This is a genomic window from Klebsiella sp. HMSC25G12, assembly GCF_001807705.1.
GTDB classification, from domain to species: Bacteria; Pseudomonadota; Gammaproteobacteria; order Enterobacterales; family Enterobacteriaceae; genus Klebsiella; species Klebsiella variicola.
The window spans coordinates 1-45637 of record NZ_KV789850.1; the positions used below are offsets into that span (position 1 = coordinate 1).

Genomic DNA, 45637 nt, shown 5'->3' on the forward strand with positions numbered 1-45637 from the left:
GGGAGGTGCTCTCCCAGCTGAGCTAATCACCCACTTCTCAATTTTCTGTTCTACACGGCGGAGACTACGTTAAGTAGTGGTGGGTGATGACGGGATCGAACCGCCGACCCCCTCCTTGTAAGGGAGGTGCTCTCCCAGCTGAGCTAATCACCCACTTCGGTACTTCACATTTTGACAGAAAATCCAGCTGGCGAGAAAGTGGTGGGTGATGACGGGATCGAACCGCCGACCCCCTCCTTGTAAGGGAGGTGCTCTCCCAGCTGAGCTAATCACCCCCGCTGTGTGGAGTCGCATTATAGGGAGAGTTGAAAATGAGTCAACGCCTTTTCTAAAGAATTCGTTCGTTCGTCGTAAAATTAAACAAAGCGATCGTAAAACCGGCGGCGTAGCATGATTTATAAACAAAAATGGCAAACCGTGACGTTCCGACGGGATCAACATTGAGGAATCAGCCCACGGTGTTAGAATATTAACCCATAATTTCCACCGGACATTGCCGGCTATCGGCATCTTTATTAAACGTAAGGCCAATTCATGAAAATCAAAACTCGCTTCGCGCCAAGCCCAACAGGCTATCTGCACGTTGGCGGTGCGCGTACTGCTCTCTATTCCTGGCTTTTTGCTCGTAACCACGGCGGTGAGTTTGTGCTGCGTATTGAAGACACCGATCTCGAACGCTCCACCCCGGAAGCAATTGAAGCCATCATGGATGGCATGAACTGGCTGAATCTGCAATGGGATGAGGGCCCTTATTACCAGACCAAACGTTTCGACCGTTATAACAACGTGATCGATGAGATGCTGGAAGCTGGCACCGCTTATAAATGTTATTGCTCGAAAGAGCGTCTGGAAGCGCTGCGCGAAGAGCAAATGGCGAACGGTGAGAAGCCGCGTTACGATGGCCGCTGCCGCCATAGCCACGAGCATCATGCCGACGATGAGCCGTGCGTGGTGCGTTTTGCCAACCCGCAGGAAGGGTCGGTGATCTTTGACGATCAGATCCGCGGACCTATCGAGTTCAGCAACCAGGAGCTGGACGATCTGATCATTCGTCGTACCGATGGTTCCCCGACCTATAACTTCTGCGTGGTGGTAGATGACTGGGATATGGCGATCACCCATGTGATCCGTGGTGAAGATCATATCAACAACACACCGCGCCAGATCAACATCCTCAAAGCGCTGAATGCGCCGGTGCCGGTTTACGCCCACGTGTCGATGATCAACGGCGATGACGGTAAAAAACTGTCCAAACGCCACGGTGCGGTGAGCGTGATGCAGTATCGTGACGATGGCTACCTGCCGGAAGCGCTGCTTAACTATCTGGTACGTCTGGGGTGGTCCCATGGCGATCAGGAGATCTTCACCCGCGAAGAGATGATCGAGTTCTTTTCGCTGGGGGCGGTCAGCAAATCCGCGAGTGCGTTCAACACCGACAAACTGCTGTGGCTGAACCATCACTACATCAATACGCTGCCGGCGGAATACGTGGCGACGCATCTGCAGTGGCACATCGAGCAGGAAAATATCGATACCCGTAATGGCCCACAGCTGGCCGAGCTGGTGAAACTGCTGGGCGAGCGTTGCAAAACGCTGAAAGAGATTGCTCAGAGCTGCCGCTACTTCTATGAAGAGTTCGCTGAGTTCGACGCCGATGCGGCGAAGAAACATCTGCGTCCGGTGGCGCGTCAGCCGCTGGAAGTGGTTCGCGACAAGCTGGCGGCGATCGGCGACTGGACAGCGGAGAACGTCCACCATGCAATTCAGGCAACCGCTGATGAGCTGGAAGTCGGCATGGGTAAAGTCGGCATGCCGCTGCGCGTGGCGGTTACCGGGGCAGGGCAGTCTCCTGCGCTTGACGTCACCGTCCACGCTATCGGTAAATCCCGTAGCGTTGAGCGTATCAACAAAGCGCTGGCTTTTATCGCTGAACGTGAAGGTCAGGCGTCCTGATTGGGACGTGGATGAAACAACGGCAGGTTACTCCTGCCGTTTTTTTTGTCTGTTACGCCGGGCTGGCGATGCCGAGGCGGGCAAGAAAGCCGCTAATCCCTTCCCGGGCCAGCAGATCGCGAAGCTGCAGCTGTTCGGCCGGAGTCATCAGTTGCAGGGTTTCCGTGATTTGCCGCCAGACCACGTCAGCCTCATTGACCAGATAAGTGCCGGGCGATTCCGCCAAATGATTGTCGGTAAACAGATGGCGCCTGGCAGGCGCATTGGTCAGAAATTCGAGCACCGGTTTGTCGATGACCACCAGTCGCGCGCGTCCTCCTTTGACGCCGGGTATCGCTTCCGTGCGCCATTTTTGCTCGCGAACCCAGCGATTGATCGTTTGTCTGGCCAGCCCCAGGCAGTCGGCGAGCTCTGCGGGTGTCATTTTATCTTTCAGTTTCATCATGCTTTACCGATCGCGGATCCCTAACCGAAGCAGTAACCCGGTGATCCCTTCGCGCAGCAACAGCGACATCAGCTGCTTCTGCTCGCTGGGAGTGAGCTCTTTGCTAAGGGTCAGCAGCAGCGATTCCAGATCGCTGTCGTGGGTAGAATAGGCGCCTGGTATCTCTGCCACGCGCTGAGCGCTGCGGATAAACTCCCTGACTTGCTCATTGACATGGACCAGCCGCGCTTTGCCACCCTGGACGCCAGGCCGCGGAGAGGTTTGCCAGCCTTCTTTCCGCACCCACTTATTGATAGTTTGCCGGCTGTAGCCGGTCAGGTGGGCGATTTCTTCAGGTGTCATTCGTTCCTTGAGCATACTATTTCCTGAGTAAATGTATGGGAATTAGCTGCACATGTTATAGCATCCTTTTACGTGAAAAAGTGACCTGTTTAACTTCTGGCTGCGATAAGGCTCGCAATGTCAGCAAGTTGCCTGCTTTTTCAGCGATTGAATTGCGAAGGATAATTTTGCCGTTGACACCTGAGCGAGGAATTCATATTATGCCGCCCGTCAACACGACACGCTTTACGTTACGGGGCTATAGCTCAGCTGGGAGAGCGCTTGCATGGCATGCAAGAGGTCAGCGGTTCGATCCCGCTTAGCTCCACCAAATTCTGCACCCAGCAGATTTGGTTCGTAAAGAGGTCCTGTGGGGCTATAGCTCAGCTGGGAGAGCGCTTGCATGGCATGCAAGAGGTCAGCGGTTCGATCCCGCTTAGCTCCACCAAAATTCAGAACCCTCGCCTCGGCGGGGGTTTTTGTTTTTAGCTGTTTTCATGTAAAGCACTTTCTGGTTAAGTCAGTTAATCTCCAGCTATTAAAATCGAAAGTAATTTCAGACTTTTTCCTGATAATTCACCTTGCCTGCCCTAAATAAGCAACATAACATTTCCCCCATTAAACGTAATGAGGTTGCCGGAGTTTTAATTAACAATAATGCTTGATAAAATTAACATTAATATCAAAAAAACTCTGTTGGCCTTTCTCGTCAGTTTAGTCGCTATTCCGCTGGCTCGTTTTATTTCGCCGCAAACGGTTATTGATGGCAATCTTATTTATATTGCCTGGCTACCAATCAGCGTGATGTTTTCTGTTATTTTTATCTTTGGCCGCTATGCGATCGCACCATTAATTCTCGCGTTTGCCATTACCAATAGCTTTCTCATTGAATTAACGCTGTCACAGGCGCTTATTCTGCTCTTTTGTCAGCTGTTTGCTGTGTTTGTCTCCTGCGCTGTTTTACGCCTGATGGTGGGCAAGCGCTGGCGGTGTGGCCCCACGGCGAAACATATGGGGGCGCGGATCTTCTGGGGCGGCTTCTTCGCGCCGGTGCTGTTGAAAATCACCATGTACCTTGCCGGGCAATATTTTGCGTTTCCATTATCTATTACCAGTTACTTTGGTAGTATGCCGTTGATTTATACCGTAATAGATATCCAAAGTTTAATCAGCGCGGCATTAATTTTTACGACGTTTCTTTATTATCCAATGCGGATGATTATCAGTCCGCACTATGCCCGACGTTTCTGGCGTCAGGAATGTTTACCATGGCTGGCACCCAAACATCGTTCTTTTACCCTATATTGGTTTATCTCGCTGGCGCTTTTATTAACTTTACTGTGTGCGCCGTATCAGTCTGAATTTATTGCCGGTTATTTAGTTCCGGTGATATTTATTGTCTACTTTATCGGGATTAGCCGGATTGGTCATGCGCTGCTGCGTATTTCATGGTCTGTCTCAGCCTTTTTGCTGGTGGTGTATAATAAAAACTTTCTCCAGGGCGTCCAAAGCGAGTATTCATTATCCTTTGTGCTGTCAGTCCTGATCTCCTTCACTATCTGTTTGTTTTATATGGCAGACACCTATGCCCGCAGCGATCGCAATAAACGCCGCTGGCGTAGCCAGGCGGAAGAGGATCCGCTGACGGGCTTACCTAATCTGCGCGCGCTGGTGAGCCATTTACAGAGCAGTCCTCTGCAGGCTATCTGCAGCTTGCGTATCGATAATCTCGATTTTCTTAGCCGACATTATGGGCTAATGATGGGCGTGGACTGTAAACGGCAAATCATCCGGGCGCTTCAGCCGCTGTTGGGGGCAACGGATAAAGTCTTCCAGGTTCCCGGCAGCGAATTGATCCTCGTGCTTGACGGGCCGGACCCTGCGGCGCGGCTAAACCATATGGTCGCCATCCTCAACCACAAAAAGTTCAGCTGGCATAATCAGCCGCTGGATCTTGAGTTTGGCGCGGCATGGAGCCGTGATGACGGTCAGGGTGAGACGCTGCACCAGATGCTGGGCCAGCTCAGCTGGCTTTCCGAACAGGCGGGCAGTGAACGCCGGGTACTGGCGTTGGATGAGGAGCAGGAGCTGGTGGTGGATCAAACCACCGAGCAGGTACGCCTCCTGATGCGCGTCAAGCAGGTTCTCAAAGAGCGGGCGCTGGTGCTCTATGCGCAACCGATTCAAAACGCGGAGGGGGAGGGCTATCATGAGATCCTCACGCGCATGCGCTGTGGTGACGGCGTCATTATGCCGGATCAGTTTATTCCGCTGATTGTGCAGTTTAACCTCAGCCAGCGTTTTGACATGCTGGTGCTGGAGACCCTGTTCAGTTCGCTCCATCAGCATCCCGGCCAGCGGTTCTCGGTCAATCTGCTGCCTTCAACCCTGATGCAAAAAGACAGCGCGGCGCAGATTATCGCGCTGTTTCAACGCTATCGCATTTCGCCAGATCTTATCACCATTGAGGTGACCGAAGAGCAGGCCTTCTCCAATGCCGACACCAGCCAGCAAAATCTCGACGCGCTGCGCGCGTTTGGCTGCGCCATCGCCATTGATGACTTTGGCACCGGTTATGCGAACTATGAACGACTGAAGCATCTGCAGGCCGATATCATTAAGATTGACGGCTGCTTCGTCCGCGACATTCTGACGGACCCGCTGGATGCCATTATGGTGAAATCGATTGTCGAAATGGCGCGGGCGAAACAGATGAGCGTGGTGGCGGAATATGTCGAAAGCGAACCGCAAAAAGCGCGCTTGCTGGAACTGGGCGTGAATTATCTCCAGGGTTACCTGGTCGGTAAGCCTCAGCCGTTGGGCGAATGACGGGTAAAAAAAAGCCGGGCATTGCCCGGCTCAGATGATAGGCGCCTGTTACAGAACCAGTGCCGCAATCGAAGCGGACAGCACGCTAACCAGCGTGGAGCCGTAGACCAGCTTCAGACCGAAGCGAGAAACCACGTTACCCTGTTCTTCGTTCAAGCCTTTGATCGCCCCGGCGATGATGCCGATAGATGAGAAGTTGGCGAAGGAGACCAGGAAGATAGAGATAATGCCTTCCGCACGCGGAGAGAGCGTCGAGGCGATTTTCTGCAGATCCATCATGGCGACGAATTCGTTGGAGACCAGCTTGGTGGCCATAATACTGCCCACCTGCAGCGCTTCGCTTGCCGGCACACCCATCACCCAGGCAACCGGGTAGAAGATATAGCCGAGGATCCCCTGGAAGGAGATGCTGTAGCCGAACCAGCCGGTCACGGTGGCGAACAGGGCGTTCAGGGCCGAGATCAGTGCGATGAAGCCGATCAGCATCGCCGCCACGATAATCGCGACTTTAAAGCCCGCCAGAATGTACTCGCCCAGCATTTCGAAGAAGCTCTGGCCTTCGTGCAGATTCGACATCTGCAGATTTTCTTCGCTCTCTTCCACGCGGTACGGGTTAATCAATGACAGAACGATAAAGGTGCTGAACATGTTGAGCACCAGCGCCGCGACGACATACTTCGGCTGCAGCATGGTCATGTACGCGCCTACGATCGACATCGACACGGTGGACATCGCCGTCGCCGCCATGGTGTACATGCGGTTGCGCGACATTTTGCCGAGAATATCTTTATAGGCGATAAAGTTTTCCGACTGACCGAGGATCAGCGAGCTCACGGCGTTGAAGGATTCCAGCTTGCCCATGCCGTTGATTTTCGACAGAACGGTACCGATGGCGCGGATGACAATCGGCAGGATACGAATATGCTGCAAAATACCGATCAACGCGGAAATGAAGACGATAGGGCACAGAACCTTAAGGAAGAAGAAGGCCAGACCTTTATCGTTCATGCTGCCGAACACGAAGTTTGTCCCTTCGTTGGCAAACCCGAGAAGCTTTTCAAACATCTCAGAGAAGCCTTTCACAAAACCCAGACCAATATCGGAGTTCAGGAAGAACCAGGCCAGCAGGACTTCGATGACAAGCAGTTGAACAACATAACGAATACGGATCTTTTTACGGTCGTGACTGACCAACAGGGCCAGTATAGCCACCACAACGATCGCGAGGACAAAATGCAAGACGCGGTCCATAGTTGCTCCAAATATGAGGCAGGTTAAATTTCCGTGCACATTCTATGCAACGGCTTTAAAGAAAACGAGATCAATTGCACACTATTGCAAGGAACTGTGACCAATGGCAAAAATAGTGATCAAACATCCACTTTTGTTATGTTACGTAAAGGTTTTAAAAGTTGCATTCTTGTACTACTCTTAGTACTGGGCACGCTCTCGTGTTCTAACGCCCGTTTTTCATTTCCGGCCAGCTATTGTTCCCGCCTATCACAGCAATCATTATCTCCATTTTAAATGAACTTGATAATCATTCGCATTTTGATAGCATGAAACATAGCAAAGGCTATATTTCCAGAGGCAGAAGATGACTAGCAGTCGCGTTGAGAATAGCAGTAGTCGCGCCGCGCGCAAGGTGAAGCTCGCCCTCATGGGGCCCGCTTTCGTCGCTGCCATTGGCTATATCGACCCCGGTAATTTCGCCACTAACATTCAGGCTGGCGCCAGCTTTGGCTATCAGCTGCTGTGGGTCGTGGTATGGGCCAACCTGATGGCGATGCTGATCCAGGTGCTCTCTGCCAAACTGGGCATTGCCACCGGCAAAAATCTGGCCGAGCAGATCCGTGACCATTACCCGCGCCCGGTGGTGTGGTTCTATTGGGTGCAGGCGGAAATCATTGCGATGGCCACCGACCTGGCTGAATTTATCGGCGCCGCGATTGGCTTTAAGCTGGTACTGGGCGTGTCGCTTCTGCAGGGGGCGGTGCTGACCGGGGTGGCGACCTTCCTGATCCTGATGCTGCAGCGGCGCGGGCAAAAGCCGCTGGAGAAGGTGATCGGCGGGCTGCTGTTGTTTGTCGCTGTGGCCTATGTCGTGGAGTTGATCTTTTCTCAGCCCGCGCTGGCCCCCCTGACAAAAGGGCTGGTGATCCCTACGCTGCCCAACGGCGAGGCGGTATTCTTAGCCGCCGGGGTACTGGGGGCGACCATTATGCCGCACGTTATCTACTTACATTCCTCGCTTACCCAGCATCTGCACGGCGGTACGCGGAAAGAACGCTATAACGCGACCCGCTGGGATGTGGCGATCGCCATGACCATTGCCGGGTTTGTCAACCTGGCGATGATGGCGACCGCCGCGGCGGCATTCCATTTCAACGGCCATACCGGCGTCGCCGATCTCGATCAGGCTTACAGAACGCTGGAGCCACTGCTGAGCCACGCGGCGGCGACCATCTTTGGTCTGAGCCTGGTCGCTGCAGGTTTATCATCGACGGTAGTGGGTACCCTGGCAGGGCAGGTCGTCATGCAGGGGTTTATCCGCTTTCATATTCCGCTGTGGTTTCGCCGGGCGGTCACCATGCTGCCGTCGTTTGTGGTGATCCTGCTGGGGCTGGATCCTACGCGTATCCTGGTGATGAGTCAGGTGCTGCTGAGCTTTGGTATTGCGCTTGCTCTGGTGCCGCTGCTGATATTTACCAGCAATGCGCAACTGATGGGCGACCTGGTGAATACCCGCTGGGTGAGAGTCACTGGCTGGGTGATTGTCGCCATTGTGGTGAGTCTGAACGGCTGGTTAATTGTGGGATCGCTGCTCGGCGTGGCGTAGTTCTTGACCCGCGCTGGTTAAAGCAAAGGGGAGCCAATGGGCTCCCCTTTTCGTCTGTTAGTGATGACCATGGCCATGGCCACGTCCGCCCGGGCCTCGTCCCCAGCCGCCGCGGTGGTCGTCGCGGTCGCTCCAGCCAGCACGATAGCCGCGCTCCCAGGCTTTATTTTTACCCTTGTCCCAGCCGCGGTGCCAGCCGTTGTCATGTCGATGCCAACGGTTATCACGCCATTCATAGTGACGACGCCAGTAATCACGGTCGCGCCAGCCGCCACCGTCCCAGTAGTTACCGTAATTGTCACGATCGCCTATTTGTAATTTTACCGATGGCAGCAGGGTGATTTCACCAGCGTTAGCGACTAGTGGCGCTGCGGCCAGCAGTACTGCTGCCAGAATCAGTGACCTGAACATACTCTTCTCCTTCACGATCGGGGCCGTAAGCGGCCTGTTAACCTGATATTACGGGCCGGTAAAGACCCGCCGCATCGGACGAACTCCGAAAGCGCAGAAAAGAGCACTTTTTGCTAAAGTAACATTTGCTTTACAGCGCAAGGATGGCGTCGATGGCCGCGCACTCTTCGGTGCTGAAATGGCGATTCTGCAGCATGCCGACGGCATCATCCAGCTGCGTGGTTTTGCTGGCGCCGATCAGCACGGAGGTCACTTTCTCCTCGCGCAGAACCCAGGCCAGCGCCATCTGCGACAGCTTCTGCCCGCGCTCTTCCGCTATCGTATTTAGCTGACGAATTTTTTCTAATCGCGCGGCGGTCAGTTGCTCCGGCTGCAGAAAACGACTGCTGCTGGCGGCGCGAGAGTCGGCCGGGATACCGTTCAGATAGCGATCGGTAAGCTGTCCGCCCGCCAGCGGTGAAAACGCTATACTTCCCACCCCTTCCGTCTGCAGAAAATCCAGCAGCCCCTCTTCCGCACTGCGTTCGAACATCGAATAGCGGGGCTGGTGAATGACGCAGGGCGTACCGAGGTCGTTAAGGATCTTCACCGCCTCCTGCGCCTGGGCCAGCGGATAGTTGGAGATCCCGACGTACAGCGCTTTACCCTGACGGACAAGATGATCGAGCGCACGCATTGTTTCCATCAGTGGGGTCTGCGGGTCCGGGCGGTGATGATAAAAAATATCGACATACTCCAGCCCCATGCGCTGCAGGCTCTGGTTAAGACTGGCCACCAGATATTTGCGTGAGCCCCAGTCGCCGTACGGGCCGTCCCACATGGTGTAGCCCGCTTTGGTGGAGATGATCAACTCATCGCGATAGGGCTGGAGCGCCTCTTTCAGAATGCGGCCAAAATTGCTCTCTGCTGAACCCGGCGGCGGCCCATAGTTGTTGGCGAGGTCGAAATGAGTTATGCCAAGGTCAAACGCGTGCAGGAGCATCTGCCGGCTGATCTCCACGCGCGTTTCGTCGCCAAAGTTGTGCCACAGGCCGAGAGAAATCGCCGGGAGCTGAAGGCCGCTGCGCCCGCAGCGACGATACTCCATCGTTTGATATCGCGTCGTGCTTGCCTGGTAAACCATTCTTCCTCCGCAGATAAAATAGGGTGTGTATACGTTTACACTAATCAATGTTCTGCATGGAGTACACTGCTTTTTGGGCGTAACTATTGCTTTACACCGGCTTTATCGTCCCCCTTCTGGACAGGCGGATCGCTTATTCAATACTCAAATTACACCTGCACCAAAATGAGGATAATGGACATGCAACCGACCTACACTATTGGGGATTATCTGCTGGATCGCCTCGTTGACTGCGGTATTGACCGCTTGTTCGGCGTACCAGGAGATTACAACTTACAGTTTCTCGATCGCGTCATCGCGCACAGCGCCCTGGGGTGGGTCGGCTGCGCCAACGAGCTGAATGCGGCCTATGCCGCTGACGGATATGCGCGCATCAAAGGGGCCGGTGCGCTGCTGACCACCTACGGCGTCGGCGAACTGAGCGCGCTGAACGGCATTGCGGGTAGCTATGCGGAACATATTCCGGTATTGCATATCGTCGGCGCGCCCTCTACCGGCGCTCAGCAGCGTGGCGAACTGCTGCACCATACCCTCGGCGATGGCGATTTTCGCCATTTCGCCCGCATGAGCGAGCAGATCACCTGCAGCCAGGCGCTGCTGACCGCCGGCAACGCCTGCCATGAGATCGACCGTGTCCTGCGCGATATGCTGACGCATCATCGGCCCGGCTATCTGATGCTGCCGGCCGATGTCGCCAGAGCGGCAGCGATTGCCCCAGCCCAGCGCTTACTGGTGGAGCCCGCTCCGGCGGATGAAAACCAGCTCGCCGGGTTCCGAGAACATGCCAGCCGCCTGCTGCGGGGCAGCCGACGCATTTCTCTGCTGGCGGATTTCCTGGCGCAACGCTATGGCCTGCAGAACACGCTCCGGGAGTGGGTGGCGAAAACCCCCATCGCCCATGCCACCATGCTAATGGGCAAGGGGTTGTTCGATGAGCAGCTGAGCGGGTTTGTCGGGACCTATAGCGGGATCGCCAGCGCCCCGCAGACCCGGGAGGCGATTGAAAACGCCGACACCATCATCTGCATTGGTACGCGCTTCACCGACACTATCACCGCGGGATTCACCCAGCATCTGGCGCGGGAGAAGACCATTGAGATCCAGCCCTTCGCCGTCAGGGTGGGCGACCACTGGTTCAGCGGCGTGCCGATGGATCAAGCTCTGGCTGCATTAATGACGCTTTCCGCCCCGCTGGCGGCGGAGTGGGCGGCGCCTCAGGTCGTGGCGCCGGAAGTGGAAGAGGAGGGCGAAGGCGAGTTAACCCAGAAGAATTTCTGGTCGACAGTGCAGGATGCGCTGCGCCCCGGCGATATTATCCTCGCCGATCAGGGGACGGCGGCATTTGGCATCGCGGCGCTTAAGCTCCCCTCTGAGGCATCGCTGATCGTCCAGCCGCTGTGGGGATCGATTGGTTTTACCCTCCCGGCCGCCTATGGCGCGCAAACCGCGGCGGCAGAGCGGCGGGTGGTGCTGATCGTCGGCGATGGCGCTGCCCAACTCACGATTCAGGAGATGGGCTCTATGCTTCGCGATAAGCAAAAACCGCTTATTCTGTTGCTGAATAACGAAGGGTATACCGTGGAGCGGGCGATTCATGGCCCTGAGCAGCGCTACAATGACATCGCCCTGTGGGACTGGCAGCGGCTGCCGGAAGCCTTTGCCCCGGACGTTGTTTCACGCTGCTGGCGGGTCACGCACACGGCTGAGCTACGGGAAGCGATGGCGGAAAGCATCACCTCCGATACCCTTACCCTGGTCGAAGTGATGCTACCGAAAATGGATATCCCCGATTTCCTGCGTGCGGTGACTCAGGCGCTGGAGGAACGAAACAGCCGCGTTTAGTCGCCAGTTCGTTTAGCAATCATCAACGGCCTCCCGGCCAGCAGCAGCCAGGCCGGGAGCATCACAATGCACAGCAGCGGCAGCAGCGTCGTATCCGGGACCACTACGGCGGCCATAAACAGGCTCAGCCAGCCGTCGCGGGTGACGACCAGCACCATGCCGAGAATGGCGCAGGAGACGGTGATCGCCGCTGGCACGGCATCCACGTGGGCATGCAGCATCAGCCCCAGCGCCACCCCAACGAAGACCGCCGGGAAAATTCTCCCGCCGCGAAAGCCGCTGGCGGAGGCGAGCACCAGCGCAGCCAGTTTGACCAGCGCGATGAGCAGAAAATCCGCGGCGGTTAGCGTCTGACTGAAAGCCAGTTGCTGCATCTCATCCAGCCCCTTAAACAGCGTTAAGGGTCCGCCAATGGTCCCGAGGATCCCCAGCAGCAACCCACCGATGCCCAGCGTCAGGATGGGATTTCTCAGGCGATGCATCAGGGCGTGCAGGCGCGGCAGACACCAGACGGCCACCATGCCGACGGCGATAGCAATCAGGGCGACGATCATGCCGCTGATGATATCGACGAAGTGCATCTGGCCATAATGGGGGATCGGCAGCGTGAAATGGGGATGGAAAAACAGCCCGGTCGTCAGCGCGCCCGCGGCGGCGGCAAGCAGCGGCGCAAAAAGACGATCCCACAGCGGCGACTCGTTGCTGCTGTTGAGGGTTTGCGAAAAAATCAGCGCGGCGGCCACCGGGGTGCCAAAGAGGGCGCCGATGGTGCCTGAGGCCGCGAGGATGGTCCAGTCCAGCGAGCTGACGCGCGGAAACAGCCGTGAACCGACGGCGACGGCCAGCGCAATATTCACCACCATAATCGGATGCTCCGGGCCGAGACTGACGCCGCCGGCAAGGCCGAGGATCAGCGCGGCCAGCAGTCCGGGCAGCGCGCCGGTAGCAATGGGGGCGCCAATGAGCGATTCGGTCGCCGGATCCGGCCCGGCGTGTCCCGGGCTGTAGCGGACTATCAGGCCCACGGCGATCCCTGTCGCCGTGAGCATGGCGATAATCCATAGCGGGCTGTCAGCGCTGATCCCCAACTGGGTGGGCAGGTTGCTCCACAGCACGCGCTGTAGCAGCGCGGCAACCTTCATCGCGCCGATCAGGATCAGACTGCAGGCGATACCTATCAGGATGGCCGGCACCGACAGGATCAGCATTGTTCTGGCGCGAGGATGGAGCATGAAAATGTCCTTGTTAAAGTTCTGAAGCACTACTTTGCCTTCGTCGGCTGGGGCCGTCGATGCAAATGGTGCTGAAACGATAAAGTTAAGGCGGCGTCTGATTCCCGCGGCGTCGTTTACAGACTACCTTGCATAGATTACAAACTAAATGTGACCTATGTCGCTAAACAAGGGGCGTCTACGCGTTGGACGTTGTTGTTAAGCCGCCATGAATTTACAGTGTGCCAAAAGAATTATTTTGACTTTAGCGGAGCCGTAACGGAATGACAAAATTTGCTTTAGTAGGAGATGTCGGGGGGACCAACGCCCGCCTGGCGCTATGTGATCTGGCGAGCGGAGAGATCTCTCGTGCTAAGACCTATTCCGGGCTCGATTATCCCAGTCTGGAGGCGGTGGTGCGCGTCTATCTGGAGGAGCACCAGGTGACCGTCAACGAAGGCTGTATCGCCATTGCCTGCCCGATCACCGGCGACTGGGTAGCGATGACCAACCATACCTGGGCCTTCTCCATCGCTGAAATGAAGCGCAACCTTGGCTTTGCCCATCTGGAGATAATTAACGATTTTACCGCCGTTTCCATGGCCATCCCGATGCTGAAAGCCGAGCACCTCATTCAGTTTGGCGGCAGCGCTCCGGTGGCGGGCAAACCGATCGCCGTTTATGGCGCCGGAACCGGGCTTGGCGTGGCGCATCTGGTGCACGTTGACAAGCGCTGGGTCAGCCTGCCGGGCGAAGGCGGTCATGTCGATTTTGCGCCGAACAGCGAAGAAGAGGGGATTATTCTGGAAGAGCTGCGCGCCGAGCTGGGGCATGTTTCCGCAGAACGCGTGCTCTCGGGTCCCGGACTGGTCAATTTGTACCGCGCGATTGTGAAATCTGATGGCCGCCTGCCGGAAAACCTGCAGCCGCGCGAGGTCACCGAGCGAGCGCTGGCGGACAGTTGTACCGACTGTCGCCGGGCGCTGTCACTGTTCTGCGTCATTATGGGCCGCTTCGGCGGAAACCTGGCGCTGACTCTCGGGACCTTTGGCGGCGTGTATATCGCCGGGGGCATCGTGCCGCGCTTCCTGGAGTTCTTTAAAGCCTCCGGCTTCCGCGGCGGTTTTGAAGACAAAGGCCGTTTCAAAGCTTATGTTCAGGATATTCCGGTTTACCTGATCGTGCATGAAAACCCGGGCCTGCTGGGCTCCGGCGCGCATCTGCGTCAGACGCTGGGCCAGGTGTTATAAGCGCATCCCTCCCGGGCTACCGTCGTAGCCCGGATGGCGGGACTTCCCGCCTCTACAGATTCATCAGCTGGCGAAACTCTTTCACTTTACTGCGGCTCACCGGCACCTGAAATTCAAGGTCGCGCAGGCGCAGCACATAGGTATTGTTAAACCACGGCTCAATTTCGCGGATCTTGCTGAGATTCACGCAGTACGAGCGGTGGCAGCGAAAGAAATGTGCGGTGGGCAGTTTGCTGCAGAATTCGGTGATGTTCATCGGCATGACGAATGACTCCCGGCGGGTATAGACGAACGTCATCTTTTCATGCGCCTCGGCATAATAAATATCATGGATGCTGGTGACGATTATTCGTTCATCTTTTATCAGATTGATGGTGTCGTTTTCTCGTGGCGCCGCGTTGGTCGCTCCCGCAGCGACGTTATTTTGCTGCTGCCAGGCGGCGGTTAGCTTTTGTAGCATATTGATGATGCGTGACTCCTGGTAGGGCTTCAGGATGTAGTCAAACGCCTCCAGCTCAAAGGCTTCCACGGCGTGCTCTTTCCACGCGGTGATAAAGACGATAAAAGGCTTATGGGCAAACTGGCTGATGTTTTGCGCCAGCAAAACCCCGTCCAGCGACGGAATATTGATATCGAGAAAAATGGCATCGACCTTGTTGTGCTGGAGAAATTTCAGCACGTCCAGGCCATCGTCAAAGCTGCCGACGATCTCCATCTGGCTGTGGGTATTGATAAGCCAGGAGAGCTCCTGCTGAGCCAGAAACTCATCTTCCACAATAATAACTTTCATCTTTTCTCCGCTCATGACAACAGAGACTCCGTCAGCGCCTGCGGCGTGTGGTGATTGGGGACATAAAAGGCGATTTCTGTTCCTGGCGTCAGGGTGCGGATATGCAACCCCTCGCCGTAGAGGAGCTTCACCCGGTGATGAACGTTAAGCAGGCCGATTTTATTTCCCGGCATTTCGTCGGCTTCCACGCGAGCGACCACGGCGGGATCGATGCCGTTGCCAGTGTCGCGAACGCTGATGCGAACCCGATTGCCGCACTCGTTAATGCCGATCGTCACCACCCCCTTGCCTTTACAGGGCTGGATACCATGAACGATGGCATTTTCCACCAGCGGCTGGATAAGCAGGCTCGGGATCACGCAGCTGACGTCGTCGTCAATATCATAGATGACCGTCAGCTTGTCGCCGAATCGCGCCTGTTCAATGGCGATATAATCTTTGATCTGATACAGCTCTCGTTTGATATCAATCTGCTCATCGTCTTTTAATTCGATGTTATAGCGCAGGTAGCGCGACAGATTAAAAATGAGCTGGCGCGCGGTGTCCGGATTAAGGCGAATCGAGGAGGAGATCGCGTTCAGCGCATTAAATAAAAAATGCGGGTTAATTTTGCTTTGCAGGGCGCGCAGCTCCGCTTTATTGGCCATCTCGCGCAGCTGTTCGGCGCGGGAGACTTCCAGCTGGGTGGAGATTATTTGCGACAGGCCAATCGCCATCTCCTGTAGCGTCGAAGTGATGCGATGGGCGTGGCAGTAATAAATTTTTAGCGTGCCGGTCACCACCCCTTTTTCCCACAGCGGGATCACCATCAAGGAGTGGATCTCCGGCGTGCGGTGGGCTTCATCATTGTTTTTTATAATGATTTTCCCATAACGAATCGCCTGCCGGGTGGTAGGGCTGATGACATCGTCGTGGTGTTGATAGTTGGCCTCCCCCACGCCCACGTAGGCCAGCACATGCTCGGTATTGGTGATCGCCACCGCGTCGGCGGTAATGTCGCGGCGGATAATCTCGCATACCTGGCGCAGAGAATCGCTGTTAACGTGACGAAACAGCGGCAGGGTTTTGTTAGCGATATCGAGCGCCAGTTTTGCCTGCCGCGCCGCGCTGGCCTCCTTTTCCCCTTCCACGCTCTGCACCAGCAGCACGATAAAACCGATGCAGACGCTGCCGAGGATCATCGGGATACCAATTTTAGAGACGATATCCAGGCCGAGGCTCAGGGAAGGCGCCCAGACCACCACCAGAATCATGGTCAGGGTCTCACACACCATGCCGGCCAGAATGCCGATTTTCCACCGTTGATCGCGGGCCACTTTACGGTTAATCAATCCTGACAGCAGGCCTGCGACAATGCTGGTGATAAAGCAGGGCACGGCGGTGACGCCATCGATATCAATCAGGTAGCGGTGTACGCCGGCAATCACCCCGACAATTGCCCCTACCCACGGACCAAACAGGATCCCGCCGGACATGACGGCGATAATGCGCACATTCACCAGCGAACCTTCCACCGGGACGCCGGACCAGGTGCTGAACAGGGCAAACAGCGAGAAAATGGCCGTCACGGCCAGCAGCTCTTTCGGCGTATGGGCCGACTTATGCAACAGTTCGCGGAACAGGCGCAGGCGAATGAGGAAAAACAGGCAAATAAGCATCAGGGCCGCACGATCATAGACCGCCAGCATCATCGTGAAAATTTCGTGCATGGGTGTGCCGCGTCAGTGGCCAGAAAAGAACATGATAAAAAACCTGACGGCAGAAGACCAGCCGCAGAAATATAATGAGGAAAGGCATACTTTTTAAAGGGGATTGGTGGGGGGCCACCGCGAGAGCGGCAGCCCTGGCTTTTAACGATAAAATTCTGTGTTAAGAAAGATATCAATATGTTACCACTCTTTATACAACTCTGGACTATTCCGGCGATGAACTGCCGTATTTAGCGCCGTCGATACCCGTTTTATATGCCAGGGAATATTTTTTACCGGCCCTCTCGACAACATGTTTTTTTTCAGGTTATTTTCTAAACGAGCCGCAACAGCGGCAGCGTCGCTCGGACGGTCCGGGCGCTAACGTTAATCAGAGGAACCTATGGCTGAATCCAGTCCTGAACGCCGTTTTACGCGTATCGATCGTCTCCCCCCGTACGTTTTTAATATTACTGCTGAACTGAAAATGGCTGCGCGCCGGCGCGGCGAGGATATTATTGATTTCAGTATGGGCAATCCCGATGGCGCGACGCCGCCGCATATCGTGGAAAAACTTTGCACCGTTGCCCAACGGCCTGACACCCATGGTTACTCTACCTCGCGGGGGATCCCGCGCCTGCGTCGCGCCATTTCACGCTGGTATGAAGAACGCTATAACGTTGACATCGATCCGGAATCGGAAGCGATCGTCACCATTGGTTCGAAAGAGGGGCTGGCGCACCTGATGCTGGCGACTCTGGATCATGGCGACACGGTGCTGGTGCCAAACCCCAGCTATCCGATTCACATCTATGGCGCGGTGATTGCCGGGGCGCAGGTGCGCTCGGTGCCGCTGGTGGAAGGTGTGGATTTCTTTAACGAGCTGGAACGCGCCATCCGCGAGAGTTACCCGAAGCCGAAGATGATGATCCTTGGTTTTCCCTCGAATCCAACGGCGCAGTGTGTGGAGCTGGACTTTTTTGAAAAGGTCGTCGCCCTGGCGAAGCAGTATGACATCCTGGTCGTCCACGATCTGGCCTATGCCGATATCGTGTATGACGGCTGGAAAGCGCCCTCCATCATGCAGGTGCCCGGCGCGCGTGATGTCGCCGTCGAGTTCTTTACCCTGTCGAAAAGCTATAACATGGCCGGCTGGCGCATTGGCTTTATGGTCGGCAACAAGACCCTGGTGAATGCCCTCGCTCGCATCAAAAGCTATCACGACTATGGCACGTTTACGCCGCTGCAGGTGGCGGCGATCGCTGCCCTTGAGGGCGATCAGCAGTGCGTGCGTGAAATTGCCGAACAATATAAGCGCCGTCGCGATGTGCTGGTGAAAGGGCTCCACGAAGCCGGCTGGATGGTGGAATGTCCGAAAGCGTCCATGTACGTCTGGGCGAAAATACCGGAACCTTACGCTGCCATGGGCTCGCTGGAGTTTGCGAAAAAGTTGCTTAATGAAGCGAAGGTCTGCGTCTCGCCGGGGATAGGCTTTGGCGACTATGGCGATACTCACGTCCGCTTCGCGCTGATCGAAAACCGGGACCGTACGCGCCAGGCGATCCGCGGCATCAAGGCGATGTTCCGCGCCGATGGCTTGCTGCCCGCCGCGAGCTAGCGCTTCGGCGAATACGCCATAACAAAAACGGGAGCCAGTGGGCTCCCGTTTTTTTTGACACCGCTGCAGTCTAGATCATCAGGGCAAAAGTACCGGCCCAAACGATGACCATAAAAGAGAGGCCCATAAAGAAGTATTTCACGATTCATCACTCCACGCGCTTGTGCGACGTTCAAATGAATTAATTGTTCTGTTATTCCTGGGCTGTCGCAGGTGAAAAATCACGTTGCGGCAGCTCGCAATTCTGTGCGCTTTGTGCTCCAGATGGCGCTAATGTACGCCTAAAAAATGAGGGAAACAAGTGGCATTTTTTTATTAATTTTTAGTTACTTAGGAGTGTCGTGATTCGGCGACACATTAATTTCACCCGGTAATAAATTTCACGCCAGCGACGCTGTTAAAACGGATTTTGGCGATGGGCAAAATGGAGGACGGCCAGCGAGGGCGCACGCAATTTCTTTGCTACGCGCCGCCGCCGATTTAATGCTGGTCAGAGGCGCGCGGCCGCCACTCGGCCGGGTAGTGAGCCGGGATAAAGCGCAGTGTGAGCGCCATGAGTAGCAGGACGCAGAGCGCATGCCAGGACCAGTCAAGCGTGTAGTTCCCGCTCAGGCTGCGCAACAGGCCGGAAAGCCAGGGGGAGAGGCCTGCGATGATAAATCCGATACCCTGCATAAACGCCACCAGCCGGCCGGCTACCGCCGGTTGTCCGGCGTGATCCAGCGCCAGCACCAGGCACAGGGGAAAGGCGCCACCCAGACCCACTCCGCAGGCGATGGCCCACAGCGCTGGGACGTGCTGCGGCAGCCAGATGAAGCCGCAGAAGCCAATGAGCTGTAGCGTCAGCGCGAACAGCAGAAGCTGGCGTCGGTCATCCTGGCGAGCCAGCGCCGGGAGCAGCAGTGCCCCCGCGGTTTGCCCGACGGTCAGCAGCGCCAGCAGTGAGCCGCTGTACTGGGCGCTATCGCCAAGCTGGATATAGTAGGGCGGCAGCCAGGCGATCAGACTGGCGTAACCGGCATTGATCAGTCCGAAATAGAGTCCCAGCGTCCAGGCGCGGCGCTGGCCAATAATCGCGACCCGGGGGGAAGCGCTGGTCTGATGCGGTGCGCGAGGCAATTGCCGGCAAATCGCCAGCCAGCCGAGCAGGGCCAGCAGGGCAGGGAGCGCCCACCAGGCCAGCGCCTGGTGCCAGACCGTACTGCGTGACGCCAGCCATGGCGTGAACGCAGCGCCTAACCCGCCGCCGCCCATCAGCGCCGCCGACCATAGTCCCATCACCAGCGGCGTACGCCGGGCGAACAGACGCTTTATCACCGCCGGGATGGCGGCCTGGATAATGCCGATGCCAATTCCCCCCGCAAGGGCGCTGCTGAGCAGCAAACCGCTATGTGGGGCGCTTTCCCGCAGCAGGGCACCCGCCGCGATAATCAGCAGGCTCAGCGCAATGCTGCGGTTTTGACCAACAGTGCGATCGACCCAGCCGCCGGCCAGCGCCAGCACGCCCATCGCGATGACCGGCAGGGCGGTGAGGAGCGCGACCAGGGTATAGCTCATCCCGCTGGCGGCGCGGATATCCGGCAGCAAGGGACCTATCGAGGTGAGCAGCGGACGCATGTTTATCCCAATGAGTACCAGGACACACAGCGTCAGATTCTGTCGCAGCATGGGCGTCATGGTTGCTGTTCCGCCCAGCGCTGATAAAGTGCCGGCCCCTCCGGCTGCGGGCAGTGGTGGATTGGCAGCGTCTGCCGGGACAGCGGCTGCTGCAGCTGCTGATAAATCGCGGTGGTTGAGAGCTGAAAGGGTTCGCCATCCTGATTACTGTTGGCGAAAAATACTTCCCGCACGCCGGTTAAATAGAGTGCGCTCAGGCACATAGGACAAGGTTGCCCGCTGGCATAGATAACGCATTCGCGCAGCACCTCGCTTCCCAGTCTGGCGGCAAGCTCGCGAACGGCATTCAGTTCGGCATGCGCCGTTGGGTCACCGTTCAGATGAAAGGTATTGACGGCTTCGGCGACAATCTCATCATGCCGCACCAGAACGGCGCCGAAGGGGCGGCCACCGTCAGCAATATTTTGTTTTGCCAGCGCTAATGCGCGCTGGAGATAGCGATCGTCAGCGGACATAGTCACTCCTGCATAAGATGATGTTGATGGTGAAAAACGCAGAGGATGGTAGGTAGAGAGTACGTATCTTGTTTCATAAGTTAAAAGACTTATTTATGATGAACCCTATTTGAATTGCTTATAGGTAAGCGGATGCTCCTGCGCCATCTTTCCTACTTTATCGCCGTGGCAGAACATCGTGGATTTACCCGCGCCGCCGCGGCGCTCCATGTCTCCCAGCCTGCGCTGTCACAGCAGATCCGCCAGCTGGAAGCGATGCTGGAGGTTCAGCTCTTTGACCGCTCTGGTCGTTATACCCGCCTGACCGATGCCGGAGAGATCTGGCTGGAGTATGCCCGCCGCGTGTTACGCGATCTTGAGGAGGGGCGGCGCGCCCTGCACGACGCAGAAGATCTGCAGCGTGGTAAACTCCGCATCGCCATGACGCCGACCTTTACCACTTACATGCTGGGGCCGCTGGTGGAGGCGTACTATCGACGCTACCCCGGAGTGAAATTGCTTATCCAGGAGATGAACCAGGAGCGGATGGAAACGATGCTCCTGGAGGATGAACTGGATGTGGGAATTGCCTTTGGCGAGAGCCTCTCGCGGGATATTGTGGTTCAGCCGCTGCTGACGGAAACCCTCGCGCTGGTGGTGAGCCGTGCGCATCCGCTGGCTCATGAAAGCCACCTGCAGCTGCAGGCTCTTGACGCACAGCCGCTGATTTTACTGAGCAGCGAGTTTGCCACCCGGGAGCAAATCAACCGCTATTGTCGCCGCCATCGGCTCGAACCTGACGTGCGGATGGAGGCCAACTCCATCGGCGCCGTACTAACGGTTATTCGCGGCACGCCGCTTGCGACGCTGCTGCCAGCGGCGATCGCCGGACAGTATGATGACCTCGTGGCCATTGAGCTTAAGCCCGCGCTGCTGCAGCGCACGGCCTGTTTGCTGCAGCGCCAGGGCGCATGGCAGAGCGCTGCGGCGCGCGAATTCATTGCGCTGGCGCGGGAGATCGCGGTAACGCTTGAGCAGGAAAACGGCCAGGCCCTGTATGAGGACCTGCGTCACTTGCCGACGAGCCTGGACTAACGATCGGCTTCGCTGAGGATATCGGCCTCATCGGGCAGGGTATTCTCCCGGAGCATGCCCTCTTCTTTGAGCCTTTCCAGTACGTGATGAAAGAGCTGAGTCTTGTCTGGCTCGGCCATATTCTGTAATTTCTCATTAAATACGGTATGGGACTGAATAAGGTAATGGATAAATTCCAGCAATACCTCATTTTGCGGCAGGACGGTTAATTCCTGATGGATGTAACTGGTTTGTTCCAGCAGCGAATTTTTTGTCACGTCCATAGGCCGGGCGCTAATACTGTGAGCGTATATTTTCTCAATGGCCTGGCTGGTGATATAGATGCGGTTCAATGATATAGCAGAGTATTCGTCTTCATCCGGAATGAAATGACAATAGACAAACGGTTTGTCGGGCAGCATCATGCTGAGTCTGTTTTCGTAAAGAATATCATCAGGCGCCTCCAGTAGCGCCATTAAATTCCGACTGTGTGGGTGCCAGAGTCCGGATGCGGACACTTTTACGTTAAACTGCGTCACCGTATTTCCGCGTAATGTTTCCACAATCGGAATATCGCCATCAAGCCGCAGAATGCTGCGGATATGGGAGTGGGGTGACCAGAAAGTCTCCACTTCCTCGGCAGAGGCAAGCGGATTAAGCGCGGTGGTCACGTCTTTTTCCTGATGAGAAAGGACGGCTATTTTTAATGTTCCCCGCGTCGGATTAAGCTTCAGACAGAGATTGATCGCACCAATATCATGCCAGTGAAGAATGTCTTCAAGTTCGCAGTTTAATAATTTTTGCGCCCGCGCCAGAGAGCAATACTCCATTGGCGGTAAATTATTTAGCTTCCAGATATTCCGTTCTGTAATATTCATAAGAATTGTACGTCGATGAAAAAATAAATCGCCATGGTGAGCAAAAAGCATCGATGACAAGGATTTATTCTTCCCGCTGACTTCCTTTACCTGATTAACAAAACCCATTCACATTGAGAATAATATGTCGATAAGTTGGCTGTTTTTATTGTTTTGCTGCCGCGTATTTACTTTATCCCGTTATCTTATCATCTCTTATTCGTAGAGAAAAATAGTTTGCTCAATATAAGCATTTCTTTCTGGCAGGAATCTTTTTGCAGGAATGTTGAAGGCGAGCACGAGCGGAGTACGAAGAAAGGGACAGTCAATTGGCGACCTTCGTGGTCGGCAGGGGGGGGGCAAACAGACGCCAGTCGCGTCTGTTTGGTGTAGCTGTTGTTATTGTGGCGTCGACAGAAAACGGTCACCCGGCTGCGCGATGGCATACCATGCCATCATCTCTGCGGTGCCCGGTTGGCCTTCGGCAGGCGCCCAGGCCATGGTGTCAACTTCGGCAAGCGGCTGATAAGCACCTTGCTTAACTTCAAAAACCATCCCGCCCGGGTCGAGCGAGAGCACCGTATGCCAGGTACCGGCTTCCATTTCCAGCGCCGTGCAGGTTTCACCCAGCACCACCCGGCGGGTGACTACGCCATTGTCATCAAAATTCAGTACCACAAAGCGGCCTTTCAGGGGCAGCAAAAGTTCGAAGGTATGTCTGTGCCGGTGCGGACGGATATAGGTGCCGGGTTCCATCGCAATGGCGAGGCGCTGTACCGGGTCGCTTAGTTCGGGATGAAAATTGCGATGGGCACGCAAGCGCGGTGCACTGGCTGCCGCTTCGCTCTGCTGCTGCATATCGCTGAGGGTGATCTGTTTCATATCAACGCCTGGCTCCTGTATCGTCCAGAGAAGGTTGCAACGGGGTAGTGGCTTGTGACTGTTTAAGCCAAGGGGCATTGTACGCGGAATGCGCGTTTTTGTCGGTTTATTGTCTGTGCGATTGACTGGGGCGCCCCTTCCTGTCCTGGCTAATCCACTCGTGGATAATTTCGGCAAATTATGATGGCGAGAAGAATATGCCATGGCTGGCGTTTAGGTAATGGTGGGAAATAGCGGTCAACGTTTATATGGTGTCCCCTGCAGGAATCGAACCTGCAACTAGCCCTTAGGAGGGGCTCGTTATATCCATTTAACTAAGGGGACAAGGCGGTGCGAGTATAGCGTTTTTTGCCCGCCTGAGTAAGAGCCATACCGTCTGACTGCTTAAACCCTCGCCACTCAGGGCGCTTTTTTTATGCCTGGTCGGCGTTTTTGGCTTTCTCCGCGGCCTGGGCGCGGGCTTCCGCTTTTCGCTTGCTGCTCATATCGTTACGGATCTGCGCATGGCTCAGCAGCGCGAAGATGAAGGTCCCGCCGCAGATATTTCCCGCCAGCGTCGGCAGGGCGAACGGCCAGATAAAGTCGCTCCAGGGCAGGCTTCCGTTAAACACCAGATAAAGGATCTCGACCGATCCCACCACGATATGAGTCGTATCCGCCAGGGCGATAAGCCAGGTCATGAGAATAATCACCACGATCTTGGCCGCACCGGCGACAGGAAACATCCAGACCATGGTGGCGACCAGCCAGCCGGAAATAATCGCATTAGCGAACATCTCCGTCGGGCTGTTTTTCATTACGTCTTCGGCGATGCTGACAAAGGCCTGACGAGTTGGTTCATCAAAGACGGGCATAAAATTGAAGGCCCATGCGGCCACTGCGGTACCGATGAGGTTGCCAGCCAGCACCACCGACCATAACCGCATCAGCAAACCGATGTTACCTGGTGTGGGATTGTGCATCACCGGCAGAACGGCGGTAACCGTATTTTCCGTGAACAGCTGCTGGCGGGCCATGATCACGATAATAAAGCCGAAGGTATACCCGAGATTTTCCAGTAAAAACCCGCCCGGGATCCCCTCCAGTTTGACGTGAAAAATCCCTTTTGCCAGCAGGGAGGCGCCCATCGACAGACCGGCCGCAATGGCTGACCACAGCAAGGCCAGCGCATCGCGTTCCATCTCTTTTTCCCCTTCCTGGCGAATATGTTCATGGATGGCCATCGCCCGCGAGGGCAGGCGATCTTCATCCACTTCTATTTCCTCTCCGCGCTGTTTTTCTTCACTTTCGACTTCTCGCTCGTCATCCGCTGGTTTTAATTTGTTATTGTCTAGTTCATCCATTTTGTGGCCCTCGCTATCAATCTATATAGATATAGCGTAGCGGCTTTCCCTGCCGTCTGGCTGGGCATACTCTGAAATCGCAAAAATGGTAACGTCAGATTTTTGTTGCTCCGGTAGAATAGGAGCCCCGCGATCTCGTTATTCCCAGGCTATGATCAAATCAACAACTTGGGTGATATAGACATCGTTCAACGTGCTGTTACAATCGCTCACATCTATACGGGCGGAAACGTTGTCTTTCCGTCATGGATGGCAACTCGCGATAGCCATAAAAACCAGGGAGACACCTATGAATTATCGCCTGTCGGCGCTTGCGCTTGGCGCCACATTGCTGGTGGGATGTGCCAGTTCCAGCTCTGGCGATCAGCCGCAGGGGCGTTCAGACCCGTTAGAAGGGTTTAACCGCACGATGTTCAATTTCAACTTTAACGTGGTTGATCCTTACGTGCTTCGCCCGGTGGCGGTGGCATGGCGTGACTACGTCCCGCAGCCGGCGCGCAATGGTTTGAGCAACTTCACCAGCAACCTTGAAGAGCCGGCGGTAATGGTGAACTCCTTCCTGCAGGGCGACCCCTATAAAGGTATGGTGCACTTTACCCGTTTCTTCCTGAACACCATCCTCGGGATGGGCGGTCTGATCGATGTCGCGGGCATGGCGAATCCGCAGCTGCAGCGCGTTGAACCGCATCGTTTCGGCAGCACGCTCGGCCATTATGGCGTCGGCTATGGTCCGTATGTGCAACTGCCATTCTACGGTAGCTTTACGCTGCGCGATGAAGGCGGTGATATGGCCGATGGCCTCTACCCGGTACTCTCCTGGTTGACCTGGCCGATGTCGATTGGTAAATGGGCTGTCGAAGGGATTGAAACGCGTGCCCAGCTGCTGGATTCCGACGGCCTGCTCCGTCAGTCTTCCGATCCTTACATTTTGGTGCGTGAAGCTTATTTCCAGCGCCATGACTTTATCGCCAACGGCGGTAAGCTGACCCCGGCGGACAACCCGAATGCCCAGGCTATTCAGGATGAGCTGAAGGATATTGATTCACAGTAATCTGCGAATGAAAAAAAAGGGTGAACATGTTGTTCACCCTTTTTTGTTGTGTGCGGCTTATCAGAAGCGGTAGTTGAAGTTAGCGCCGTACAGCCAGGCGGTCCCTTCGGAACGGAAGGTATACGGGCCTTCCTTAATTTCTACGTGCTGGCCGTGCATATAGGAAAGACCGACGTCAACCGACGCATCCTTGTTGAACGCGTAAGTGGTACCCGCGCTCAGCCACAGGCGATCCTGGTCAGGAATGGAGATGGAGCGGTTGTTGGCCGGTACCGGGCTGTCATCGAAAGCGATACCGGTGCGGAAGGTCCAGTTATCGTCATAATAATACGTGGTCCCCAGAGCAAGACGGTAAGCGTCTTTAAAGCCTTCCTCTTTATAGAACAGCGTCTGGCCGTTGCTGCCGGTGGCTTTCAGCTCCTGGAACTGACTCCAGCTGGTGTAGGTCAGGCTATAGTGGACCGCCCACTGCGGCGCCACGCGGTTATAGCCAGACAGCTCCCACATTTCCGGCAGGTTAAGGGTCAGTGAACCGCCGGTGGTCTGGCCGTTAGTGCCCGCTGGCAGACCGAAGTTGCCGAGGATTTGGTTATAGGCCGCCGGCAGGCTGCTGCGGTAGTTACCGTCGAAGTCGATCTTCACCTCGGAACGGTAGGTAAAACCGTAGCGGTTGTTCTTATCCAGCTCATAGAGGATACCGGCATTCCAGCCAAAGCCCCAGGCGTTGCCGTTAAGATGGGCGATCTGCGTGTCGGCAGGGATCTTCGCCACCTGGCCTGCCAGCGCCGGCGGCAGTGCGCCAGAACCAGCGACAATCTGACCCAGGTCACCCGCATAGCGCTCGATCTTCGCCTTGGCGTAGACCGCGTCAAAACCTAAGCCAAAGCTCCAGTTGCTGTCGAGACGGTAGGCGCCGCTCAGGTTGAAGTTCGCGGTGGTCAGGTCGGTTTTACCGCCCATGCTGCCAGCCGCATAGTCATCGTTGTATTCCGTTGCCAGGCCGTAGTTAGAGGTAATGGATGCCCCCCAACCGAATTGATCGTTAATCGGCGCGACAAAGTGGAAGTTGGGTACCCACGCCGTCGGGGCGATATTGTCCGCATTCAGGCTCTTGCCGGTGGGAGAGGTGCCGGAGACATTGACACCCGGGTCAACAAAAACGGCGCCCGCCGACATGGTTGGACGGTCAAACATCATAATTAATGCCGGGTTACGACTGGCATTGCCTGCATCGTCTGCGATAGCCCCTTCACCGGAATAGGCCCGACCCAGCCCTGATGAAGAGAATTCGTTGAGCTGGAAGCCTGCTGACCAGGCCTGGGTGGAAACAAGTGCTACAGCCACTGCAAGGGCAGATTGGGTAAAGCGGGTTTTCTGGCTCATGCCCATAACCTCATTGAGTTATTTTTTTTTAAACTATGTTACATGCCGTAACAGAAGCGCGGAAGTGTAGGGTCTGTGGTACAACAGAGAAATCAGACCAGTGCGCTGAGTATAGGTCTGACCAGATGAGTTGTTGCAAGTTTGTTTATGAAGTTTTTCAATTGTGATAACAGAAACGCGATCCAGCTGGCAAAATTGTCGGGGGGAGTAAGAGGCAGAAAAGCTGATTTTTGTTTTAGATCATTTTTAAGTGTGATTTCTGTCACTTAACGCGGTGATGGCGATTCTCGGCTGGAGGCTCACCGGGGGCAGGGCGTAAAATAGGCACATTATTTGTCTGGCACCGAAGGTGCCTATACAGAGGAAATCTACGATGAGTAAATGTAGCGCTGATGAAACCCCGGTATGCTGCTGTATGGATGTAGGCACCATTGTGGACAACACCGACTGCACCGCCTCATACAGCCGCGTGTTCGCCAACCGCGCTGAAGCGGAGCAAACGCTCGCTGCGCTGAGCGAGAAAGCGCGTAATGTGCAATCTGAACCGTGCAAAATCAACCCGACCTTCACCGATGTTGACGGCGGCGTACAGCTGGATATCGATTTTATTTTTAGCTGCGAAGCCGAATCGCTGATCTTCCAGTTAGGATTACGTTAATCCCTCCGTTTAACGCCCCGTAGAAGGGGCGTTACCTTTCTGTTCAATGTGTTTTGGCTCGCAATTTTTCGCTTCCCCGATTGGCTTAATGTAAAAAATTAGTTAAGACTGTTATCAGGTCAGACCACTTGGTTGTTTTGCTTAACAGGGGAGCGTTATGAGTCAGGCATTACCGCTTATCACCCGTCAGGGCGATCGCATTGCCATTGTCAGGGGTTTACGCACGCCATTTGCGCGCCAGGCGACGGTTTTTCATGGCGTTCCGGCCGTTGATTTAGGGAAAATGGTGGTTGGCGAAATGCTCGCCCGGAGTGACATTCCCGCGGACGTCATTGAGCAACTGGTTTTTGGCCAGGTGGTGCAGATGCCGGAGGCGCCGAATATCGCCCGGGAAATCGTGCTCGGCACCGGAATGAGCGTGCACACCGATGCCTATAGCGTCAGTCGCGCCTGCGCCACCAGCTTCCAGGCCGTGGCGAATGTTGCTGAAAGCCTGATGGCCGGCACCATCCGCGCCGGTATTGCCGGCGGCGCCGACTCCTCTTCTGTATTGCCCATTGGGGTCAGTAAAACACTGGCCCGCACGCTGGTGGATGCCAATAAAGCCCGCACGCTGAGCCAAAAGCTGAAGCTGTTTTCCCGTCTGCGGCCGCGCGACCTGCTGCCGGTCCCCCCGGCGGTGGCGGAATATTCAACCGGTTTGCGGATGGGCGATACCGCGGAACAGATGGCGAAAAGTTGGGGCATCACCCGGGAACAACAGGATGCGCTGGCGCATCGTTCGCACCAGCTGGCGGCCAAAGCCTGGGAAGAGGGAAAGTTGTCAGCTGAGGTGATGACGGCCTACGCGCCCCCTTTCCGCGAGCCGCTGGAGCAGGACAACAATATTCGTAAAAATTCAACCCTCGCAGATTACCAAAAGTTACGCCCTGCCTTTGACCGCAAACATGGCACCGTCACCGCAGCCAACAGCACGCCGCTGACGGACGGCGCGGCGGCGGTGATCCTGATGACCGAGTCCAGGGCCAATGAGCTGGGTCTGACGCCGCTGGGTTACCTGCGCAGCTATGCCTTTACCGCCATCGACGTCTGGCAGGATATGCTGCTGGGTCCCGCATGGTCCACGCCGCTGGCGCTGGAGCGGGCAGGTCTGACGCTGGCGGATCTGACGCTTATTGATATGCACGAAGCTTTTGCCGCGCAGACGCTGGCCAATCTCCAGTGTCTGGCAAGCGAGCGCTTTGCCCGTGAAGTGCTGGGACGCTCGCAGGCCACCGGTGAGGTGGATGAGAGCAAGTTTAACGTCCTCGGCGGATCTATTGCTTATGGCCATCCTTTTGCTGCCACCGGCGCGCGGATGATCACCCAGACGCTGCATGAGTTGCGGCGACGGGGCGGGGGATTTGGTCTGGTGACGGCCTGCGCGGCAGGTGGTCTGGGTGCGGCGATGATCGTGGAGGCTGAATAATGGATGCTGTTTCCGCTTTTAAGCTTGAGGTCCGTGCGGACAAGATCGCGGTGATCACCATCGATGCCCCGGGTGAGAAAATGAATACCCTGAAAGCCGAGTTCGGCAATCAGGTGCGGGGGCTGATACGTCGGGTTCGTGATGATAAGTCGGTGCGCGGCGTGGTGTTTATCTCCGCCAAAGCGGATAACTTTATCGCCGGCGCAGACATTAACATGATTGCCCGCTGCCGCAGCGCGCAGGAAGCGGAAGCGCTGGCGCGCCAGGGACAGCAGATTATGGCTGAGATCCATGGCTTGTCGATCCCGGTGATTGCCGCCATCCACGGCGCCTGCCTTGGCGGCGGTCTGGAACTGGCGCTGGCCTGCCATGGTCGGATCTGTAGCGATGACGAAAAAACCCGTCTCGGTTTGCCGGAAGTGCAGCTTGGCCTGCTGCCGGGCTCCGGGGGAACGCAGCGTTTACCGCGGCTGATTGGCGTCAGTACAGCGCTGGATATGATGCTTACCGGCAGGCAGCTGCGTGCGCGCCAGGCGCTGAAGGCCGGTCTGGTAGACGAGGTGGTTCCGCAGGCGATTTTATTGCAGGCGGCGGTGGAGCTGGCGCTGAAGGGGCGACCGGCCAGTCGGGATATGCCCGTACGCGAACGCGTGCTGGCGGGGCCTTTGGGCCGCCATCTGTTATTCCATTTCGTCGGCAAACAAACGCAGCGCAAGACCCAGGGGAACTATCCGGCGGTGAAGCGAATTCTGCAGGTTGTCGAGAATGGCCTGGCCCACGGCTGCAGCAGCGGTTACGCCGAAGAAGCTCGCGCGTTTGGCGAACTGGCGATGACCCCGCAGTCGCAAGCGCTGCGTTCGATCTTCTTTGCCAGTACCGATCTGAAAAAAGACCGTGGCGCTGAAGCCGAGCCCGGACCGCTGACAAGCATTGCGGTGCTGGGCGGCGGCCTGATGGGCGGGGGGATCGCCTATGTGACCGCCTGTAAGGACGGGCTGCCGGTGCGCATTAAAGATATCCAGCCGCGCGGGATTAACCATGCCTTAAAGTACAGCTGGGATCTGCTGAATAAACAGGTCCGCCAGCGTCGTCTGCGCCCCAGCGAGCGCGATCGCCAGATGGCGATGATCTCCGGCGCCACCGACTATCAGGGCTTTGCTCATCGCGACGTGGTGATCGAGGCGGTATTTGAGGACCTGGCCCTGAAGCAGCGGATGGTCAGCGAAGTGGAGCAATATTGCGGGCCGCAGACCATCTTTGCGTCGAACACCTCATCGTTACCGATAGGCGATATTGCCGCCCAGGCCCGTCGCCCCGGGCGGGTGATCGGCCTGCATTTCTTCAGTCCAGTGGAAAAAATGCCGCTGGTTGAAGTGATCCCGCATAAGGGAACCGATCCGCAGGCTATCGCCACCGTGGTGCAACTGGCTAAACGTCAGGGGAAAACGCCGATTGTGGTGGCGGATAAAGCGGGCTTCTATGTGAACCGCATCCTCGCGCCCTATATCAATGAAGCGATGCGCCTGCTGGTGGAGGGCGAACCGGTTGAAGAGATTGATAAGGCCCTGGTTAAATTCGGTTTCCCGGTAGGGCCAATCCAGCTACTGGATGAGGTTGGCATCGATACCGGCACCAAAATTATCCCCGTGCTGGAGAGCGCGTTTGGAGAACGTTTTAGCTCACCTGCAAACATCATTGACGCGATTTTGAAGGACGATCGCAAAGGTAGAAAAAATAATCGTGGTTTCTATCTTTATGAGACAAAAGGGCGTAAAAGCAAAAAACGGCCCGACCCGGCAGTCTATCCGCTGCTCGGCATCGACCGCCCCCAGTCGCGGCTCTCCGCGCAGCAGGTGGCGGAACGCTGTGTGATGATGATGCTTAACGAGGCGGCGCGCTGCTTTGATGAGCAGATTATCCGTAGCGCGCGCGATGGCGATATCGGCGCCGTCTTTGGTATAGGGTTTCCGCCATTTCTTGGCGGCCCGTTCCGGTATATGGATACTATCGGCGCGGGTGAAGTTGCCGCGATCCTGCAGCGCCTGGCCGCCCAGTACGGCCCACGTTTTACACCCTGTGACACTTTATTACGCATGGCCGAACAGGGGACAACCTTTTGGCCAGCGGATGAACGGCTGACCTAAGTTGTGGTCAAAGAAGATAAATCCGGCTGCGGATGACGCTGTTGATTGGCTGTTTTGTAAACAATGATTGACTATACTTACGCCATTGAGGTAAAAAACAGCGTTTCATTCGTTGAATGGATCAGGCACAATGCCCGGCCACCGGGTCACCTGCGTATTGTCTTCGCAGGCCAAACTACGGTGCTTCTGGTTAACAAAAGCGGTGCAATATGCAAGTTTTTATTATGCGTCACGGCGACGCTGCCCTCGATGCAGCCAGCGACTCAGTTCGTCCATTAACCGTATGCGGTTGTGATGAGTCTCGTCAGATGGCAACCTGGCTGAAAGGTCAAAAAGTGGATATTGAGCGCGTTCTTGTCAGTCCCTATCTGCGTGCAGAACAGACGCTGGATATTGTTGGGGAGTGCATGAACCTGCCGAAACATGTCGACGTGATGCCGGAACTCACGCCGTGCGGCGACGTAGGCCTGGTTAGCGCCTATCTGCAGGCGCTGGCGAATGAAGGCGTGGCGACGGCGCTGGTCGTCTCCCACCTGCCGCTGGTGGGGTACCTGGTCTCAGAGCTGTGTCCGGGGGAAACGCCTCCGATGTTCACCACCTCGGCTATCGCCTGCGTGACGCTGGACGCCGACGGCAAGGGTGAATACCTCTGGCAGAAAAGCCCCTGCAATCTCAAGATGGCCAACGCCATCTGACGGCCCCGGAGCCCGCCGTTAAGGCAGCTCCGGCGGTTGCCACTCCTCTACCTCAATCAGTATCAGCAGTGCGGCGTCACCGCCGTACTCTTTTGGTGCCTGGTGAAACGCCATAATATGCGGGTGTTGCGCCAGCCACAGCGGGGTTTGCTGTTTGAGAATATGTTTGCCGTGCCCGTGCATCACACAGGCGCAAAACACATGTTCGCGGCGGCAGGCGGCAATCAGCGCGCCCAGTTCCTGTTTGGCCTGCTGCTGGGTGAGCCCATGCAGATCGAGAAACAGTTCCGGCGAATAATCCCCACGGCGCAGCTTTTTCAGCTCAAAATGGCTGACGTCGGCGCGGACATATTTCGTCGAGCCTTCAGTATTCAGTAGCGGCTGAAACTCATCAGAGAAATAGTGGCTGTTATCGGCCTGTTCCTGCAGCAAACGCTTCGGAGCAACCTCAGTGACTTTCTTGCGCTGCGGACGGTGAACGATGGTGTCCTGCTTGATCTTCCGCGTGCCGGTCATTAACTGACGGAACAGCGCCTGATCCTCCTCGCTTAGCGATGTCTTCTTTTTCATTGTCCACTCTCATTAATACTTTGCGCTAGTTTACCCGACTCAATATCCCTTCGGGCAAGGAAAACCTGTTTTTTCCCCGGTCACCCCACGCAAGAATGCTGATTTATCGCCGTCTTCATGGCACACTAGCCGCCGAATTTATAGCAGAGTGTGCCCTGGAGGTTGTCGTGGATAAAATTTTTGTTGATGAGGCAGTCAATGAGCTGCATACCATTCAGGACATGCTGCGCTGGGCGGTAAGCCGTTTCAGCGCTGCTAATATCTGGTACGGTCACGGGACTGATAACCCGTGGGACGAGGCAGTACAGCTGGTGCTGCCGTCGCTCTACCTACCGCTGGATATCCCGGAAGATATGCGGACTGCGCGTCTGACCTCCAGCGAGAAACACCGCATCGTTGAGCGGGTGATCCGCCGCGTGAACGAGCGCATTCCCGTCGCCTATCTGACCAACAAAGCGTGGTTCTGCGGGCATGAGTTTTACGTCGATGAGCGGGTGCTGGTCCCGCGCTCCCCGATTGGCGAACTGATCAACAATCAGTTTGCCGGGCTGATTAACCATAAGCCGCAGCATATCCTTGATATGTGCACCGGCAGCGGCTGCATCGCCATCGCCTGCGCCTATGCTTTCCCGGAAGCCGAAGTCGACGCCGTGGATATCTCCCCGGACGCGCTGGCCGTCGCCGAGCACAACGTGGAGTCCCATGGCCTGATCCATCACGTGACGCCGATCCGCTCCGACCTGTTCCGCGATCTGCCGAAGCTGCAGTACGATCTGATCGTCACCAATCCGCCGTATGTCGATGAAGAGGACATGGCCGATCTGCCGGAAGAGTATGAGCATGAGCCGGTGCTGGGTCTGGCCTCCGGTAGCGACGGCCTGAAGCTGACGCGCCGCATCCTCGGCAACGCGCCGGATTATCTCAGCGATGACGGGATTCTGATTTGTGAAGTCGGTAACAGCATGGTACATCTGATGGAGCAATATCCGGACGTGCCGTTTACCTGGCTTGAGTTTGATAACGGCGGCGACGGTGTCTTCATGCTGACCAAACAGCAGCTGATTGACGCCCGCGCGCACTTCGGTATTTATAAAGACTAAAAAAACAACACGCCAACATAACGAAAAAGATTGGAGCCGTGATGGCAGGAAATACAATTGGACAACTCTTTCGCGTCACTACCTTCGGCGAATCGCACGGCCTGGCGCTGGGCTGCATCGTCGACGGCGTGCCGCCGGGCATCCCGCTGACCGAAGCCGACCTGCAGCACGACCTCGATCGTCGTCGCCCGGGCACCTCGCGTTACACCACGCAGCGTCGCGAGCCGGATCAGGTCAAAATTCTTTCCGGCGTCTTCGAAGGCGTTACTACCGGGACCAGTATCGGCCTGCTGATTGAGAACACCGATCAGCGTTCGCAGGATTACGGCGCAATCAAAGATCTGTTCCGTCCGGGCCACGCCGATTACACCTACGAGCAAAAGTATGGTCTGCGCGACTATCGCGGCGGCGGTCGTTCTTCTGCGCGCGAAACCGCGATGCGCGTAGCGGCCGGGGCGATTGCCAAAAAATACCTTGCCGCGAAGTTCGGCATCGTCATTCGCGGCTGCCTGACGCAGATGGGCGATATTCCGCTGGCCATCAAAGACTGGGATCAGGTCGAGCAAAACCCGTTCTTCTGCCCGGACCCGGATAAAATCGACGCTCTGGATGAACTGATGCGCGGCCTGAAAAAAGAGGGTGACTCCATTGGCGCGAAAGTGACGGTGGTGGCTGACGGCGTACCGCCGGGCCTCGGCGAGCCGGTCTTCGATCGCCTGGATGCCGATATCGCCCACGCGCTGATGAGCATCAACGCCGTGAAAGGGGTGGAAATTGGCGACGGCTTTGAAGTGGTGAAGCTGCGCGGCAGCGAAAATCGCGATGAAATCACCAAAGACGGATTCCAGAGCAACCACGCCGGCGGCATTCTTGGCGGCATCAGCAGCGGCCAGCAGATCGTTGCCAACATCGCGCTGAAGCCTACCTCCAGTATTACCGTTCCCGGTCATACGATTAACCGCTTTGGCGAAGAAGTGGAGATGATCACCAAAGGGCGTCACGATCCGTGCGTCGGCATCCGCGCCGTACCGATTGCTGAGGCGATGCTGGCGATCGTCCTGATGGATCACTTTATGCGTCAGCGCGCGCAGAATGGCGATGTGACGACGACAATTCCACGCTGGTAACCATGAAAAACACCGTTATCGCACTGCTCGCGCTGCTGGCCAGCGCCGGTAGCCTGGCCGCGACGCCGTGGCAGAAAATATCCCAGCCGATCGGCGGCAGTGCCCAGTCAATCGGCGCATTTTCCAATGGCTGTATCGTGGGCGCCGAGGCGCTCCCTCTGAGCGCCACCGGCTATCAGGTGATGCGTACCGATCAGCGTCGCTACTTCGGTCATCCGGATCTGGTTCAGTTTATTCAGCGCCTGAGTAATCAGGTGCACAATAAAGGAATGGGAACCGTGCTGATTGGCGACATGGGGATGCCGGCAGGCGGGCGCTTTAACGGCGGTCACGCCAGTCACCAGACGGGCCTGGATGTCGATATTTTCCTCCAGCTGCCGCAAACGCGCTGGACATCGTCTCAGCTGTTGAAGCCGCAGGCGCTGGATCTGGTCGCCAGCGACGGCAAGCACGTGGTGCCGTCGCTGTGGAGCCCGCAAATCAGCCAGTTGATCAAGCTGGCGGCGGAAGATAGCGAGGTCACCCGTATTTTCGTCAACCCGGCGATTAAACAGCAACTGTGCCTGGACGCGGGCAGCGACCGCCAGTGGCTGCGTAAAGTCCGTCCCTGGTTCCAGCATCGCGCTCATATGCACGTCCGACTGCGTTGCCCGGCGGGAAGTCTGGAGTGCGAGGATCAGGCGCCACCGCCGCCCGGCGATGGCTGCGGAGCGGAGCTGCAGAGCTGGTTCGAACCACCTAAACCCGGGTCTACCCCACCTGTGAAGAAGACGCCGCCGCCGTTGCCGCCTTCCTGTCAGGCGCTACTGGATGAGCATGTGCTGTAATGGATAGTTTTATCGAGTTGTTTGCCGTATCGCCGTTGGTGCTGGTGGTACTCTTCTTTGTCGCCATCCTGGCCGGTTTTATTGACTCACTGGCCGGAGGCGGGGGCTTATTGACTGTCCCTGCACTGATGGCGGCCGGCATGCCGCCAGCGCAGGCGCTGGCGACCAATAAGCTGCAGGCCTGCGGCGGGTCGCTATCGGCGACCCTCTATTTTGTCCGCCGTAAGGTGGTCAGCCTCGCCGATCAGAAGCTGAATATTCTGATGACCTTTATCGGCTCAACCGCTGGTGCGCTGCTGGTCCAGCACGTCCAGTCCGATATTCTTAAGCAGATCCTGCCGTTGCTGGTGATCGGCATCGGTCTCTATTTTCTGCTGATGCCGAAACTGGGCGAAGCGGACCGGCAGCGTCGGCTGTACGGTCTGCCGTTTGCGCTGGTTGCTGGCGGCAGCGTAGGATTCTACGACGGCTTTTTTGGCCCCGGCGCCGGTTCGTTTTATGCACTGGCTTTTGTCACCCTGGCCGGATTTAACCTGGCGAAGTCGACGGCCCATGCCAAGCTGCTGAACGCGACCTCAAACGTCGGCGGTCTGCTGCTGTTTATCATCGGCGGGAAGGTCATCTGGGCCACCGGCTTTGTGATGATGGCCGGCCAGTTTATTGGCGCTCGCGCCGGCTCCCGGCTGGTGCTGAGTAAAGGACAGTCGCTGATCCGGCCGATGATCGTTATCGTCTCGGCGGTGATGAGCGCGAAGCTTCTCTATGACAGCCACGGGGCTGAGATTTTGCAGTGGTTGGGAATTCATTAATGCAACAGCAACACCATTATCAGCAGCTGATTGACCTTTTCGACAGCTGCTTTGCCGAAGAATTTAATACTCGCCTGGTAAAAGGCGACGATGAGCCGATCTACCTTCCGGCCGATGACGACACGCCCTATCACCGTATCGTGTTTGCGCACGGGTTTTTTGCCAGCGCCCTGCACGAGATTTCTCACTGGTGTGTCGCCGGCAAAGCGCGCCGCGAACGAGTCGATTTTGGCTACTGGTACTGCCCGGATGGCCGCGATGCGATGACTCAAAGCCAGTTTGAGGACGTCGAGGTGAAACCGCAGGCCTATGAGTGGCTGTTCTGCGTGGCGGCGGGATTTCCGTTTAACGTCAGCTGTGACAATCTGGAAGGAGACGTTGAGCCCGATCGCATCGCCTTCCAGCGCCGGGTTCATGCTCGGGTAATGACTTTGCTTAAACAAGGGATCCCCGAACGTCCGGCGCGTTTTATTCGCGCATTGCAACATTATTATCAAACGCCGACATTGACGGCGGAACACTTTCCGTGGCCGGAAGACCTGCACTAAGGCCACACATTACATGACAAGAGGTAAGATGATGATCGCGGAGTTTGAATCACGCATTCTGGCGCTGATTGACAACATGGTAGACCACGCCAGTGATGATGAATTGTTTGCCGGCGGTTATCTGCGCGGCCACCTGACGCTGGCGGTGGCTGAGCTGGAAGGTGAGGGCGAGCATTCTGCTGAAGCGGTAAACAGTAAGGTCAGCCAGAGCCTGGAGAAGGCCATCAGCGCTGGCGAACTGTCGCCGCCGGACCAAATTCTGGTGCAGGGGATGTGGCATAACCTGTATCAACAGGCGAAAAATCAGGCCTGAGCCATATTGTAGCCCGGGTCAGGCGTCAGCCGTACCCGGGAAATTGCCTGCCCTCATGGTTTTATTTCACCGCTTTTCCCTTCAGCAGTTTTCTCACCCACAGCCGATTCGGATTCAGCGCCGCCAGAGTATCGCTATCCAGCGGCAGCGGTTCACCGCTCATCTGCGCCGCCAGCAGCTCAGCGCTTAACGGCGCGGTGCAAAGTCCGCGCGATCCGAGCGCCCCAAGCATAAACAGGTTGTGACAGACCGGCGCGCGACCGGCGTGATCCTGCTGTTCGTGGAGGCTGGCGTATTGCGTCAATGTTGCCTCATAGTCTGGCACGTTGCCGACCATTGGCAGGTGATCGCGGGTGGCGCAGCGCACGCCGCAGCGGGCAGCATTGGCGCTGATATCCACGTCCAGCGTCCACTCCGCGTTCGGGAAACAGTCGATCAGCCGTTGCCGGTTGTGCTGCTGATCTTCCTCGCTGAAGGTGGTGTCGGTCTTCCCGCGATGGTAGCTGGCGCCAATACAGTGCTGCTGATTTTGCGGATTATGCGGCGTCAGGTAGCCATCGTAGCACAGCACCTGGCGCAGGGCGGAAAGCCGCGGGGTGGTAGGTATATGACTGACCTGGCCGCCAACAGGGTAGACCGGCAGCTGCGCGGTTTGCGCAAAATCCGCGATGCTGTGGCCGTTCGCCAGCACCACCGCCTGATGATTGCGCTGCTGATTGAGCAGCCAGCCATCGCCCACCGCGCTGAGCGTTTCAACGTGATAACCATAGTGCACGTGCAGTCCGCGAGTTGCCGCCAGCGCCAGCAATTCGGCGGTGAGCTGCTGCGGGCACAGCCAGCCGCCGGCCGGATAAGTGATGCCGCCGCAGCCGGTATCGACGCCGGTCAACCCGACAACCTGTTCCGCCGTCACCGCGCAGGCGATGTCCGGGGGTAAATTCAGCGCCAGCATCTGGGCGATTTTGTGCGCGCTTTTTTCATCCCAGCCGAGCTGGGTGACACCGCACCATTGATGATCGAACATCACCGGCAGCGCGTCATACATTCGGCGGGCGAAGGTAAAGGCTGCCGGGAAAAAGCGCGCCAGCGCCGGATCGTGCTGGCTTAACAGCGGATACAGCGCACCCTGGCGATTGCCGGAGGCGCCCTGCGCCGGGGCGTCGTCGGCGCAGTAGAGGGTCACCTGCCAGCCGCGGCGCAGCAGCGCGAGGGAGAGCAGGGCGCTGGCGATCCCGCCGCCGATGATGGCTACCTCGCGGGCATCGCTGCTACTGCGAGCGAACCAGGGGACGCGCGCAGGAAAGCTCAGCGTTTGCGCCATCTCGCCGGTCAGCATCTCCCGCTTGCGGCCGAAGCCTTTGCTTTTACGCATGGTAAAGCCGGCCTCCTGCAGGCCGCGGCGGACAAACCCTGCGGAGGTAAAGGTGGCCAGTGTCCCGCCGGGCCGCGCCAGACGTGCCATGGCATTGAACAGATCCTGGGTCCACATGTCGGGATTTTTGGCCGGGGCAAAGCCGTCAAGAAACCAGGCGTCCACCTGCTGGTTCAGCGAATCATCCAGCTCCCTGGTCAGCTCATTGATATCGCCAAACCACAAATCGAGCGTCACCCGCCCGCCGTCGAGCAGCAGACGATGGCATCCGCCGAAGGCCGACGGCCATTGCGCCTGCAGCTGGTGCGCCCACGGAGCCAGCTCTGGCCAGCGCTGGTGCGCCAGGCGGAGATCCTCAGCCTTCAGCGGATATTTTTCAAAACTGATGAAATGTAACCTTTGCAGGGTAACGTCCGGGTTATCACGAACAAAAACGTCAAACGCCTGCCACAGGGTGAGGAAATTGAGCCCGGTACCGAAGCCGCTCTCCGCGACGATCATCAGCGGGCGAGGGTGGCTGGCGAAACGCTCCGGCAGGCGATTTCCACCGAGAAAAACGTAGCGAGTCTCTTCCAGACCGTTGTCATTGGAAAAGTAAACATCGTCGAAATCTCGGGAAACAGGTGTACCCTCAGCGTTGAATTCCAGGTTGGCGGGTTGTATGGCGTTTTGTTTCACGTAAGTTACTCGAATCACAAGGCGTAGCACGATCTTAACGATGTGTGCCTGAGGGCGCAAATTTATACACAAAATGTCTGATCGGACTTGTTCGGCGTACAAGTGTACGCTATTGTGCGACACGAAACTTAAAATAGTGCGACTTACAGAGGTATTTAATGAAACGTGCAGTGATTACTGGCTTGGGCATCGTTTCCAGCATCGGTAATAACCAGCAGGAAGTCCTGGCATCTCTGCGTGAAGGACGTTCAGGGATCACTTTCTCTCAGGAGCTTAAAGATTCAGGGATGCGCAGCCACGTATGGGGCAACGTCAAACTGGATACCACTGGCCTCATTGACCGCAAAGTAGTGCGCTTTATGAGCGACGCTTCTATCTATGCTTACCTGTCCATGGAACAGGCCGTTGCCGACGCAGGTCTGGCGCCGGAAGCATACCAGAGCAACCCGCGTGTTGGCCTGATCGCAGGCTCCGGCGGCGGCTCCCCGAAATTCCAGGTCTTCGGCGCTGATGCCATGCGTAGCCCGCGTGGTCTGAAAGCCGTGGGCCCGTATGTAGTCACGAAAGCGATGGCTTCCGGCGTTTCCGCCTGCCTCGCTACGCCGTTCAAAATCCACGGCGTTAACTACTCCATCAGCTCGGCCTGCGCCACTTCCGCTCATTGTATTGGTAACGCGGTAGAGCAGATCCAGCTGGGCAAACAGGACATCGTCTTTGCCGGCGGCGGCGAAGAGCTGTGCTGGGAAATGGCCTGCGAGTTCGACGCCATGGGCGCACTGTCCACCAAATACAACGACACCCCGGAAAAAGCGTCCCGTACTTATGATGCGAACCGTGATGGCTTCGTTATCGCCGGCGGCGGCGGTATGGTCGTGGTGGAAGAACTGGAACACGCCCTGGCGCGTGGCGCGCACATCTATGCCGAAATCGTCGGCTACGGCGCAACCTCCGATGGCGCGGACATGGTCGCCCCGTCTGGTGAAGGCGCAGTGCGCTGCATGCAGATGGCGATGCACGGTGTTGATACGCCGATCGATTACCTGAACTCCCACGGTACGTCTACTCCGGTCGGCGACGTGAAAGAGCTGGGCGCCATCCGCGAAGTGTTCGGCGACAACAGCCCGGCTATCTCGGCAACCAAAGCGATGACCGGCCACTCGCTGGGCGCGGCGGGCGTACAGGAAGCCATCTACTCCCTGCTGATGCTGGAGCACGGCTTTATCGCGCCGAGCATTAACGTCGAAGAGCTGGACGAGCAGGCTGCCGGCCTGAACATCGTCACCAAACCGACTGACGCTAAGCTGACCACCGTGATGTCCAACAGCTTCGGCTTCGGCGGCACCAACGCCACGCTGGTGATGCGTAAATACAACGCCTAATCAGCATGCGAAGTGCAGAGGGGAGCCACCGGCTCCCCTTTTTCGTTATCTTGACAGGGTAAGGGCCAGCAGGCACACTGCTGGCGGATCCATTAGTCTCTCCACTAATGCGTAAGCGTTTAACGTCAACCAACGCGCCTTAACCCTGATAATCAGGTGGAGGGGGCGTGTCGCTTTGCTCGCCTTACTCTGCGAATCTGGAGTAATGCATGTCCGCAGTTACTGAAACAACATCCCATTCTTCGGCGAATTTTTCGCTTTTCCGTATTACGTTTGCCGTCTTTTTGACCTATATGACTGTTGGTTTGCCGCTGCCGGTGATCCCGCTCTTTGTCCATCAGGAGCTGGGATTTGGCAACACCGTGGTTGGCGTGGCGGTAGGGATCCAGTTCCTCGCCACCGTTCTGACCCGCGGCTACGCCGGGCGCCTGGCAGACCAGTACGGCGCTAAACGCTCCGTCCTGCAAGGGATGCTGGCCTGCGCCCTGGCGGGCGCGGCATGGCTGGCCGCTGCGCTGTTGCCGTTGCCGGTGCTCGCCAGGCTTGGCCTGCTGCTGCTGGGCCGCCTGATCCTCGGGTTTGGCGAAAGCCAGCTGCTGACCGGTAACCTGAGCTGGGGGATGGGGCTGGTGGGGCCGGCCCGCTCCGGCAAAGTGATGTCATGGAATGGCATGGCGATGTACGGTTCGCTGGCGGTGGGCGCCCCGCTGGGATTATTGATCTATAGCCATTTCGGCGTGGCGGTGCTGGCCTGCGTCACCATGGGATTACCGCTCGTTGCCTGGCTTATTAACGGTACCGTGCGCAAAGTGGCGGCTCACGGTGGCGAGCGGCCTTCATTATGGAGCGTCATCGGCATGATCTGGCGGCCAGGCATTGGCCTGGGCCTGCAGGGCGTTGGTTTTGCGGTGATCGGCACCTTCGTTTCCCTCTATTTCGCCAGCCATAGCTGGCCGATGGCCGGCTTTACCCTGACGGCGTTTGGCGGCGCCTTCGTCGTGATGCGTATTCTGTTTGGCTGGATGCCGGACCGGTTTGGCGGCGTCAGGGTGGCGATGGTTTCGCTGATGATAGAGGCGGTTGGTCTGACCCTGCTGGGGCTGGCGCCGAATGCCTGGCTGGCGCTGGCCGGTGCGGCGCTAACCGGATGCGGTTGCTCACTGATTTTCCCGTCGCTCGGCGTGGAGGTGGTGAAGCGCGTCCCGGCGCAGGTGCGCGGCACCGCGCTCGGCGGCTATGCGGCCTTTCAGGACATCTCCTATGGCCTGACCGGGCCGCTGACCGGCCTGCTGGCGACCTCGCTGGGCTACTCGTCGGTGTTCCTTGCCGGCGCCCTCTGCGCGGCGCTGGGGATCCTCGTCACCCTCGTCTCTTTTCGCCGCTAGGGTTAAGTTATTGTCCGGTCTTGCTTGCGGGCAGACCGGACGCCGTCTGTCGCGGCAGATAATACTTCACCTGGAATTCAAACATATTGGTATACAGAATGGAATAATCGATAGGCTGGTGGTGTTCATCAATCGCCTGCGTCTGCATGCGGATAATCGGATCTTTAGCGCTGATATGCAGGAGGGTTGCCAGCTCAGGCGTTGGGAGCACCGGCACTATTGATTCGTAACATCCATTTATTCTTACCCCACATTCGTTTTCTATATATGAAAACTTCGATTTCTTCATATGCGCGATGGTCAGATCGGGAAAACGGGTCGCGGAGAGCCAGGTTTCTTCTAATTGCATGGCAATATTATCGATAAAACGTAATCTCTTAGCATAATATACCGCTTCGCCATGCTGCAATTGCAGTCCACGGGCAATTTCCTCCGACGCTGGCTGTAACTCGAATTTGAGGATCTGGCTGGAGGGCGTTTTCCCCTGATTACGGGCAATTTCGGTAAAACTGTCTAAGTGTGTCACCGACGCCTGGAAATGCTTATTTCTAATCCATGTCCCTGAGCCATGTCGGCGTTCGATTAAACCATCTTCTTCCAGGGTTTTCAGCGCCTTACGTAACGTATTGCGCGAAACATCATAAAGTTCTGCCAACTCTTTTTCGGCCGGCAGAAGATCGCCAATGTTGTAGAACGGGCTATTAATTTTGTTTTTAAGCAAATTGACGATATTTTTGTAAACCACTTTTGAACCTCCACAATCCCTTTGGAAACATGGGCTTGCTAACGTATGTTGTTAAATACAGGGCAAGACGTTCATTTTTTGCTTTGCTTCTGCACCACTTTGGTATGGCTAACTGTGATCAAAACCGCGGTTAAGAAAATTAACAATTATTAAAGTGCTCGTCAATTGAGGTCATAAATAAAACAGGAAGGGGTAATGCAAAATATATTATTAGTGTGTGCGGCGGGAATGTCGACCAGTATGCTGGTGAAACGCATGCTGGAGCAGGCTGAAAATATTAAGGCTCAGGTTAATATCAATGCGCTGGCCATTTCTGAAGCTAAAGAAAAAATTAAGAACAATGAAGTAGATGTCGTCCTTTTGGGACCACAGGTCCGCTTTCAAAAAAAGGAAATAGAAGAGGTGGCTCAGGGAAAAATACCCGTGGCGGTGATTGATATGAAATATTATGGGCAAATGGACGGTAAAGCTGTTCTGGAAAGTGCGCTGGCATTATTGGCAAACCAATAGTTTTCTCATTTATCCCCGTTATCGTGTGGGTACTTTCGTTGCTGCCCTGGGCTGCTGCGGCTAAAAAACACGATGACGTTAATAAATTATTATGAATAAGGGTTCGTCATGAGTTTCATGGATACCTTTGAGCGCGGCATGGAAAAAATCCTCGTGCCTGTCGCGATTAAGTTAAATTCTCAGATCCACGTTTCAGCGATTCGCGATGCGTTTATTCTTTCGTTTCCCATCGTCATGGCCAGTTCGCTGATTATTCTTATCAACTTTGCTATTTTGTCGCCTGACGGATTTATCGCCAGTATTCTGCATTTAGGGGCGATATTCCCCCACCTCGCGGAGGCGCAGCAGATTTTCACCCCGGTAATGAACGGTTCGGTCAATATTATGGCGATATTGATCACCTTTCTGGTGGCGCGCAATATGGCGATCAGCTATCAGCAGGACGATCTCCTGTGCGGCCTGACGGCGATCGGCGCCTTTTTTGTGGTGTACACGCCTTATACCATCATTGATGGCCAGGCCTATCTGGCGACCAAATATCTTGGCCCGCAGGGGTTGTTTGTGGCGATTATCGTCGCGCTGATTTCCAGCGAACTCTTTTGCCGCCTGGCGCGCAACCCAAGGGTGACCATCACGATGCCGGCTGCGGTGCCGCCGGCGGTGGCGCGTTCCTTTAAGGTGTTGTTGCCGATCTTCTTCGTGATGATCTTCTTTTCGATCCTCAACTATTTGTTGACGCGTATTTCGCCTAACGGCCTTAACGATCTGATCTATACCCTTATTCAGGCGCCGCTGAAGGATATGGGGACCAACATCGTGACGGTTCTGGTGCTGGGGCTGGTAGCGAATTTCCTGTGGGTGCTGGGGATCCATGGTCCGAACACCGTGGCCGCCATCCGCGAGACCATCTTCTCGGAAGCCAACCTCGAAAACCTCTCCTATGCCGCCTCGCATGGCAGCACCTGGGGGGCACCGTACCCCATTACCTGGACTGGCATCAACGATGCGTTTGCCAACTGCGGCGGGTCGGGTATGACGCTGGGCCTGTTACTGGCCATCTTTATTGCCTCACGGCGCAAAGATTATCGTGACCTGGCAAAAATGGCCTTCGTGCCGGGCCTGTTTAACATCAATGAACCGGTGATGTTTGGCCTGCCGATTGTGCTTAACCCTATCCTGGTGATCCCGTTTATTCTGGTGCCGTTTGTGAATTCATTGATCGGTTATTTCTTTATTAGCATGGAGTTTATTCCGCCGATTGCTTACGCCGTACCCTGGACCACGCCCGGGCCGCTTATCGCCTTCTTTGGCACCGGCGGCAACTGGCTGGCGCTATTTGTCGGCATTCTGTGCCTCGCGGTTTCAACACTCATTTACTTACCGTTTGTGATTGCCGCTAACAAGGTCAATACCGCGGCGGCGACCGACCAGGAGGATGGCGATGTTTGCAGATGAAAGTACGGTCATGGAGTTGCTGATTTATGCTGGTCAGGCGCGATCAGACGCCATGGAGGCGATTGCCGCCTCCCGGCAGCGGGAATGGGGGCGGGCAGCGGATTTGATGGCCAGCTCGGAAGCGGCCTGTCGGGCTGCGCATCAGATCCAAACGGCGTTGATAGGTCAGGACGAAGGCTGCGGAAAAATCACCGTTAACCTTATTCTGGTGCACGCCCAGGATCACTTAATGACCGCGATGCTGTGCCAGGATTTAGCCAAAGAAATTATTGCCCTGCGCCAGGAGCGCTCTGCCTGATTTACCCGCCTTCAGCCGTTCTGGCTGAAGGCCAATTATAACAATATGTAAAGGTACCCTATGTATTCAAGTCAATTGAAGGTGAGCTTATTGTCTTTATCGGTACTGCTGGCTATTTCGACAAGTGATGTGATGGCGGCTAAATTAACCATTGAACAGCGTCTGGAATTACTGGAGTCTGAACTTTCGGCGAATAAAAAAGAGCTACAAAAAACGCAATCACAATTATCGACCTATAAAGGTAAGGTGGCCGAATTACAAAAAAGTATTAAGGAGAATGAAAAACGTCATGTCACGACGGGTTATCCAACAGCAACGTCGCCGGTGGCGGAAAATATAGCCAATGAAAATAATGAACTGAGTAAAAAAGCGGCCCCGGTGCAGGTGAAAGCCACTCAGCAGGTGGCGGTTATTGATACCGAAGGCCAGAAGCCGAAACTGGAAAGCGTCACCCTGAAGGACATCAGTAAATTTGTTAAAGATGATATTGGCTTTAGCTACCAGGGGGCTTTGTTGAATAAATCGAACTTTTGCT

Annotated in this window: 42 protein-coding genes, 5 tRNA genes and 1 pseudogene; 26 read left to right on the top strand and 22 right to left on the bottom strand. The window is 56.2% G+C overall.

Annotated features, from left to right (window positions below; genetic code table 11):
• Positions 1-77: 77 nt before the first annotated feature.
• A tRNA-Val gene (locus HMPREF3096_RS07830) sits at positions 78-153 on the bottom strand.
• A 46-nt stretch (positions 154-199) separates the two neighbouring features.
• Positions 200-275: transfer RNA gene (locus HMPREF3096_RS07835), tRNA-Val, on the bottom strand.
• A gap of 259 nt (positions 276-534) precedes the next feature.
• On the opposite strand from HMPREF3096_RS07835, the gene gltX reads away from it, so the two are divergent.
• Positions 535-1953: a glutamate--tRNA ligase gene (gene gltX / locus HMPREF3096_RS07840; protein ID WP_008803881.1), complete on the top strand. Its 1419-nt coding sequence runs from the start codon at positions 535-537 to the stop codon at positions 1951-1953.
• A 52-nt stretch (positions 1954-2005) separates the two neighbouring features.
• Here the strand turns inward: gltX and HMPREF3096_RS07845 are convergent, their stop codons facing one another.
• Together HMPREF3096_RS07845 and HMPREF3096_RS07850 are read right to left on the bottom strand one after the other, a co-directional pair.
• On the bottom strand, positions 2006-2398 hold the full coding sequence (locus HMPREF3096_RS07845; RefSeq protein ID WP_032730870.1) for a MerR family transcriptional regulator: 393 nt from the start codon (positions 2396-2398) through the stop codon (positions 2006-2008).
• 3 nt (positions 2399-2401) lie between these two features.
• On the bottom strand, positions 2402-2755 hold the full coding sequence (locus HMPREF3096_RS07850) for a YfeC-like transcriptional regulator (protein WP_032730869.1): 354 nt from the start codon (positions 2753-2755) through the stop codon (positions 2402-2404).
• Positions 2756-2974: 219 nt separating this feature from the next.
• Between HMPREF3096_RS07850 and HMPREF3096_RS07855 the strand changes: the two genes are divergently transcribed.
• The 3 genes from HMPREF3096_RS07855 to HMPREF3096_RS07865 all read left to right on the top strand — a co-directional run bounded on the left by HMPREF3096_RS07855 (position 2975) and on the right by HMPREF3096_RS07865 (position 5548).
• Positions 2975-3050 (top strand) — tRNA-Ala (locus HMPREF3096_RS07855).
• A gap of 41 nt (positions 3051-3091) precedes the next feature.
• Positions 3092-3167 (top strand) — tRNA-Ala (locus tag HMPREF3096_RS07860).
• Between the two features lie 209 nt (positions 3168-3376).
• Positions 3377-5548, top strand: a complete 2172-nt coding sequence (locus HMPREF3096_RS07865; protein WP_012967481.1) for an EAL domain-containing protein — start codon at positions 3377-3379, stop codon at positions 5546-5548.
• A gap of 48 nt (positions 5549-5596) precedes the next feature.
• On the opposite strand, the gene nupC is transcribed toward HMPREF3096_RS07865, so the two are convergent.
• On the bottom strand, positions 5597-6799 hold the full coding sequence (gene nupC, locus HMPREF3096_RS07870) for a nucleoside permease NupC (protein ID WP_012540950.1): 1203 nt from the start codon (positions 6797-6799) through the stop codon (positions 5597-5599).
• Positions 6800-7145: 346 nt separating this feature from the next.
• Between nupC and HMPREF3096_RS07875 the strand changes: the two genes are divergently transcribed.
• Positions 7146-8387 (top strand): Nramp family divalent metal transporter, encoded by a 1242-nt coding sequence (locus HMPREF3096_RS07875; RefSeq protein WP_012540951.1) that lies wholly within the window; start codon positions 7146-7148, stop codon positions 8385-8387.
• 57 nt (positions 8388-8444) lie between these two features.
• Here the strand turns inward: HMPREF3096_RS07875 and HMPREF3096_RS07880 are convergent, their stop codons facing one another.
• Positions 8445-8798, bottom strand: a complete 354-nt coding sequence (locus HMPREF3096_RS07880; protein WP_008803887.1) for a DUF2502 domain-containing protein — start codon at positions 8796-8798, stop codon at positions 8445-8447.
• A 130-nt stretch (positions 8799-8928) separates the two neighbouring features.
• Positions 8929-9921 carry an L-glyceraldehyde 3-phosphate reductase gene (gene mgrA / locus HMPREF3096_RS07885; protein WP_032730868.1) on the bottom strand — a complete coding sequence of 331 codons (993 nt, stop codon included), beginning with the start codon at positions 9919-9921 and terminating at the stop codon, positions 8929-8931.
• Between the two features lie 180 nt (positions 9922-10101).
• Between mgrA and HMPREF3096_RS07890 the strand changes: the two genes are divergently transcribed.
• Positions 10102-11763 (top strand): alpha-keto acid decarboxylase family protein, encoded by a 1662-nt coding sequence (locus HMPREF3096_RS07890; protein ID WP_022066013.1) that lies wholly within the window; start codon positions 10102-10104, stop codon positions 11761-11763.
• On the opposite strand, the gene HMPREF3096_RS07895 is transcribed toward HMPREF3096_RS07890, so the two are convergent.
• Positions 11760-12995: an ion channel protein gene (locus HMPREF3096_RS07895; RefSeq protein ID WP_032731035.1), complete on the bottom strand. Its 1236-nt coding sequence runs from the start codon at positions 12993-12995 to the stop codon at positions 11760-11762. The two genes, HMPREF3096_RS07890 and HMPREF3096_RS07895, sit on opposite strands and share 4 nt — an antisense overlap.
• 263 nt (positions 12996-13258) lie before the next feature.
• Between HMPREF3096_RS07895 and glk the strand changes: the two genes are divergently transcribed.
• Positions 13259-14224, top strand: a complete 966-nt coding sequence (gene glk, locus HMPREF3096_RS07900; protein ID WP_012540954.1) for a glucokinase — start codon at positions 13259-13261, stop codon at positions 14222-14224.
• Positions 14225-14276: 52 nt separating this feature from the next.
• On the opposite strand, the gene HMPREF3096_RS07905 is transcribed toward glk, so the two are convergent.
• From HMPREF3096_RS07905 to HMPREF3096_RS28945, 3 genes and pseudogenes are all read right to left on the bottom strand, one after another.
• Positions 14277-15014 (bottom strand): LytR/AlgR family response regulator transcription factor, encoded by a 738-nt coding sequence (locus HMPREF3096_RS07905; protein ID WP_023323074.1) that lies wholly within the window; start codon positions 15012-15014, stop codon positions 14277-14279.
• Between the two features lie 11 nt (positions 15015-15025).
• Positions 15026-16723 carry a sensor histidine kinase gene (locus HMPREF3096_RS07910; RefSeq protein ID WP_008803893.1) on the bottom strand — a complete coding sequence of 566 codons (1698 nt, stop codon included), beginning with the start codon at positions 16721-16723 and terminating at the stop codon, positions 15026-15028.
• Positions 16724-16842: 119 nt separating this feature from the next.
• A pseudogene (locus HMPREF3096_RS28945) lies at positions 16843-17017 on the bottom strand (phytanoyl-CoA dioxygenase); the annotation flags it as partial.
• Between the two features lie 88 nt (positions 17018-17105).
• On the opposite strand from HMPREF3096_RS28945, the gene alaC reads away from it, so the two are divergent.
• Positions 17106-18320: an alanine transaminase gene (gene alaC / locus HMPREF3096_RS07915; RefSeq protein WP_008803894.1), complete on the top strand. Its 1215-nt coding sequence runs from the start codon at positions 17106-17108 to the stop codon at positions 18318-18320.
• Between the two features lie 70 nt (positions 18321-18390).
• Here the strand turns inward: alaC and ypdK are convergent, their stop codons facing one another.
• The 3 genes from ypdK to HMPREF3096_RS07925 all read right to left on the bottom strand — a co-directional run bounded on the left by ypdK (position 18391) and on the right by HMPREF3096_RS07925 (position 20452).
• Positions 18391-18462 (bottom strand): membrane protein YpdK, encoded by a 72-nt coding sequence (ypdK, locus tag HMPREF3096_RS30405; RefSeq protein WP_099119320.1) that lies wholly within the window; start codon positions 18460-18462, stop codon positions 18391-18393.
• Positions 18463-18800: 338 nt separating this feature from the next.
• Entirely contained in the window at positions 18801-19997 is a 1197-nt protein-coding gene (locus HMPREF3096_RS07920; RefSeq protein WP_012540956.1) for a cyanate transporter, read from the bottom strand.
• Positions 19994-20452, bottom strand: a complete 459-nt coding sequence (locus HMPREF3096_RS07925) for a nucleoside deaminase (protein WP_008803896.1) — start codon at positions 20450-20452, stop codon at positions 19994-19996. Before HMPREF3096_RS07925 ends, HMPREF3096_RS07920 begins: the two co-directional genes overlap by 4 nt.
• Before the next feature lie 132 nt (positions 20453-20584).
• On the opposite strand from HMPREF3096_RS07925, the gene cynR reads away from it, so the two are divergent.
• Complete coding sequence (gene cynR, locus HMPREF3096_RS07930; protein ID WP_008803897.1) at positions 20585-21526, top strand: transcriptional regulator CynR; 942 nt, start codon at positions 20585-20587, stop codon at positions 21524-21526.
• On the opposite strand, the gene HMPREF3096_RS07935 is transcribed toward cynR, so the two are convergent.
• The 4 genes from HMPREF3096_RS07935 to HMPREF3096_RS07950 all read right to left on the bottom strand — a co-directional run bounded on the left by HMPREF3096_RS07935 (position 21523) and on the right by HMPREF3096_RS07950 (position 24587).
• Positions 21523-22383: a hypothetical protein gene (locus HMPREF3096_RS07935; RefSeq protein ID WP_012967487.1), complete on the bottom strand. Its 861-nt coding sequence runs from the start codon at positions 22381-22383 to the stop codon at positions 21523-21525. The genes cynR and HMPREF3096_RS07935 overlap by 4 nt on opposite strands.
• Positions 22384-22761: 378 nt before the next feature.
• Complete coding sequence (locus HMPREF3096_RS07940; protein ID WP_008803899.1) at positions 22762-23244, bottom strand: WbuC family cupin fold metalloprotein; 483 nt, start codon at positions 23242-23244, stop codon at positions 22762-22764.
• A gap of 249 nt (positions 23245-23493) precedes the next feature.
• A tRNA-Arg gene (locus HMPREF3096_RS07945) sits at positions 23494-23568 on the bottom strand.
• An 89-nt stretch (positions 23569-23657) separates the two neighbouring features.
• Positions 23658-24587: a formate/nitrite transporter family protein gene (locus tag HMPREF3096_RS07950; RefSeq protein WP_023298041.1), complete on the bottom strand. Its 930-nt coding sequence runs from the start codon at positions 24585-24587 to the stop codon at positions 23658-23660.
• A gap of 289 nt (positions 24588-24876) precedes the next feature.
• Between HMPREF3096_RS07950 and mlaA the strand changes: the two genes are divergently transcribed.
• Positions 24877-25638: a phospholipid-binding lipoprotein MlaA gene (mlaA, locus tag HMPREF3096_RS07955; RefSeq protein WP_008803901.1), complete on the top strand. Its 762-nt coding sequence runs from the start codon at positions 24877-24879 to the stop codon at positions 25636-25638.
• Positions 25639-25698: 60 nt separating this feature from the next.
• Here the strand turns inward: mlaA and fadL are convergent, their stop codons facing one another.
• Positions 25699-27021, bottom strand: a complete 1323-nt coding sequence (fadL, locus tag HMPREF3096_RS07960; protein WP_012967490.1) for a long-chain fatty acid transporter FadL — start codon at positions 27019-27021, stop codon at positions 25699-25701.
• A gap of 373 nt (positions 27022-27394) precedes the next feature.
• On the opposite strand from fadL, the gene HMPREF3096_RS07965 reads away from it, so the two are divergent.
• The 4 genes from HMPREF3096_RS07965 (at position 27395) to sixA (ending at position 31986) form a co-directional block, all read left to right on the top strand.
• A complete protein-coding gene (locus HMPREF3096_RS07965) occupies positions 27395-27679 on the top strand; it encodes a YfcZ/YiiS family protein (protein WP_012967491.1) in 285 nt (94 codons plus the stop codon).
• A 157-nt stretch (positions 27680-27836) separates the two neighbouring features.
• Positions 27837-29147 carry an acetyl-CoA C-acyltransferase FadI gene (gene fadI / locus HMPREF3096_RS07970; RefSeq protein ID WP_032730867.1) on the top strand — a complete coding sequence of 437 codons (1311 nt, stop codon included), beginning with the start codon at positions 27837-27839 and terminating at the stop codon, positions 29145-29147.
• Positions 29147-31291, top strand: coding sequence for a fatty acid oxidation complex subunit alpha FadJ (gene fadJ / locus HMPREF3096_RS07975; RefSeq protein ID WP_032730866.1), 2145 nt, complete (start codon positions 29147-29149; stop codon positions 31289-31291). Before fadI ends, fadJ begins: the two co-directional genes overlap by 1 nt.
• Before the next feature lie 209 nt (positions 31292-31500).
• Positions 31501-31986, top strand: a complete 486-nt coding sequence (sixA, locus tag HMPREF3096_RS07980; RefSeq protein ID WP_008803906.1) for a phosphohistidine phosphatase SixA — start codon at positions 31501-31503, stop codon at positions 31984-31986.
• Positions 31987-32004: 18 nt separating this feature from the next.
• On the opposite strand, the gene smrB is transcribed toward sixA, so the two are convergent.
• Positions 32005-32556, bottom strand: coding sequence for an endonuclease SmrB (gene smrB, locus HMPREF3096_RS07985; protein WP_023323062.1), 552 nt, complete (start codon positions 32554-32556; stop codon positions 32005-32007).
• A 167-nt stretch (positions 32557-32723) separates the two neighbouring features.
• On the opposite strand from smrB, the gene prmB reads away from it, so the two are divergent.
• The 6 genes from prmB to HMPREF3096_RS08015 are packed head-to-tail and all read left to right on the top strand — an operon-like array spanning position 32724 to position 37280.
• Complete coding sequence (gene prmB, locus HMPREF3096_RS07990; protein WP_002913346.1) at positions 32724-33656, top strand: 50S ribosomal protein L3 N(5)-glutamine methyltransferase; 933 nt, start codon at positions 32724-32726, stop codon at positions 33654-33656.
• A 41-nt stretch (positions 33657-33697) separates the two neighbouring features.
• Entirely contained in the window at positions 33698-34783 is a 1086-nt protein-coding gene (gene aroC / locus HMPREF3096_RS07995; protein WP_008803909.1) for a chorismate synthase, read from the top strand.
• Positions 34784-34785: 2 nt separating this feature from the next.
• Entirely contained in the window at positions 34786-35610 is an 825-nt protein-coding gene (gene mepA / locus HMPREF3096_RS08000) for a penicillin-insensitive murein endopeptidase (RefSeq protein WP_008803910.1), read from the top strand.
• A complete protein-coding gene (locus HMPREF3096_RS08005) occupies positions 35610-36419 on the top strand; it encodes a sulfite exporter TauE/SafE family protein (RefSeq protein ID WP_008803911.1) in 810 nt (269 codons plus the stop codon). Before mepA ends, HMPREF3096_RS08005 begins: the two co-directional genes overlap by 1 nt.
• Positions 36419-36967: an elongation factor P hydroxylase gene (locus tag HMPREF3096_RS08010; protein ID WP_032730865.1), complete on the top strand. Its 549-nt coding sequence runs from the start codon at positions 36419-36421 to the stop codon at positions 36965-36967. The genes HMPREF3096_RS08005 and HMPREF3096_RS08010 overlap by 1 nt, the downstream gene beginning before the upstream one ends.
• A gap of 31 nt (positions 36968-36998) precedes the next feature.
• Positions 36999-37280: a YfcL family protein gene (locus HMPREF3096_RS08015; RefSeq protein ID WP_008803913.1), complete on the top strand. Its 282-nt coding sequence runs from the start codon at positions 36999-37001 to the stop codon at positions 37278-37280.
• Positions 37281-37341: 61 nt separating this feature from the next.
• On the opposite strand, the gene mnmC is transcribed toward HMPREF3096_RS08015, so the two are convergent.
• Entirely contained in the window at positions 37342-39330 is a 1989-nt protein-coding gene (gene mnmC / locus HMPREF3096_RS08020; protein ID WP_012967495.1) for a bifunctional tRNA (5-methylaminomethyl-2-thiouridine)(34)-methyltransferase MnmC2/FAD-dependent 5-carboxymethylaminomethyl-2-thiouridine(34) oxidoreductase MnmC1, read from the bottom strand.
• 158 nt (positions 39331-39488) lie between these two features.
• On the opposite strand from mnmC, the gene fabB reads away from it, so the two are divergent.
• Positions 39489-40709 carry a beta-ketoacyl-ACP synthase I gene (gene fabB, locus HMPREF3096_RS08025; RefSeq protein ID WP_008803915.1) on the top strand — a complete coding sequence of 407 codons (1221 nt, stop codon included), beginning with the start codon at positions 39489-39491 and terminating at the stop codon, positions 40707-40709.
• Between the two features lie 209 nt (positions 40710-40918).
• On the top strand, positions 40919-42094 hold the full coding sequence (locus HMPREF3096_RS08030) for an MFS transporter (RefSeq protein WP_032730863.1): 1176 nt from the start codon (positions 40919-40921) through the stop codon (positions 42092-42094).
• Between the two features lie 7 nt (positions 42095-42101).
• Here HMPREF3096_RS08030 and HMPREF3096_RS08035 read toward each other — a convergent pair whose 3' ends face one another.
• On the bottom strand, positions 42102-42839 hold the full coding sequence (locus HMPREF3096_RS08035) for a GntR family transcriptional regulator (protein ID WP_012540966.1): 738 nt from the start codon (positions 42837-42839) through the stop codon (positions 42102-42104).
• 195 nt (positions 42840-43034) lie between these two features.
• On the opposite strand from HMPREF3096_RS08035, the gene HMPREF3096_RS08040 reads away from it, so the two are divergent.
• The 4 genes from HMPREF3096_RS08040 to HMPREF3096_RS08055 all read left to right on the top strand — a co-directional run.
• Complete coding sequence (locus HMPREF3096_RS08040) at positions 43035-43349, top strand: PTS sugar transporter subunit IIB (RefSeq protein WP_022066023.1); 315 nt, start codon at positions 43035-43037, stop codon at positions 43347-43349.
• 108 nt (positions 43350-43457) lie between these two features.
• Positions 43458-44804: a PTS sugar transporter subunit IIC gene (locus HMPREF3096_RS08045; RefSeq protein ID WP_032730862.1), complete on the top strand. Its 1347-nt coding sequence runs from the start codon at positions 43458-43460 to the stop codon at positions 44802-44804.
• A complete protein-coding gene (locus tag HMPREF3096_RS08050; protein WP_032730861.1) occupies positions 44791-45102 on the top strand; it encodes a PTS lactose/cellobiose transporter subunit IIA in 312 nt (103 codons plus the stop codon). Before HMPREF3096_RS08045 ends, HMPREF3096_RS08050 begins: the two co-directional genes overlap by 14 nt.
• A gap of 60 nt (positions 45103-45162) precedes the next feature.
• The coding region (locus tag HMPREF3096_RS08055) for a carbohydrate porin (protein ID WP_176747744.1) at positions 45163-45637 on the top strand (475 nt) is incomplete at its 3' end.

Bases quoted from the DNA above. Each gene is read 5' to 3' on its own strand.
- mlaA (WP_008803901.1), top strand. From the start codon at position 24,877: ATGAATTATCGCCTGTCGGCGCTTGCGCTTGGCGCCACATTGCTGGTG.
- HMPREF3096_RS08030 (WP_032730863.1), top strand. From the start codon at position 40,919: ATGTCCGCAGTTACTGAAACAACATCCCATTCTTCGGCGAATTTTTCG.
- HMPREF3096_RS07895 (WP_032731035.1), bottom strand. From the start codon at position 12,995: ATGCTCCATCCTCGCGCCAGAACAATGCTGATCCTGTCGGTGCCGGCC.
- HMPREF3096_RS08045 (WP_032730862.1), top strand. From the start codon at position 43,458: ATGAGTTTCATGGATACCTTTGAGCGCGGCATGGAAAAAATCCTCGTG.
- aroC (WP_008803909.1), top strand. From the start codon at position 33,698: ATGGCAGGAAATACAATTGGACAACTCTTTCGCGTCACTACCTTCGGC.
- HMPREF3096_RS07910 (WP_008803893.1), bottom strand. From the start codon at position 16,723: ATGCACGAAATTTTCACGATGATGCTGGCGGTCTATGATCGTGCGGCC.
- HMPREF3096_RS07845 (WP_032730870.1), bottom strand. From the start codon at position 2,398: ATGATGAAACTGAAAGATAAAATGACACCCGCAGAGCTCGCCGACTGC.
- HMPREF3096_RS08040 (WP_022066023.1), top strand. From the start codon at position 43,035: ATGCAAAATATATTATTAGTGTGTGCGGCGGGAATGTCGACCAGTATG.
- HMPREF3096_RS07940 (WP_008803899.1), bottom strand. From the start codon at position 23,244: ATGAAACAGATCACCCTCAGCGATATGCAGCAGCAGAGCGAAGCGGCA.
- HMPREF3096_RS07880 (WP_008803887.1), bottom strand. From the start codon at position 8,798: ATGTTCAGGTCACTGATTCTGGCAGCAGTACTGCTGGCCGCAGCGCCA.
- HMPREF3096_RS07965 (WP_012967491.1), top strand. From the start codon at position 27,395: ATGAGTAAATGTAGCGCTGATGAAACCCCGGTATGCTGCTGTATGGAT.
- HMPREF3096_RS07905 (WP_023323074.1), bottom strand. From the start codon at position 15,014: ATGAAAGTTATTATTGTGGAAGATGAGTTTCTGGCTCAGCAGGAGCTC.
- HMPREF3096_RS07920 (WP_012540956.1), bottom strand. From the start codon at position 19,997: ATGACGCCCATGCTGCGACAGAATCTGACGCTGTGTGTCCTGGTACTC.
- HMPREF3096_RS07925 (WP_008803896.1), bottom strand. From the start codon at position 20,452: ATGTCCGCTGACGATCGCTATCTCCAGCGCGCATTAGCGCTGGCAAAA.
- cynR (WP_008803897.1), top strand. From the start codon at position 20,585: ATGCTCCTGCGCCATCTTTCCTACTTTATCGCCGTGGCAGAACATCGT.
- HMPREF3096_RS07950 (WP_023298041.1), bottom strand. From the start codon at position 24,587: ATGGATGAACTAGACAATAACAAATTAAAACCAGCGGATGACGAGCGA.
- fadI (WP_032730867.1), top strand. From the start codon at position 27,837: ATGAGTCAGGCATTACCGCTTATCACCCGTCAGGGCGATCGCATTGCC.
- mepA (WP_008803910.1), top strand. From the start codon at position 34,786: ATGAAAAACACCGTTATCGCACTGCTCGCGCTGCTGGCCAGCGCCGGT.
- mgrA (WP_032730868.1), bottom strand. From the start codon at position 9,921: ATGGTTTACCAGGCAAGCACGACGCGATATCAAACGATGGAGTATCGT.
- fabB (WP_008803915.1), top strand. From the start codon at position 39,489: ATGAAACGTGCAGTGATTACTGGCTTGGGCATCGTTTCCAGCATCGGT.
- glk (WP_012540954.1), top strand. From the start codon at position 13,259: ATGACAAAATTTGCTTTAGTAGGAGATGTCGGGGGGACCAACGCCCGC.
- HMPREF3096_RS07875 (WP_012540951.1), top strand. From the start codon at position 7,146: ATGACTAGCAGTCGCGTTGAGAATAGCAGTAGTCGCGCCGCGCGCAAG.
- HMPREF3096_RS07850 (WP_032730869.1), bottom strand. From the start codon at position 2,755: ATGCTCAAGGAACGAATGACACCTGAAGAAATCGCCCACCTGACCGGC.
- HMPREF3096_RS08010 (WP_032730865.1), top strand. From the start codon at position 36,419: ATGCAACAGCAACACCATTATCAGCAGCTGATTGACCTTTTCGACAGC.
- HMPREF3096_RS07865 (WP_012967481.1), top strand. From the start codon at position 3,377: ATGCTTGATAAAATTAACATTAATATCAAAAAAACTCTGTTGGCCTTT.
- HMPREF3096_RS08015 (WP_008803913.1), top strand. From the start codon at position 36,999: ATGATCGCGGAGTTTGAATCACGCATTCTGGCGCTGATTGACAACATG.
- gltX (WP_008803881.1), top strand. From the start codon at position 535: ATGAAAATCAAAACTCGCTTCGCGCCAAGCCCAACAGGCTATCTGCAC.
- alaC (WP_008803894.1), top strand. From the start codon at position 17,106: ATGGCTGAATCCAGTCCTGAACGCCGTTTTACGCGTATCGATCGTCTC.
- fadL (WP_012967490.1), bottom strand. From the start codon at position 27,021: ATGAGCCAGAAAACCCGCTTTACCCAATCTGCCCTTGCAGTGGCTGTA.
- HMPREF3096_RS08005 (WP_008803911.1), top strand. From the start codon at position 35,610: ATGGATAGTTTTATCGAGTTGTTTGCCGTATCGCCGTTGGTGCTGGTG.
- fadJ (WP_032730866.1), top strand. From the start codon at position 29,147: ATGGATGCTGTTTCCGCTTTTAAGCTTGAGGTCCGTGCGGACAAGATC.
- nupC (WP_012540950.1), bottom strand. From the start codon at position 6,799: ATGGACCGCGTCTTGCATTTTGTCCTCGCGATCGTTGTGGTGGCTATA.
- sixA (WP_008803906.1), top strand. From the start codon at position 31,501: ATGCAAGTTTTTATTATGCGTCACGGCGACGCTGCCCTCGATGCAGCC.
- HMPREF3096_RS08050 (WP_032730861.1), top strand. From the start codon at position 44,791: ATGTTTGCAGATGAAAGTACGGTCATGGAGTTGCTGATTTATGCTGGT.
- smrB (WP_023323062.1), bottom strand. From the start codon at position 32,556: ATGAAAAAGAAGACATCGCTAAGCGAGGAGGATCAGGCGCTGTTCCGT.
- HMPREF3096_RS07890 (WP_022066013.1), top strand. From the start codon at position 10,102: ATGCAACCGACCTACACTATTGGGGATTATCTGCTGGATCGCCTCGTT.
- HMPREF3096_RS07935 (WP_012967487.1), bottom strand. From the start codon at position 22,383: ATGAATATTACAGAACGGAATATCTGGAAGCTAAATAATTTACCGCCA.